The following is a 56966-nucleotide window of genomic DNA, read 5'->3' on the forward strand; positions in this document are numbered from 1 at the left end:
TGTCGCTGTCGTACTTATTATAGTTGAGAGCGGGCGTCATGATTACCCGCCGAATAGATCGCTAAAGTGCTGTTTAAGCTCGGCTTCCTGGGCCAGCGCCTGTTCTGTATCCACCGGCATCAGGGTAATGCTATCGCGCTCGGGAAAGCCTTCCGGCGGGGCAACGTCGTTGTGGGCGGGCAGGTAGCCCTGCTGGCTGACCAGTTCCTGGCCCTGCTGGGAAAGCACAAAATCAACGAACTTTTGCGCGGCATCGACATTCTTTGCGCCCTGCATAATGGCGACTGGCTCGGTGACCGCACTCACGCCCTCTTCAGGAAATACAAACTCCACCGGCGAGCCTTTGGCGGCTTCGCGAATCGGCAGGAAGTCCACCACAATGCCATAGGGCTTGGTGCCCGCGGCCACGGCGTTAAACACGCCGCCATTACCGCCCTGTGCTTCGGTGCGATTGGCGTGTAGGGCATCGTAGTATTCGGCGCCTAACTCTGGGTTGGCACTAACCGCCGCCATGTGGATCAGTGCTGCGCCGGAGTAGAGTGGGCTAGGCATGGTGACCAGCCCTGCGTAGTCAGGCCCCAGCAGGTCTTGCCAACTCTGCGGCTGATGCTCGGCGCCGGTGTTATAGACAATCCCGGTGGTGATCAGCTTGGTGCCGTAGTAGTAGCCTTCCGGGTCATATAGATCTGTGTCATACCCTTGGCGCTGATCGCTTAGATAAGGCTGTAAATGGCCCTCCTGCTTGAGCGACTCCATGGTCATGCTGTCAGCAATCAGCAGCACGTCGGGGTTGCTCACCCCGGCCGAAAGCTCCGAACGCAGCCGAGTCATTAAGCGCGTAGTACCGTCGCGTACCCACTCCACTTCGATATCGGGATTGGCCGCTTCAAAGGCGTCAACGGTCTGCTGTGCATCGCTATTGGGCTGGCTGGTGTAGAGCGTCAGCGTTTCGTTCGCCGCTACCTGAGCTGAAAGGGAAAAACTGGCTATCGCGACGGCAGTTGCAAGGGTAGATACCACGGGGTGCTTCAACATGAGTAAACCTCCAGTGAGTGAACCCCACCTAAGTTACTGTCATCTGCTTACAACAAAGTGACACTATGCTTTCGTTCAACATTCCGTGGCTTTCGTTTGCCGCACTTTTTGCTTTCGTTGTGCTGAGAGGGGCTATGCGCCAGTTCGAACGTCGACAACAGCTGTTGCAGCGAATCCACTCACAAGGGCGCCAATCGGTAGACAATCTGGCAGGAGAGTTTGGGGTTTCTGTGCAAACCTTGCGTGGGGATATTCGTCACCTAGCCGATAAAGGCCTAGTGCTGCGCCGCCAGGGTGAGGTGCTGCCGTTTCCCGAGCAAGAAAACATCGGCTACGACCAGCGTCAGATCGTTAATGTGGCGGGTAAACGGCAGATTGCTGCGCGGGCGGCAAGCCTAGTGCAAGACCATCAAGCGCTATTTTTAGGCACGGGCACCACGGTTGAGCAGTTGGCCGATGCGCTGAGTGATAAGCAAGGGTTGCATATCATGACCAATAATCTGCATGCGCTGATTAAACTGTGCCAGTTAAAGTGTGAATTAGTGGTGGCGGGTGGGCGAGTGCGTCGTCGCGACCAGGATGTGATAGGCGGCGATGCCTGGCGCTTTTTTCAACGCTACCGTGCCGATGTGGGAATTGTGTCGGTGGGGGGGATGGATAGCCATGGTCAGCTTTATGACTACAACGACGACGAAGTGATGGCCCGTGAGGCGCTATTAGCCCATGCCGGTTATCGTGTGTTAGTGCTGGATAAAACCAAGTTCGATCTGCCGCTGCGCTGCGCAGCGGGCCAGCTGGGTGATTATGATGCCGTGGTCACCGATGTGCCGCTGCCAGATAAGCTACGCAGCCCGTTGGCCGCCCGAGGCGTTCGGTTTCTGGTTTAGGAGAACGTTAACTGTGCCAGTATGGGGTTTACGGCAGCATGCAAAAGAGGAGCGTTATAAATGTTAGACAACCTAAGCCATAGTGCCCTGGCTGGTCAGCTCTGTGGCTTGGTGGCTCTGGTGATATGTGTCGTGGCCTTTGCCAGTAAAAACGACGATCGCCTCTTGGTGTTACTGATTTCCGCCAATGTGGCTTTTGCGCTGCAGTTTGTGTTTTTCGAGAGCTGGACGGCGGCGGCGCTAACGGGGCTGGTGATAGTGCGGATTGTTCTGGCTCGTCGATATATGGGCAGTAAGGCCGTTATGGCGGGAGTCTTGCTGGCCAGCGGTATCGCTGCAGCCTTCACGTGGCAAAGTTGGGTGGATATTTTGCCGGTGGCGGCCATGGTACTGGGAACCGTGGGCATGTTTCTAATGCGCGGCATTGCCATGCGGGTTTTTCTGGGGCTGGCCGCCTTAGCCTGGATGCTTAACAACCTGCTGATTGGCACCATCGGCGGTACCATTGCTGAAGGCCTGATTGTGGTCACCAATATCATCACCATTATTCGCTTAGTGCGAGCCAAGCGAAAATATCCTGACGTGTTTGAGGGGGCAGAAGAACCTGGCGTTGTCTCCAAAAAATGATCAGACCTAGTTGGCTAACATCCACTTGGTTTATCGAACGGCGTGACTGCTATGCTGATAGCTTGTTAGGGCCTGAGCGAGGAGCGCGACTATGGCAGGTGGATGGGCAAAAGATGGTGCCGAACAAGAGCAGATGGAGAGCACGCTAGACGATGCGGTGCGGCGTGCCCGTAGCCAACTACCTAGTGGCGAAAGTCTTGATGTTTGCGAGGAGTGTGGCGACCCTATTCCCGAAGCGCGCCGTAAAGCGATTCCTGGCGTTCGGCTCTGTGTGGTTTGTCAGAGTGAGTTGGACAAAAAACAGTCGGCCTATAGTGGCTACAATCGGCGTGGTAGTAAAGACAGCCAGCTGCGTTGAATGCAGCTTTCTAGGCATCGTGGTCGGTATCCGGTAGTTGCTTAAAATAGACAAAGCGATGAAGGCGAATCGCCGGTCGAATCAGCAGCTGTATGCTGCCAATCACAAATAACCACACGCCGACGGTTTGTACGGCACCTTGGTAAAAAAAGCAGACACTGCCAATCGTAAACCAAATGCCCAGCATAAAATCGTTCACCATACTAAGCACTTCATAGCGCTGGTGTACTACTAATTCGCGATGTCCTAATGTGAAGGTCCAGTCGAGGGTTGCTGGGTCTTGCTCGCGCTGCATGGCTTACCTCCTTATTCAGTAGTCGCTACTATATTAACAGCAAAATTAAGGCGCTCGCTTTCGTGGCGGCGTCTTTTTTTAATGACTGATTAATTAAAGAACATGTTGTTTTACGTTTAAAAAAGTACCGGTTTTCATTTTAACTAAACGTTACTATGGAACATTATAGTCGTATGCCGATGTAATACTTGGCTTCTGACAGCTGCTAGAGCTGTATGAAAACCATTAGTAGTGTAGTGAGGCATTGAGGGTGAGTAATGATCAATGACGCGTTGCTGAAAGCTGTCGAAAATGAATTAGGGAAAGGCGCTTGGCTGTTGCGTTTTGCTGATGATGTGGAGGCGCGCTTTGAAGCAGATACCCAGCGCCAACGCGGTCGTAGCATGGCCGTGGCGGGGCTCATATCAGCGTTCATTTATTGCCTGTTTTTGATCAACGACTATAGCTTTCGCTCTGACACTTTTAGCATTGCTGTCATGTTTCGGGTTGGAGTGATGCTGCCTTTCGGCTTGCCTATTCTTTGGTTGGTCTACCGTGGTGTCTCTCCAGCGTTACGCGAGACGTTAATGACGAGCACGGTTATCGTTGCTACGCTGATCTCTTGTATGATCTTTGTGAGTTCCACCGCACCCTACTCCTATCTTGACGTATTCTCTTTTGGGCTTATTTTGTTGGTGGGGAATATTGTTTATTCACTGCGCTTTAGCTATGCCGTATGGTCATCTGCTATTAGTGTTTTAATAATTCTGATATTTGTCTTGCCATATGAGCCAATGCCAGCAGAAGCAAAGCGGCTGGCTATATTCACTCTTATTGCTGTGGCAGTATTTAGTCTTGCCGCGAACTACCGCTTCGAGCGTAGCGAGCGAACCGCCTACCTGCATGTATTGAAAGAGAAACTCCGTGCGGGCTACTACTTAAAAGATAATAAAAAGTTGACCCGCATGTCGGTTACCGACCCTTTAACCACTCTGGCCAATCGGCGCCAGTTCGATACGGTGTTCCCCGTCCGGTGGCAAGAGGCCGCCGATAAAGGACTTTGCTTAGGACTTATGGTGATCGATATCGACCACTTCAAAGCGTACAACGACTATTATGGGCATCCTCAAGGCGATGTCTGTTTACGTCGGGTAGCGAAGGTCATGCAGGCCAACAGCCGCGATACTGACTTAGTGGTGCGCTTTGGCGGCGAAGAATTTTTGGTGTTAATGGCCAATGCAATCCCTGAAGCTGTAGAGCCAGCGGCGGAGCGGATCCGGCGCAGCGTGGAAGGCTTGCAGATCCCTAACCCGGGTGCCTCGGCGGAGAGCGTTGTCACGGTGAGTATCGGAGTAGCGGTACTTTACCCAGGTGTCGGCCTTGCCCCCGCCAAGCTATTATCCCAAGCAGATGCAGCGCTTTACGAAGCCAAGCGGCAAGGTCGCAACCGTATATGGGTGGCTAACTCAGAGGGTTCACTCTCCAGCGATAACGCTAATGGTGGCTTAGGTATATCAGCTCAATAGCCGTCCGCCCTGCCTTTAAACGTTTTGTGAGGAATGACTTTTGGAGATTGATCAAGATTACCGCGCGCTCGGCGTCGACACCCTTTCCCAGCGACTGGGTGGTGTTGAGGCAGTGGCTAGTCGAGTGGGCGGAGAACCTGCTAGCTGGGAGATTCGCGAGGTGGGTGACGGCAACCTCAACCTAGTGTTTATTGTCTCCGGTGACGTGGGCAGTGTGGTGGTTAAGCAGGCACTCCCCTATGTACGCATGGTAGGTGAGAGCTGGCCGCTACCGATCTATCGCGCCCATTTTGAGTATTACGCCTTGGTGCGCCAGGCCAAGCGGGCACCGGGCATTGCCCCAGAGGTGTACTACTTCGACAAGCCCCAGGCGCTGTTTGTGATGGAGTATCTGTACCCCCACACTATACTGCGCCGCAAGTTAATCAACGGCGAGCGAGTCGCACAACTTGGTGAAACCATCGGCCAATTCTGCGCGCGCACGGCATTTCGGGGCTCGGAGCTTTCGCTGAGTAGCCCCGAGAAAAAGCAAGACGTGGGGCTATTTTCAGGCAATGTGGCGATTCCCGCCATCACCGAGTCGCTGGTATTTACCGATCCTTATTACGGCGCTGAAATGAACCACCACACGCCGGAGCTTTCGCCGGTGGTGGATGAACTACGCCGTAATGCGCGTTTAAAGGCCAAAGTACAGCGGCTGTTGATGAAGTTCACCGCTAACACGGAAACCATGCTCCATGGTGATCTGCATGCCGGCTCGATTATGGCCACCGATACTGACGTGCGCGTGATCGACCCGGAGTTTTCCCAATATGGGCCGATGGCCTTTGACCTAGGCATGGCGGTAGCCAACTTCCTGATGGCCTATTTCAGCCAGCCCGCTCACCGTGAAGAAGGTGAGCTTGATGAGTACCAGGCGTGGATTATTGAAGTGATCGAAGCGTGCTTTAACCACTTTGACGCCGAGTTCCGCCACCTGTGGCAAACCGAGCGTACTGGCATTCTGTTTCCCAAGTCGCTATTTGAAGAGCAGGGGAATAGCGCCGACGATGCCTGCGATGCGTTGCTTGATGAGATCCGTTTGGATGCGCTGGCCTACTGCGGTATCGAAATGCACCGCCGCGTACTGTCGCTGGCCCACAACGCCGACTTTGAAGAGATCGAAGACACCGCGCTGCGCGCCAAGCTTGAAGCGCGCAATGTGCTGATGGGCCAAACGTTGATTCTGGAGCCGGAAGTCTACTGTGACCTGAACGCGCTGGCGGATTTAGCCAGGGCATATAACCAACAAGAGGTGTTGTAGCAAGGGCTGATTATCAATAGCTCAACACTAACTAGTAGCAGCTTTAGCGGGCGAAGAGCACCTAGGGCGCCGCTGTCATTGCAAGGAGCCTGCGACGAAGCAATCTAAGCTTAAGGCTGCATGAGAACCCCGAGATTGCTTCGTTATGCTCGCAGTGAATAGACGGCGCCCCCAGTTTACAACTGATCCAAACGATCAAATTTTCCGGCGATATCGCTCTCTGTCCAATGCGGCACCCAGCCTTCGACGTTGTCGAAGAAACGCAGCGCGGTGAATTCCGGCGCTGGGCCCATATCGAACCAGTGAGGCGTGTTGGCGGGCACACTGATCAGGTCATTGCGAGTACATAACACCTGATACACCTTATCTTCGATGTGCAGGCAGAACAGCCCCTGGCCTTTGACGAAAAAGCGCACCTCATCTTCATGATGGCGGTGCTCATTTAAGAACTTCTGGCGCATGGCATCTTTTTCTGGATGTGTAGGCACCATGTGCAGAACGTCGACGGTTTGATAACCGCCTTTGCTTTTCACCCGGTCAATATCTTCCTGGTAGAGCGCTAAAATATCTTCTTGAGTAGCGTCATCGGCGATCTCGCCCGGTGTTGACCAGCGCTCAAACAGCACGCCCACCTTATTCAGCTCAGCGGTAATCCGTTCGCCGTCGGTGATGTCCACCAGTGCGTCATTAGGGTTCTGATCAGCAAATACTTTTAGTTGCGACATCAAAAACTCTCCTTAAAAGCGATGGGCGTAAATGTTACAGAGCGATCTCATCAAAGCGAGTAACGCAAGCGTGAGTGGTGCCTGCCTGGGTGCCTTCGCGCACCAACTGCAGGGTTTGCATGCCCGCCTGCTTGGCGGCGTCCAGCTCTTCGACCACGTCAGACAAGAACAGCACCGCTTCAGGCGGCAGGTCAAGTTCAGCGACAATACGCTGGTAGGCGTCGGCGTCACGTTTATGACCAATGTGGGTATCGAAATAACCACTAAATAGCGGGGTTAGGTCGCCCTCATCGCTATAGCCAAACAGCAGCTTTTGCGCCTGAACAGAACCTGATGAGTAAACGTAAAGCGCTTTGCCGTCCTCTTTCCATTGGCGCAAGGCGGGGGTTACGTCGCTATACAAATGGCCTGTAAAGTCGCCGCGCTGGTAACCATCCGCCCACACCATGCCCTGCAAGGCTTTTAGCGGGGTAACCTTTTGATCGGTCTCGATCCACTGGAGCAGTTGGGCGATCACGGTCTCAAGCGTGGCATCAGGTTCACCCATTTCACTGCGCACGGCGTCGATCTGCTCGGCAACCGCTGGTGTGCTTGAATTTGCACGTAGAAAGTCTGGCAACTTGGCATGGGCATAGGGAAATAGCACCTTATGCACGAAACTAATATCCGTGGTGGTGCCTTCAATATCGGTCACAATCGCGCGTGCAGTTGGGTTACTCATTTAAGACTACTCATTTAAGACCATCGGCTCTCTTCAAGAACACAGGCAAGTAAAAACTCAATCGCTTCCAGGTGGCGGCGGCAACTCGCGATGCTATCACCCACGGCATAAATGCCGTGACCCGCGACCAAAAAGCCCCAGGGCATCGGCCAGCCGCTGCGGACTTGCTCGGCCAGCTCCTCCATATCCTGGGAGTTGGGCACCACGGGCAAGCTGATGGTAGCGTCGTGGGTCACGTTGCCCTGCAAGGCTTTTTGCATTTCAAAGCCGCTTAGCTCAATACCCTCTGGAAAGCGCCGTGACAGTACCGTGCTGGCCACAGTGTGAGTGTGTAGCACGCAGTTAATAGAAGCGTCTAAGCGATAGAGCGCGGCATGTAGGTTGCTTTCTGCACTCGGCTTGCTGTTGCCTTCAAGCACCTTACCATCCAGGTTGCAGAGCAAGAGGTCATCGGCCTGAATGCGGGTTTTATCCCGCCCAGAGGCGGTAACAAGATAGCCAGCCTCGGTTCGGGCGGAAAAGTTGCCGCCGGTGGCGGGCGTCCAGCCTTGCTGCGCCGCCCAGGAAATCGCGGCCAGCAGGTCGGCTTGTAAGGTCTCTGTGTTGGGAACGATCATGTGTCAGCGATGCCTCTTCTAGTGGCGCTCATTCTATATGATAAGCTTCGCGCCTGATAAGCCGTGCCATTGTTCTACTACTCTGTTCCGCAACTCAAGTACTCAAGGAGTTCATCAAATGCCTCAACTTCAATCACGCAGTTTGCGGGCCTATGCCGACTACCTTGAGTATTTGGATCAAACCCAGCTGCCGCAAGCGGAGCAGTGGGTGCGCTGTGACTCGCCTGAAGAGTGGTGGGGTGCGGTGAAAAACCTGGCGATTCGCGGTGCGCCGCTGATTGGCTTGAGCGCCGCCTTTGTGTTGGCCCAATACGCCGCGCGCTATCCTGAAAGCGACTGGCAGCTGGTGAGCGATCGCTTACGTGCCACACGCCCCACGGCAGTTAACTTAATGTACTGCCTGGATGCCATGGAAGCCTGCTTTGAGCTAGGCGCCAACGCCTTGGCCGAGCGCGCCGCCGAACTGTTTGCAGAAGATCGCGAGCTTTGCCAACGCATGGCCGAGCGGGGCGCTGATCTTATACAGCCGGGTGACCGGGTGCTTACCCACTGCAACACCGGGGCGTTGGCCACTGCAGGGGTGGGTACGGCAATTGGCGCGCTGGCGGTGGCTAAACAGCGCGGCATTGAGCTGCATGTGTATGTGGATGAAACTCGCCCGCTGCTACAGGGTGGCCGTTTAACCGCCTGGGAAATGGCCGACTTAGGTATTTCCTACCAGCTAATTGCCGATAGCATGGCCGCCAGCCTGATGGCAGCAGGTAAAGTCGATAAAGTGATGGTGGGAGCCGACCGTATCTGCGCTAACGGCGACTTCGCCAACAAAGTGGGTACTTACATGCTGGCGGTGATCGCTCACTATCATCAGGTGCCGTTTTACGTGGTAGCCCCTTACACCACGGTAGACCCGGCATGTGCTACCGGCTCGGATATTCCCATTGAGCAGCGCGACCCTGCCGAAATCCGCGGCGCTGCGGGTGCCTTTGGTAATGTGGTGTGGGCACCAGAAGACGCCCCTGTTTGGAACCCCGCTTTTGATGTGACGCCCGCTGAACTTGTCACTGGCTGGGTACTGGACACAGGTGTTTTCGATGCCGCTGCTATCGCTCGTGGTGAGCATTGCCGATAATACCGGCGAGCTAACCCAGTGCCATCATTGCTGCGCGTAGGTAGGTTCGTAGGAAGTGATCGATATGTCCGTTGAGCGTTTCGAAGACCACACTCAAGCCTTGACTTGATCATTTTTACTCGGCTTCCCGATTCGCCAGAATAACGCCCAAAAATCCCTCGCCGTAATCCGCCAGTTTGCGCGCGCCGATGCCGGAGATCGCCCCCAGTGCCTCCAGGCTTTGGGGTTTCTGTTCGACCAATTCAGCCAGAGTGGCGTCGTGGAAAATCACATAGGCAGGCACGCCCTGGGCTGCAGCCAGTTCACGACGGTGCTGGCGCAGGGCTTCCCATAGCTCCCCGTGGGGCAGCGTGGTAGAGGCGCCTTTGCTGCCACGCCGAGTGGTCTTGGCCTTGCTTGGTTTGCGCAGGGTGAGGGCGTGTTCGCCGCGCAGCACCGGCTTTGCGTTCGCAGTCAGCTTGATACCACCGTGCCCCTCCATATCCACGCTTAAATAGCCGCTGGCAATCAGTTGGCGAAAGAGTGCTTTCCACTCATTAGCCGCGAGCTCTTTACCAATGCCGAAGGTACTGATGCGGTCGTGACCAAAACGGGTAATTCGTTCGTTGCTTTTGCCTAACAGTACATCCACCAGATAGGTCACGCCGAAGCGCTGCTCGGTGCGGTAGACACAGGAAAGCGCCTTTTGCGCCGCCACGGTGGCCTCCCAGGTTTCGGGTGGGGTTAGGCAGTTGTCGCAGTTGCCGCAGGGCGCATCCAGATGATCGCCAAAGTAGTGAAGCAGCGCCTGGCGTCGGCAGCTGATGATTTCACACAGCCCCAGCATGGCATCGAGCTTCTGCTGCTCAATGCGTTTTTGCTGGTCGGCGGCGCTGGAGTCCTGCTGCATTTGGCGTAGCGTGATCACATCTTGGAGCCCGTAGGCCATCCAGGCATCGGCGGGCAGGCCATCGCGCCCGGCGCGGCCGGTCTCCTGGTAGTAGGCTTCGATGCTCTTGGGTAGGTTGAGGTGGGCCACAAAGCGCACGTCGGGTTTGTCGATGCCCATGCCGAAGGCAATGGTGGCCACAATGACCACGCCATCTTCACGCAGAAAACGGGTCTGGTGGTGCTGGCGCTGTTCGGCGGGAAGCCCGGCGTGATAGGGCAGTGCGGTCAGCCCCTGGCGCTCGAGCCAAGCGGCGGTCTCCTCCACCTTGCGCCGGGAAAGGCAGTAGACGATACCCGCCTCACCGTCGTGGTGCTCGCGGATAAACTGCAACAGCTGTTCCTTGGCCTTGCCCTGATTTTCGGCGATATGGTAACGAATGTTGGGCCGGTCAAAGCCGCTGTTATACAGCGCTGCCTCTTGGAGCTGAAGGTGCTCCATGATATCGCCACGGGTAGGCACATCGGCAGTGGCGGTCAGAGCGATGCGCGGCACCTGGGGAAAGCGTTGATGCAGATGGGAGAGCTGACGATACTCGGGGCGAAAATCGTGTCCCCATTGGGAGACACAGTGGGCTTCATCAATGGCGAACAGGGCAATTTGGGTCTGTTCCAGCAGCATCTGCAGTCGCGCCGTGGCCAGCCGTTCGGGCGCGACATACAAGAGATCCAGCTCGCCCGCGCGCAGGCGGTTTTCCACCTCGACTGCCTCGTGATAATCGAGGCTGGAGTTGAGGTAGTCCGCTCTGACTCCGTTCTGCTTTAGTGCCGCTACCTGATCCTGCATTAGCGCGATCAGCGGCGAGACCACAATCGCAGTGCCTTCGCGCAGCAGTGCAGGGATCTGATAGCACAGCGACTTACCCCCGCCGGTGGGCATCAGCACCAGCGCATCGCCCCCAGCGATTACATGCTCAATGATCGCTTGCTGCGGGCCGCGAAAGCGGTCGTAGCCAAATACCTCCTGCAGCACCTTGAGGGCTTCCGGGTGGGTGTCGGCGTGCATCAATGCTCTCCCTTGTCGCGTGCTTAAGAGAGAATTGTCGCACGAAAAACCTGAGGGGTGTCTGCCTAGCGAATCCCCGCCCTTAAAAACGACTGCACGAATTGGCGTTGGAAGAGCAAAAAAGGCGATCCACAGTGGGCGATAGTACGCAATGAAACGTCAACAGACCCTAGCAGGGACGGCGTTAACCTAATAGCGTTAGCTCATAAACATGGCGGATACGCTGACCATCCCAGTCATAACCGAGATGACGTCCCTGGCGCGCTGCTGATAGCACGGGTGGACGTAGCACTGCGGCGCATTCGCCTTCTGGATCACGGACGCTGGGATAAACGATGCCATCCGCTTGTTTCTCCCAGGCTTTTCTACCCAAGGTTTGTCCGGCTGCCCAGCTACTCGGTGTGAGAAGCGCTTGGGCAGCATTCTGCCCACGTAAATCAATCAGTTGGCCCGTTAAATCCGACAGATAAACACGCTGCTGAAGCATCAAGGGTGGTTGGCTCGACTCGCCCATAAACTGCTCTGCGTGGTAAACGGTTTCGGCAATGGCGGTAGTTTCGGTTAGCGCGCAGTAGTAAGCGCCAAAGGTGCCATCGCTAAAACGCGAGCCGGTCGCGGGGAAGTGGCAAAAGGCGGCCATAACGGGCGTCCAGCCGGGGCCGTAGCGGCGGTCATCATCGCGAACGAGGTGAATGGTTCCTGCTTCCTCACGTAGCCTTGCGGAGGTTTCGCCTTCCAGCTCATTGAGCAAGTCCCAATCATCAGCGTTGTTGTTGACGCCTTCGAATAAATCAATCGGTGGGAAACGCGAAGGAATAACACGGTAACTGGGCCGCCACGTGATGTTGTTCAGCGGGAATGTCATGCATGGCCTCCACCACGCGCGGCATCTAAATGCTGGCGAACAACGTAAAGGTCGGAGACTTGACCATTTAAAAGACGCTCCATTGGCGAGTGACCGGCAAAAAGAGGGTTATTGCTGGATCTCTGTAGCCAGCTATTAGCGGCCTCTTGATTGGGCAGCAATATGTGTAGTGCTTTGTAGATACCCAGAATCAACGACACCCGCTCCAGATGATTAGCATCCAGGCGAGCCTGCTCCGGTGCCAGCTTCCAACGCCGGTAGGTAGAATCAGGTACGCCTAATAGCAGTGCTGCTTCGCTTTCTTTTAGCCCCCATCCACGAGAAATGTTGGGATAGGTGCGCATCGCGGCGGCTCCCATTTCGCGGCGCTTGTCGGCTGACTTGTGCTGAATAGCCATATATCTTCCTCCTCACTTATTCATAGCTTACGCCAAGTGAGCGATATTTGGAAAATGATAGCCATTTGAGCCTAACGAATCCCCGCCCTTAAAAACGACTGCACAAACTGGCGCTGAAAAAGCAAAAAGGCGATCAACAGTGGGGCGATACTGAGCAGCGTGGCGGCACTAACGGTGGCCCAGTTAACGCCAGTTTCCGGGGCGGAGAAAACCCCAAGGCCGACCGTTAACGGGCGGCTCTCTACCGAGTTGGTGACCACTAGCGGCCAGATAAAGTTATTCCAGTGGTGGCTGATCGAGACCAGGCCATAAGCCTAATAGGTGGGCTTGGCTAGCGGTACGTAAACCTTCCACAAAATTTCCAGCCAGTTGCAGCCTTCGATGCGTGCGGCGTCTTCAAGCTCCCGGGGGATAGTTTTAAACGTTTGGCGGAGCAGAAAAATACCCAGGGCGCTGGCGACATAAGGCAGGCCAATCCCGGTGATGGTGTTGATCAATCCATGCCCCCTGGCGATCAGGTCTGTCAGAAGGTCTAGATGACTATGGGCTGCCGCTTTCGTCAGGGCGGCCCATCCACAGGCATCGGCGGCATCCACGGCAAGCCCGGCATCGAGCAGCACTCGGACTGTCGAGCCGTCACTGTTCTCGGCTGCCAGCGTCAAGGGCGTGTGCCCCAGCGAATCGATGACGTTATTGTCAGCGTCTTCAAGAAAGAAGGGCGTGAACGTAATGACGCTGATTACCAACAGGCTTATCAATATCCCGGTCTACACGGGATAGCGGTGGTAGAAGAGAGTCAATGGCTGCAATGGGCGTTTCATCGGGCCTCCATTGTTCATTGGTTTACGTTGTAACTTTATCTCGAGTTTACTTGGGTTTCTGCTTTTTGTAGCTGCGCAATTTTGGCCGCCGATGACGCGATGTCACGTATAGTGATAATAAAATAAAATAAAATAAAATCAATAAACGAATTTTTAATTAATTCGTGGCCAATATATTTAAGTAAGTCGTATTTAGAGTTTGTGTTTTTTAATTGATTTTTATTTTGAAGTGAAAGTTAATTTGTATAAAAATGAGTAATGTTAAAGATAAGAATTATAAAATTGCCATGTGAGTATTATCCATCGAATCTGTTGTCTCCGGGTCTAATTCCAATCGCCACAATAAAGACAGCAGGTATCAAAATGAAACTGACTCCTCTTGCCTTCTCCAGTCTTATCGGGCTAACCGCCTTTGCAAGTAATGCACATGCCCTGGATATCAAGCTCGGCCACGTGTTGGCACCCACACACAATTGGCATGTCTCTGCGGAAGGCTTCGCTGACGATGTAAAGGAAGCGACGGATAGCCGCGTCAACTTTCAGGTTTTTCCCAGTGGTCAGCTGGGTAATGAAACTCGAATGGTAGAAGGCATGCAGATCGGCAGCATGGAGGCCGGAATCATCGGCTGTGGCTCCTTCCAGTCACTGGAACCCAAGTTCGGTATCGTTGAGTTGCCTTATTCCTGGGCGAACCGAGAAGCAGCCTACGCCGCCTACGATGGCGAACTGGGCGAAACGCTCGAAACACTGGCGCAAGAGAAGAACATCAAGATTCTCAGCTGGTGGGAAAACGGTTTCCGCCATGTCACCAATAATCGTGGACCCATCGACTCCCCCGAAGACCTGGAGGGCCTGAAGATTCGGGTTACCCCCGACAGGATGCGGCTCGATACTTTCGAGGCACTAGGTTCCAATCCTGCTCCCCTTGCCTTCGGTGAACTCTACTCGGCGTTACAGCAAGGTGTCTTTGATGCTCAGGAGAATCCTCTCTCTATTATCTACTCCTCATCCTTTTATGAAGTCCAGGATTACGTCTCCCTTACGGGCCATGTCTGGGCGCCGGCATGTCTGACGATTGCCGATCTTACCTGGAACAAGATCAACCCGGACGACCAGCAAGTCATCCAGGAGCTTGCCGATAAGTGGCGCGATAAACAGCGTGCCATGACGCGAGAAGATGATGAAACCATGCTTGAAAATCTGACCGCCGAAGGTATGCAGATCAATGAGGTCGATACGGCTCCCTTCAACCAGAAGGTTCAGGGCGTATGGAACGACTATGCCGAGGTATTCGGTGAGGAGTTGATGGAGACCGTCAGACAGTATCGTACGGCCGAATGACATGAGGTTTTCCAGACTTGCAACACGAGTATCCAATCTCAGTCTGGCCGTGGCCGCCGTCGGGGCAGCCGCCCTGGCGGCACTGGTCATCTATACGGTGTTCATGCGCTGGGTTGTGGGACAAACGCCCAGCTGGGCTGAAGAGTTGCCGCGATTGGTGCTGATCTGGACCGCCCTGCTGGGTTCCGTCACCTGTACCCATCGATGCTCCCATCTCAACGCCGGGCTGCTGCCTCTGATCGTGCGTTCCACCGATGTCCGCCGGACTATTGGCAGGGCCACGGATATTGTCCTGCTGGTGATGCTGCTGGTGCTGGCCAAGGCAGGCTGGGACCTGACGTTACTGACCATGAGCATGACGACCACGGCCTTGAAGATGCCTGTCGGCTTTCTGTACCTCTCGGTGCCGGTGGGCTGCGTGGGCATGGCATTGATGCAGTTGCAGCACGTGTTGTCTCCAGGAGATAGCCAATGACCTTCGGTGCACTTACTCTGCTGGGTGTCTTCGGACTCGCCATTCTGGTCAACATACCGATTGCCTTCGGTCTGATTCTCGCCGCCCTCGTCTACCTGCTCGTGTTTGGTGCGGCCCCCATGATGGTTTCCGCACAACAGTTCGTCGGTGGAATGGACAGCTTCACGCTACTGGCGATCCCGTTGTTCATCCTCGCGGCGCAATTGATGAACAGTGCCGGCTTGACCAGGCGTATCGTGCACCTTTGCATGTCCCTGGTCGGCGACATCCGAGGCGGGCTGGCCGTTGTGGCGGTGCTGGCGTGTATGTTGTTCGGCGCCTTGTCCGGGTCGGGAGTGGCGGATGTCATTGCCATCGGCAGTATGCTGTTGCCGGCGATGCATAAAAACGGCTACGACAAGGGCTTCAGCAGCGCTCTGGTCGGGTGTGCCAGCTCTTTCGGTACGGTAATTCCTCCCAGCATCGTCATGATCGTCTACGGCACCACCTCCAATACCTCGGTAGGCAAGCTCTTCATGGGCGGTGTGATTCCCGGCCTGCTGTTGACGCTGTCGTTGATAGGCGTGGCGCTCTATATCTCACGCAAGCATGGCTGGGCAGGGGTAAAGCCTTCCGACCCTGCCGAGCGGCGCCGAGCGGTCATCGATGCGCTGCCCGCGCTCATGGTACCGGTGCTGATCATCGGGGGGATTCGCTTCGGCGTCTTCACCCCCACCGAGGCGGCGGCCTCCGCCATCCTCTATGCGCTCATCCTCGGTATCGTCCTCTATCGCTGTCTCTCGCTGCGGGACATTCTCGATTGCGTCATCGCCACGGCGGAAACCAGTGCCGCCATCCTGGTCATCATCGGTGCCGCTGGCCTCTTCGCCTGGGGGCTGACCTATGAACAGGTGCCGCAAGCCATCGCCGGGATCATCGGCGACTGGACGGATAGTTCGCACAGCGTGTTGCTGTTGCTGACCGCGGTGCTACTGGTGCTCGGAACCTTCATGGAAAGCATCGCCATCATCATCATCGTCACGCCGATCGTCATGCCGCTGCTCTCCCAATACGGCATCGACCCGGTGCATTTCGGCGTGCTGCTGACGGTCAACCTCGCGATCGGCGCCAATACGCCACCCTTGGGTATCGACCTGATGGCGGCTTGCCGTATCTCCGGCATCAGTGTCATGGAAACGCTACGTCCGCTTTCGCTGATGCTGATGTCCATGCTTGCCGTCCTGATGATGATCACCTTCGTGCCCGATATCGTGCTGTTCCTGCCCAACCTGATGGAGTGACCCAGCATGGCTCATGGTACGTTAAAACACTGTAGAAGCTGGCTTTTTGTGCCGGGTCATGACGCCGAGCGGCTTGCCGATGCGTTGGCTTCCAGAGCCGACGTCATCGTCGTCGACCTGGAGGAGTTCACCCCGTCAGCGTCACGCGATGCGGCCTGTCAGGCATTCGCCGATGTGGCCGATAGCTGTCGGCAAAATGGGTGTTTGCCCATGGCGCGTATCAATGCCCTCGACAGGGGAGGGCGGCACGAACTGACATCACTGATGGGAGGCGCTCCCGCTGCCGTTTTCTTGCCCCAGGTTGATGAGGCCAACCAGTTGGAAGCCCTTGCGTCAGCACTTGATGGCGAAGAGAGGCGTTGGGGCATGCCGCGGGGAGCCACTGCCATCGTCCCGACCCTGGAGAGCCGCTTGGGGGTCGAGCGGGCTGATGACTTGCTGCGGGCCAGTCCGCGCATTGCCGCGGCACTGCTCGGCACCGGTGACCTGGCACGAGTCCTCGGGCTCTCGGCCGAGGAACGTAGTGCCGCGCTGGCTCCTTTCCGCCAGCGTTTCCTCAGGAGTTGCCGTGATGCCGGCGTCCTGGCCATCGACGGCCCGTGGCCGGAGACGCAAGGGTTCGACGCCGACCAGGTCTGGTCGCGCCAGTGCGGCTTCCGGGCGCGTTGTGTCGTTGATACTCGCCAGGTCGAGCCGCTGCATCGGCTGGTACCCCCCCTGTCTTCCTTAACCATTCGTCCAAAGAGACCCCGCACATGAGCCACTCCGCCCTCCCTTCCCGTAACGGGGGCCAGATCCTGATCCAGCAACTGCGCCAGCATGGTGCCCGACGTGTCTTCCTGGTCCCAGGAGAGAGCTACTTGCCGTGCATTGATGCTCTCAATGAGCATCGTGGTGCCATCGAGCCCATCGTCTGTCGCCAGGAGAGCGGTGCCGGCTACATGGCCGAGGCCTATGGCAAGCTGACCAATGAACCCGGAATCTGCTTCGTTACCCGCGGCCCCGGTGCCACCAATGCCTCGATTGCCGTGCATACCGCCTACCAGGATTCGACGCCGATGATTCTGTTCATCGGGCAGGTCGGCAATGACTTCATCGAACGCGAGGCCTTTCAGGAAATCGATTATCGGCGCATGTTCGGCCCGATGGCCAAGTGGGTGGCGCAGATCGACGACACTGCGCGGATACCCGAATACATCGCCCGTGCCTACTCGGTTGCGACCAGCGGGCGCCCCGGCCCAGTAGTGCTGGCCCTGCCGGAAGACACGCTGTGGGGAAAAGCGTGCGTGGCCGATGTGGCGCCCAGGCCCCGCCTGCATGGTTACCCCAGTCAGCAGCAATTGAGCGAGTTGCACCAGCATCTTGAGCAGGCCGAACGGCCGTTCCTGTTACTGGGGGGCAGTGGGTGGACCGAGTACGCCCAGCAGGAGATTGCCGCGTTTGCCGAACGCTATGCGCTTCCTGTCGGTGTCGCCTGGCGCCGCCTGGAATGTTTCGACCACCGTCACGAGAATTTCGTCGGCCATGTCGGCAACGGCATGCATCAGGCACTGCGTGAACGGCTCGAGGCGAGCGATCTGATCATCGCGTTGGGCACGCGGCTGGGGGAGCCCACCACCGAAGGGTATAGCTGGATCGAGTCGCCGGTGCCGAGCCAGACACTGGTTCATGTCTACCCCGACCCCGAAGAACTGGGGCATGTCTATCGTCCCGACCTCGCCGTCAATGCCGATGTCGTCGGTTTCTCGACAAGCCTGGCGACACTGGCCCCCACGAGGCCGCCAGCCTGGCAGCAAGAGACAACTACCGCACGGCAGGCCTATCTCGACACCCTGATACCGTTGGAGGCCCCCGGCCAGCTAAGCCTCGACATTATTACGAATACGGTGGATCGAATGCTGGACGGGCAAGGCTGCATCACCGTTGGTGCCGGTAACTACGCGCTCTATGCCCATCGCTATATCCGTTTTGGCGGGCTCGGCAGTTCATTGGCGCCCACGGTTGGGGCAATGGGTTACGGCCTGCCCGCAGCCATCAGCAGCAAGCTTGAATATCCGCAGCGAACGGCCGTCTGCTTTGCCGGTGACGGATGTTTCCAGATGAATTTGCAAGAGCTCGGCGTGGCCCTGCAATACCGCCTGGGTATCGTCATCCTGTTATTCAACAACGGCATGTGGGGCACAATTCGCGCCCACCAGGAGCATGATTTCCCTGGTCGTGAAATAGCGCTAACTTTCACCAACCCCGAGTTTGATTCGCTGATCAGGGCATATGGTGGGCAAGGAGAGATCGTCGAGGATGATGCCGTCTTCGAGGCTGCCTTCGCCCGTGCTCTGACCTTTACCGAGCAAAATCAATTACCCGCCTTGATTGAGCTGCGCTACGACGCTGATGGCATCGCACCAGGAAAACGTCTCAGTGCGATCCGCGCGGCGGCACTCGAACGTAGGGATTCCGCGATGGCACAGGAGCGCTCCCATGACTGAGCCTTTATCCACCACTCTGCGTATCGATGGACAACGACTGTGGCGTTCTTTGATGGACCTGGCCGAAATAGGCGCTACCCCCAAGGGAGGTAACTGCCGGCTGGCATTGACCGAAGAAGATCGTCTTGGACGCGAGCTGGTCACCGGCTGGCTACGCGATGCCGGCATGACGCTGGGGGTCGACCAGATGGGGAATATCTTCGCCCGCCGTGCCGGACGCCGCGACGATCTGCCGCCGGTGGCCACCGGCAGCCATCTTGATACCCAGCCCACCGGAGGCCGCTTCGATGGCTGTTACGGTGTTCTCGCCGGTCTTGAAGTCATGCGCGTTCTCGATCATCACGGCATCACCACCGAAGCGCCGCTGGAGGTGGTGATCTGGACCAACGAGGAGGGGTGTCGGTTCGTGCCGGTGATGATGGGGTCAGGGGTGCATGCCGGCATCATTTCCCTGGAGGACGCCCTGGCCGCCAAGGATCGTGATGGTGACACGGTGGCCGCATCGCTAGAACGCACCGGCTACGCAGGTGATATCCCCATGGGTAGCCGTACCTTCGGTGCCTATATCGAATCGCATATCGAACAGGGGCCGGTACTCGAGGCGGAAGGTATCGCCGTCGGCGCGGTGACCGGTTCATTGGGTCTGCGCTGGTTCGATGTGGTGGTCACCGGCCAGGAAGCCCACGCCGGCCCGACCCCGATGCCCTATCGCCGCGATGCATTGAAGCGGGCCGCCGAATTGATAGGCGATATCCTGGCGCTGGCCGACCCCCATCAGCCCCACGGCCGTGTCACCTGCGGCGAGTTCGAGCTGTATCCTAACTCGCGCAATGTCATTCCCGGGCGGGTGACTTTCAGTGTGGATCTCCGCCACCTTGAGAGCTCGACACTCGAACAGATGGAGCAGGCCCTGCGTGATACCTGTGCCAGGCACGACGAGCCGGGCAAGGTGACGGTAGAGCTGCGTGACATACAGCGAGTACCGCCGACCCCGTTCGACGCCAACCTGGTGAACCTGATTCGTACCAGCAGCGATACGCTGGGCATTGCCTATCGTGATATCGAGACCGGTGCCGGCCACGACGCGGTATTCATCAGCCGCGTGGCACCCACCGCCATGATCTTCGTGCCCTGCGAAGACGGCATCAGCCACAACGAAAGCGAGAACGCCACGCCGGAGGATCTCGAGGCCGGCGCCAACGTGCTACTGCACACCATGCTGAGCAAGGCCGGAGTCGCTGCGTCCTAGCACCATGTACAGGAGAAAAGGTATGACCATACACGACAAAGCCTACTGGCAGGAGCTTGCCAGCCGACTGCAACCGACCACTCAAGCCTTCATCAATGGTGAGTTCGTCGCTAGCCGTGACGGCGCCACCCTGAGCGCCTACAACCCCGCCACTGGGCAAGTTTTGGCTGAAGTGACTGCCTGCGGTAGCGTGGATATCGATCGTGCGGTACAGGCCGCACGACGTGTCTTCGAAGCGGGCGACTGGTCGCGCTGCCCACCCCTGGAGCGCAAGAACGTCTTGCTGCGATTCGCCTCACTCATCGCTGCCCACGCCGAAGAGCTGGCGCTGCTGCAGACACTCGAAATGGGCAAGCCGATCGCCGATAGCCTGGCCTTCGACTTGCCGGAAACGGTACGCTGCGTCGCATGGTATGCCGAAGCCATCGACAAGCAGTATGACGAGATCGCCCCCACCGGCGAGGATGTCCACGCCACCATTACCCGCGAGCCGCTCGGCGTGGTCGCAGCCGTGGTTCCGTGGAACTTCCCGCTGATGATTGCCGCCTGGAAATTTGCTCCGGCACTGGCAATGGGCAACAGTATCGTGCTCAAGCCCGCCGAGGCTTCAAGTCTCAGTGCTCTGAGGCTTGCCGCGCTAGCGAAGGAAGCCGGCCTGCCGGACGGTGTGTTCAATGTCACGCCCGGCCACGGCGCCGTCGCTGGTGAAGCACTGGGCATGCACCCGCAGGTTGATGCATTAGCCTTTACCGGTTCCACCGCCACCGGCAAGCTCTTTATGCGCTATTCCAGCGAGTCCAACCTCAAGCGGGTGTGGCTGGAGTGCGGCGGCAAGTCCCCTCATTTGGTCTTCGCCGACTGCCCAGACCTGGATGCCGCCGCTCAGGCCGCCGCAGCTGCTATCTTTACCAACCAGGGGGAAGTATGTATTGCCGGCTCCAGGTTGTATGTGGAGGAGACCATCTTCGATGATTTCTTGCCGCGCCTAATTGCCGCTGCACGGGACATGCCGGCAGGCGATCCGTTAGATCCTGCGACGCGCATGGGGGCTCTGGTCAGCGCCGCGCATCATGCCAAGGTGCTTAATTATATCGAGCAAGGTCTTAGCGAAGGCATGACCTTGCATCACGGCGGGCGACACGCATCTCCGGTCGAGGGAGGATGGTACGTTGAACCGACGATTCTAGAGGGAGGCCAAACCGCCACCTCCATGCGTGAGGAAATCTTCGGGCCGGTTCTGGGCCTGGGCCGCTTTTCCAGCGAGGCGGAAGCTATCACGCTGGCCAACGACTCGATCTACGGTCTGGGAGCTGGGCTATGGACTAGTGACCTTGGCCGCGCACATCGCGTATCAAAGCGTCTGCAAGCCGGCTTGGTATGGGTCAATTGCTATGCCGATGGCGATATCAGCGTACCCTTCGGCGGTGTGAAGCAATCCGGGTTCGGTCGCGACAAGTCTCTTCATGCACTGGACAAGTATTCAGATCTCAAAACGACCTGGTTCAATCTGGCGTACAGCCGGTGATATCGCCAATCACAAGGGATGGTTGACATCAGGCGTTTCGTCGAACAACTCAAGCCCGGTGGTAAGACGTTCTTCGAGGGGCACCTTGCCCAGGGCATTGAGGAAGAACTCCATGAAGATGGTCTCGGCGTCGCTGAAACGAGCGTCCTGATGCCACATCACGTGCAGGTCGATTTCAGCGACGCCGTCATAGGGCGGAAGGGGCCACAGCCGACCTTCCGCCACATCCCGGAGCACCAGATGCTCGGGTAGACAACCAATACCCCATCCGGCAAGTACCATCCTTTGAATCTCCTGGAGGCTGCTTGACTGGCCTACGACGTTGCCCTTAAGCCCATGATGGGCACGGAACACCGCAAGCGAAGAGAGCACGCCATCGAGTTGCTCGCTGCCAAAAGAGACATAGTTTTCGCTCTTCAGGCTATCCATCGGCAAATTGTGTCGACCGAAAAGCGTGTGGCTTCTACCGCAATAAAGCCGGTATCGTTGCCGTGCGAGTATCTGACTGTTGAGGTTGCTCGGACACTGCAACGCCAGGCTGATACCCAGGGCGCCTTGACGCTGGGCCAATGCATGCTGCACTTCCTGGCTGGACATGTCCTCTATGCTGAACGTGATCTGGGGAAATTGCTGATGGAAACGTTCGAAAACGCTATCGAGAAACCGGCATTGAATTCCCGTGATGAAAAGTAGCGAAACATGGCCGACCACTTCCGGGTCAAAGTCTCCTACCGAGGCGGCTAGCCTAGCCACATTGGCATATATATCGATAGCTTCTCTATATACAAGTTGCCCTGCTTTTGTCACATTGAAACTATGACTGTCACGCTCTATCAAACGTTGACCTAGGCGCTCTTCTAAGCGTTTAAGGGACAAACTAACCGCGGGTTGAGATAAGTAAAGCCTATTGGCAGCCTTGCTGACACTCCCCTCTTGCACAATTACAATAAATGTTCTGAGAAGATTCCAGTCTAGTGTGTCATGGATAGGTCTCATAACGCCTCTCTATAACTTAAAATAGCATGTCTGATTTTGCGTCTAATTGTAAATTATTAGCTTAAATAAACTATAAAATGCTTAATATTAAATAATATAAAGCAATTATTTACTGCAATTACTTTATATTATTAATTTTTTACTTGCACTGTAATGGTGCTTTTAGTGTTTGTCTCAGCTCTTTTTGCGCCAATAAAGTGCTTTATCAATATTAATTAACATGGCTTCATGCAGCGTCGTGAGCTTTTTATGACTATAAATCTACTTGTATAAATTTTATTAATTTTAAACATAAAAAATAAAAAAACACTAGTTTGTTGGATTCTATTGACCGAACGTCAATGCCATGACTAGATTCAGTCACCTAATGCAAAAATCTTTAACTGATTAGTAAAACACAATGAGGTAAAAAATGAATCGCTCCCTTGCTGCAATTATTCTTATGCTAAGTGCATCACAAGCCATGGCCACCGAGTTGAGAATGCTTACCAGCTATGACCAGACCAGCGCCTATACTCGCGAAGTCGCTCAGCGTTACATCGAAAGAGTGGAAGAGGCCAGCCAAGATGATCTTACGATCGGCTTGAATGGTCCAGATGTCGTCTCACCCTTTGAACAGCTTCAGCCCGTCTCGGCCGGTGTGTTCGATATGCTTTACACTCATGGTGCCTATCATACCAACACCACTGGCGTAGGGGCCGCCATGGATGCCGTCTTCGTCGACCCTGATGCCACCCACGAATCCGGCCTCTGGGATTTTATCGATGAACATTACAATGAGCTTGGCCTCAAACTGATTGCGATTCCACCCCTGGGCAGCAGCGGCTTTCAATACGTACTCAAGGATCCCATCGAAGGTACACCTGGCCTGGAAGGACGTCGTATTCGCGGCAGCGCGACATACACCAGTACTACGCAAGGGCTGGGAGGTACCCCAGTGCTCATGTCCGGGGGCGATGTGTACTCCTCTCTTGATCGTGGGGTAATCGACGGGGCTGCCTGGGGGCTCAACGGCGTCGAGGATTTCGGCTGGGATGAAGTTGCGGGGTATTTCACCAAGCCGACCTTCGGCCAGACCTATACCTACCTATTCATGAACCTGGCGGCGTTCAATGCACTCGACGAAGCAGAACAGGCCGTACTGCTCGAGCAGGGCAGAGCGCTGGAAAACGAGACTGCCGGGATTCTCGATGAGCTGGCACTGCAAGAGTGGGAATCGCTGAAGGAAAAAGGCATGCAGGAAACGCACTTCCAGCCGGACGATGCCGAGCGACTAGATGCCCTGGTCAATGAAGGCATCTGGCAGCTGGGTATCGACAAGTCGCCCGAGGCGGTCGGTACCATGCGAGATATAGCTGAAAAGCACAACATGACAGCGACCTCCGAATAGGAATCACCATGCACTACCCGATAGCTAGACTTCATGATCGTATCACGCGATTCGGGTTCTATCTTGGCGGTGTCACCTTGTGTGGCATCGTCGCATGCTTCTGGATCGAAGTGGTCGCCCGTTATTTCTTCAACGCCCCGACTCTTTGGTCGAGCTCCTTGGTAGCCTATTTCCTCTGTATCGCGGTGTCACTGAGCATACCTGAACTGGCACGCACCAATGGTCATATCGCGATCACCGTGCTGCCTGAAAGGCTTTCGCCTGACAATCGGCAGCGATATGACCGGGTGGTCTCCCTGGCGGCAGGCGGGGTCTGTATTGTCGCCGCCTGGATCCTCATCCAAGAGACGCTCCGTCAATTCGGTGGTGGTACCACCACCGCACTTGGCCTGGATATCCCCAAATACTGGGTATCGAGCTTCATCTGCTATGCCTTTATCAATACCTCCCTGTATTTCCTGCGCCATGCCTTGTTCCCGGGCATACCCCATGACGGCAACGAGAAGCAGGAGGCTTGATCATGGAATGGTATATCTCGCTAGTCATCGCGCTCACCCTGCTGATGGGATTGTTTGCGCTGGGCGTGCCGATCTTCGTCGCCTTTCTCACCGTCAATGTCCTGGGGACCGTCTGGCTAATGGGTGGCGCAGGTTTCGGCCTGTTCGCCAACAGCGTATACAGCACCGTCACATCGGAAACGCTCACTACCATCGTGTTGTTCGTGTTGATGGGGGAGCTGCTGTTTCGGTCTGGCTCGATAGACGTCATCTTCGATGCGCTGGACACCCTGATGGGGCGCATGAAAGGGCGCCTGTATTTCTTTGTCATCGTGCTTGCCACCCTGTTCGGCGCCCTGTCGGGATCGGCCTTGGCGGTTACCGCGATGCTGAGTCGTTCGGCGCTGCCCACGATGCAGCAGCGGGGCTACGATGATCGTCTCTCCATCGGCCTGATCCTGGGCGGCGCCAGCCTGGCACCGATCATTCCCCCGAGCCTGCTGGTCATAATAATTGGCTCCATGGTGGACATCTCGATCGCACGGCTGCTGATCGCCGGTATCATCCCCGGCATCCTTCTGGCGGGGTTGTTTGTCGGCTACGTCATGGTAAAGCTGATGCTCAACCCCTCCCTGGCACCCGCTACCGACGAGAGTGGGGGCGGAACGTGGCGCGCACGCGGCAAGGCACTGCTGGACATGGCACCGTTCAGCATCATCATCTTCTCGGTACTCGGCCTGATCATGCTGGGGGTCGCCACGCCTTCAGAGTCTGCGGCCACCGGTGTGCTCGGTGCCATACTGGTTGCGGTCTACTACCGTCGTTTCACCCTCGAGATGGCCAAGCAGGCGATACTCTCGTCGTTGGGCATCAGCGCCATGATCATCGCTATCCTGGCCTGCTCGAAACTGTTCAGCCAGCTGCTCTCCTTCGCCGGGGCGACTTCGGGCCTGGTCGGGCTGGCCACCAGCCTGGAGCTTGATCCCGCATGGATGCTGTTGCTGTTGATGCTCGTGCCGTTCTTTGCATGCATGTTCATCGACCAGATCGCGTTCATGATGGTCGTCATTCCCATTTATGCGCCGCTGGTTAAGCTCTACGGCTTCGATCCGATCTGGTTCTGGACCCTGTTCCTGATCAACATCTCGGTCGGCAGCCTGACGCCGCCTTTCGGCTACAACCTGTTTGCGATCAAGGGCGGAGCGCCATCGGTACCGATGCAGACGATCTTCGCCGCCGCCTGGCCGATTGTCATCTGTTTCTTGTTCGGCATGCTAGTGCTGTTTTTCCTGCCCTCGCTCATCACCTTTCTGCCCAGCTTGATCTGATCACCAGGAGATACCCATGTATCACATTGCTCCGATGCCGACAGCGATCGACGCCCAAATCAGCCAGCAACTACACGATTGCGAGACGGCCACCATCGGCCACTTTCGGGAAAGCGGATTCGTCGACCCGGCTATCCGTTCGTTGCTTACCCAGACGCGGGTGGTGGGAACCGCCGTTACGCTTTCTCTGCCGCCCACGGATGGCACCCTGCTCAACCATGCGATGCGCTTGGTCCGGCCGGGGGATGTACTGGTCATCGACCGGCAAGGCGACAACCGGCACGCCTGCTGGGGCGGGGTCATGACTCAGGTAGCCAAGGGACTGGGGGTCGCCGGGGTCATCATCGACGGAATGGCGACGGATGCGCTGACCATCCGCGAGCAGGAGTTTCCGGTATGGTGTCGCGGCGTGTCGGCACTGACCACGAAGCTGGCAGGACTGGGAGGCACCATGAACTTGCCGGTGAGTGTCGGGGGGCTTGTCATTCATCCGGGCGATATCATCCTCGCCGACGAGAACGGAGTTCTGGTGGTGCCCGCCGACGAAGCGGAGGCTATTGCGGCGAAAGCCGTTTCGCTGCAAGAGCAGGAAAATGTGATACTGCAACGCGTGGCTCGGGGAGAGCGTTTGCCCGATATCAGCGGGGCCACCGAACTCGTCGATAAGATCAACCGCGGCGTGACGTAAGCCCTGATCAACCCGCCGTTACCGAATCCCCGCCCTTAAAAACGACTGCACAAACTGGCGCTGGAAGAGTAAAAAGGCGATCAACAGTGGGGCGATACTGAGCAGCGTTGCGGCGCTAACGGTGGCCCAGTTAACGCCGGTTTCTGGCGCAGAGAAAACGCCTAAGCCCACCGTTAACGGACGGCTCTCTACCGAGTTGGTGACCACTAGCGGCCAGATAAAGTTGTTCCAGTGGTGGCTAATCGAGACCAGGCCATAAGCCAAATAGGTGGGCTTGGCTAGCGGTACGTAAACCTTCCACAAAATTTCCAGCCAGTTGCAGCCTTCGATGCGTGCGGCGTCTTCAAGCTCCCGGGGGATAGTTTTAAACGTTTGGCGGAGCAGAAAAATACCCAGGGCGCTGGCGACATAAGGCAGGCCAATCCCGGTGATGGTGTTGATCAGCCCCAGCTCACTGGCGATGCGGTAGTTCTCGACAATCAACACTTCGGGAAACACAAACAGCTGAATCAACACCAGCATAAACAAAACGTTCTTGCCGGGAATCGGAAAACGCGCAAAGGCAAACGCCGCCAGCGTGCAGACGATAAACTGACCGATCACCACCCCCGTCACCAGCGCAAAGGTGTTCAGGTAGTAGCGGGCAAAGGGCGCCTGTGACCAGGCATCGGTGAAGTTCTCCAACGTCAGCGGGGCGAATATAGAAAAATTCACCATAAACTCGCTAGGGTGAAAAGCGGCCCAAAAGGCATACAGCAGCGGAAAGACCCAGATAACCGCCAGCAGCCAGGCGGCCACGGTTTCTAACGACGGAACGGAGACGTAACGAGGGCGGGGCGCATAGGTTTTTGAGTTCTTGGCATTTGAGCTCGTTGTGGTGTTCATTGGTAGTGCGTCCTGCGGTCTAAAATCGTGAACTTCAGTGTGGCGACTACCGCCAGTACCACCAGAATGACCACCGTAATGGTCGCCGCCGTGGTGCGGTCGAAGAACGAGAAGGCGTTCTCGTAAACGTAATAGAGCAACAGGTTGGTGGCGTTGTTGGGCCCACCCTTGGTCAGAATAAACAGGTGATCGACTACTCGTACTGAATTGATTAGCGAATTGATCAACACAAACAGCGTGGTGGGCATCAGTAGCGGAAAGGTGACCCGCCAGAAGAAGCTCCAGCGGCTGGTGTCTTCAAGATCAGAAGCCTCTTTGAGTTCCGGTGGAATACTCTGCAGCGCGGCCAGATAGAAAATCATAAAAAAGCCGGCTTCCTTCCACACCGACATCACGATCACCGAGCTTAACGCAACACTTGGGTCGCCCAGCCAGTTAACACCAGGAATTCCCAGCGCACCGAGCAGGCTGTTGAACAGGCCAATTTGCGGGGCGTAGAAAAACATCCAGATATTGGCGGCGGCGATCATGGGCAGAATCGTTGGCGTGAAATACGCCATGCGCACAAAGCCGCGACCCGGCAGCTTGCCGTTAACGAACAGCGCCATGCCCAAAGCTAGCGCGATAGACGTGGGGATGGTGCCCAGCGCATAGAGCAAGTTATTGCGCGCCACCTGCCAAAATGTCGGGTCGTCGAACAGCACCTGATAATTCTCGAGCCCTACGAATTCAGTGGGTGCGCCGCGAAAGCCAGGTAAAAATAGGCTATTAATGACCGTTGTCACGGTCGGTAAATAAGCAAAAGTGGTCAGCAGTAGCGCAGCGGGCAGCAGCAGAAGCGCGCCATAGAGCTGCATTTTGCGGTGGTTGGTGAATGACATAGTGACGTACCGCACGTTGGAAAAGCCGGGGCATGCCCCGGCGAATAACTACGTATTTAACGCTTAGCGGGCGTAGCGACGCAGCACGCTGTCGGCTTCTTGCTGCGCCTGACTAAGCGCTTCTTGCGGTGTCATTTGCCCGGTCAGCGCGGCTTGCACAGCGTTATCCAAGGCGCGGCGAATGCGGCCGCCCTGGTAGGTGGAGAGCTCCGCCGTGCCGTGTTCAAGCTGGTCGCGGGCAACCGCTGCCGGCGCGAACTCTTCTACGTAGCTTTGCAGCGCATCGGTTTCATAGGCGGCGGGGCTAACGCCCATATAGCCGGTTTCAATCGACCAGGCAGCGGCGCGCTCGGGAGCGGTCATCCAGCGAATAAAGGTCATCGCCGCGCGCTGCTCTTCTTGCGTGGTATCTTCAAAAATGTAGAAGTTGCCGCCGCCGGTGGGGCTGCCACGCTGGGTTTTCATCGGCAACATGGCGACGCCAAAATCAAAATCGGCTTCGCTACGCACGGCGGTCAGGTTGCCTGTGGTGTGCCACATCATCGCCGTGGACTCTTCAAGGAAGTTCTGGCGCAGCGTACCCCACTCGATGGTGCCGTCGGGCATGGCATTGTGCTCGGTGGTTAGCGATACCCAGTACTCCAGCGCTTCAACCGCTGCGGGGTCGTCGAAGTAGACTTCTGTGCCGTCTTCGCTCATTAGCCGGTGGCCGTTCTGAAAGGCAAAGGCCTGGAACATCCAGTAGGGGTAGCCGGTGGAGGGCACCATCACGCCCCATTGGTCGCCACCGGAAGCTTCGCGCACGGTAGCGGCCATTTCAGCCATCTGCTCCCAGTTCTCTGGGGGCGTTTCGGGGTCGAGTCCAGCGGCTTCAAAGGCGTCCTTGTTCCAGAACAGTACGATGGTGGAGCGCTGGAAGGGGATGCCATAGGTCTTGCCATCCAACTGGCCGTTTTCCATCAGTCCAGGATAGAAGCTGTCGAGCCAATCGCGTTCTTCGTCGGTTTCGATTAGATCATCGAAGGCGACGATGGCGTTCTGCTCAATCAGTTCGTAAAGGTCGATTGAGAACATGACCGACAGCTGGGGCGTATCACCCGCTTCCATCGCCGACATGGCGCGTACGCGGGTGTCGTCGTAGTTACCGGCGTAGATCGCTTCTACGTTGATATCGGGGTATTCGCTCTCAAACTCTTCCACCAGATTATCAACGACGTCAGTGAGGGCACCGCCCACCGCCACCGGGTAGTACATAGTCAGATCGACGCTATCCGCGTTTACCTGGGCGGCGCTTAACAAGCCCGCTGCCAGAGCGGTCATTGCAAAAGGGGTACGCAAACGCATAGGAGACTCCGCAATTGTCAGTACTGAAACAGGGTTAAAAAACGATTAGTGTTGGAAAGAGCCCACCACCGGTGGGCGAGGAATGCTGTGGGGTGAGCGGGGTAACGGGGTAGGCGTTAAGTCATCCCGTCGCAGGCCGTCAGCAGCAAACAGATGAGCATTTTCGCGTGCCCAGTAAAGGCGGCAAGGCTGGCCGGCAAGGGCGTGCTTACCGCTCATACGAACCCTTACGTTATGGTTGCCGACGGTCACATGGGCAATGGTATCGGCGCCCAGATATTCATCGCTGACCACCATCGCGGGTACGCCAGTCGTCGAAGTGGTGCTTAGCGCGATATCCTCCGGGCGGATGCCTAACTGTCCGCCGACGGCTTCTAATGGCGCCACTGGCGTGTGCGGCTCACCCACGATAACGGCACCCTCCTTGCCTGCTTCCAGCGGCAGTAGGTTCATGGCCGGGCTGCCAATAAAGCTGGCGGCAAAGGCACTGGCTGGGCGGTTATACAGCTCGTCAGGCGTGCCGTCCTGCACGATTTTGCCGTGCTGCATCAGAATCACACGGTCGCCCATGCTCATCGCTTCGACCTGGTCGTGGGTGACGTAAATCACTGTCATGTTCAGGCGGCTTTGCAGCGCTTTGATTTCCCGGCGCATATCACTGCGCAGCCGCGCATCCAGGTTGGAGAGCGGCTCGTCCATCAAGCAGATCGGGTGTTCGGAGATAATCGAACGTGCTAGCGCCACCCGCTGGCGCTGGCCGCCGGAAAGCTGGGCAGGTTTGCGGTGCAGGTAGTCGGTGAGATCGACCAGTCCGGCGACTTTGGCTAGCCGCTGGCGCTGTTCATCTTTGGGTACTTTGCGGCTGCGCAGGCCAAAAACAATATTGTCGGCAACGCTTAAGTGCGGAAACAACGCGTAGGATTGAAACACCATGCTTAGCCCACGATCGCCGGGCGGCAGGCGCGTTACGTCGCGCTCGCCAATATGAATTTGGCCGTCGCTGGCTTCTTCCAAGCCTGCGATCATACGCAGGGTGGTGGATTTACCGCAGCCGGAAGGGCCCAGCAGAATGACAAATTGCCCAGGCGTGACATCGAAGGAGATGCCATCGACAGCAGTGGTCGCGTCCCAACGTTTGGTGACGCGCTCCAGGCGGATACGCGATTGGCTCATAACACTCATCACCGGCTGTTGGTTGTTATTGATCCAGCTTGTGTTGAAGGTGTTGCCGTTTAATGACACTTACATGGATGGTTTATGACACCCGCTGTGTCAAGCAGAAAATCACTTGGCGACTTTAATGCCATAACGCTGAAGCCTGCGCACCACGCTTTCAGCGGCAGTAATCGTCATGCTGTGCTTCTATTAAACGCAGCGCTGCCTGCCAAGCCAATTCAGTGATCTCCTTTTCGTCTTCCGAATCAAACTGCGCAGCCGTATGGCGCTGAACCTCTTCGCTGGGGATATGGAGAGGCCGACCGCCGGATAGGGCTTGAACCTGAGCCTGGCAGGCGCGCTCTAGAAAATATATTTCCATAAAGGCCTCGGCGATACTTTTCCCAGCAGCCAGTAACCCATGGTTGCGCAGGATCATGGTCTTGTGTTTGCCCAGGTCTAGCACTAGACGTTGGCGTTCATCGGTATCCAGGGCAACGCCTTCATAGGCGTGATAGGCCAATTTGCCGTGGAACTTCAGCGCATGTTGGGTGAGTGGTAGCAATCCCTCTTGTTGAGCCGAAACGGCCATGCCTGCCGCCGTATGCGTGTGAATCACACAATCTAGCTCTGGCCGGGCGGCATGGATGGCAGAGTGGATCACGAATCCTGCCACGTTGACTCTGCCTTGCGGGTTAAGAGTGTCCACTACCGTGCCGTCATGGTCGATGCGAACGAGATCAGAGGCACGCATCAGCTCGAAGGGGATACCATAGTGATTGATCAGAAAGTGCTCTGGAGTATCGGGATGCCGAAGCGTTAGATGAGTATCAATCAAATCAGTCATGCGGTAGTAGGCGAGCAGCCTATAAAGTGCCGCCAACTCACAGCGTGCTTGCCACTCATTGTCACTAATGTGGTGTCGAACGTGAACAGGTATGTCGGTCATAAAAATCTTTTCAAGTCATGGGTGTTGCTGCCCTGCGCGCCAGCCTTGTATGGCCATACGCAGAAACAGCAGCGTCAAGGTTAAGATGATTAGTAAGGTGGAAATAGCGGCTACCACTGGGTCGACGTTGTCCCTTAGCCCGCTCCATATTTGGCGGGGTAGCGTAATGACCTCCCAACTGGTGATGAACAGTGTGACGGCAATCTCTTCCCAGGAGAGAATGAAACAGAGCAAAAAGGTCGTCAGCATGGAGAGGCGCAGGTTAGGGAGTAGCACCATCCAGGTGGTTTGCCAAAGGCCTGCGCCTAGATTGCGCGCCGCGAGCTCAATGCGCCGGTCGACCCGGCTGATAGCCACCAGCATGTTGATAACACCGAAAGGAACGATGAGCAGAGTATGGGCAAGAATCACTCCAGGTAGGGAGTCATAGCCAAGGCTGGGAGCGATGTGCGAAACGTTGGTGGTCATAAAGTAGAGCACCATGGCCGAGACAACAGGCGGTACGATCAGTGGCAACATACAGAGGCCGATCAGCCAGCGTGTCCACTGATTATTACGGTACCAAACCGCGATGACAAAGGCGGTGGATAGTAGGGTGGCCAGCAGTGCAGCTGAGATAGCAACGATAGCGCTGTTCATGATGCTACCAATCCACTCCGATGAGTTGAACAGTGCAATGTAGTGGCGTAGTGACCAGTCACCCTCGGGCATCGACAGATAGCGCTTGCCGGTGAATGACACGGGAATCACTGCCGCAAGGGGAAGCATTAAAAAACCCATAGTGATAAGCGCTAGGAGCTTGGCCAGCCAGCCGACCCGATAGATATTCATAACGTTCTCCTTAACCGACTAGTCGCTCGACCCGCGAAAACCGCATTAGCAGCCACACCAACCCGGAGACCAACACCAGCATCAATACGCACAATGCGGCTCCGATTCCCCAGTTGTAGGTCTGAAACATCTGCAAGAAAACGTATTCCGCCGCCATCAGTGTGCTACCGCCGCCAAGAATGGCGGGAATAATGAAAAACCCCAGGCAGAAGACGAACACCATTATGAAAGCGCCCAATAGGCCAGGCAGGGTTTGGGGCAGGAATATTGAAATAAACACTCGCAAGCGTGATGCGCCCAGCCCACGGGCGGCCAGCAACACCCGGTCATCAATCTGGCGCATCGAAGAGAGCAGTGGGAAGAAAGCAAACGGAACCATAAAATGCACCATGGCGATGATTACCCCCAGAGTATTGCGGGTTAGTGCTAAGGGGGAGTCGATCAGTCCCAGCTCCTGCAGCCAGCTGTTGACCAGGCCATTGTTGCGCAGCGCTACGAGCCAGCCGAAGGTGCGAACCAATACTGATATAAAGAAAGGCAGGAATATGCATAACTCCACCCAACGTTGCCATCGGGATGAACTGTAAAGCCAACAGTAGGCCATCAAAAAAGCCAGCAGCAGCGCACAGACACCTACAATGGTGCATAGATAGAGAGTGCGCCATAGCACGGCGTGTATCGAAGGGTCGTTCGCCAGGCGTGCATAGTTGTCTACTCCTAGCTCCGGCAGCGTCACGCTCCAGGTGACAATGCCGGCAAAAGGCACTACGTAGCAAAGCAGCAGTAGAACTGGCAGTGGCCACAACAGCAAACGGTACTGCCAACGTTCGGGAAGGCGGGTAATCATTTGCATGCCCTCACGTAAAGTTAGCCACCAGTGCGCGACAGAAATTGGTCGAGTACGCTGCCGTAGTGATCGGCGTACCACTCAATGTCGAGCTTGAATTGGCGAGCAAGATTGTCGACTGAACCACAGTTGAGCTCGATAAGCTCCTCGGGAATTAATGCTTCGGCAGCTGGGTTCGATGGCCCATTGCCCAACAGCTTGAGTAGCTCGATCTGGCCTTCTGGTTCCAGCGCATGATCGATAAAACGCATGGCGGGCTCTGCACCTGCCGGGTTGTCGCCAAGGACTGCCCAGCTGCTGGGAGTGACGCAGGCATTATCGTAGTGCCAGCCGACTCTACCTTCGGTATCGCGCTCGAGCACGATGGCTCGGGTATTCCATATCTGCCCGATGCTGACTTCGCCGTCGAGAAACAACTGCTGACTTTCCGCACCTGAGCCCCAGTAAGCCAAAATATGAGGGCGTAGCTCATCAAGCTTGTCGAGTGCTCTGGCTACGTCAAGCGGGTAGAGGTCCGCGACCACAACACCGTCAGCCAGCAAAGCTGCTTCGAGTACGCCATTCATCCATTTGTACATCGTGCGCTTGCCAGGGAAACGCTCAACATCCCAGAAGTCCGCCCAGGTTTGTGGGGCCGAATCAAAACGCTCCTTGTCCCATGCGATCACATAGCTATATAGGTAGCCCGCCACGCCGAACTCTGTGGCAAACTCTTCATTCACTTTGCTTCGATCAATGGTATTGAAATCGAGGGGCCGCATTAGGCCTTCGCGGCCCAGGGTCAGGGATGTAAAAGGCTCGGCATCCACCACATCCCAACTGGGGCGGCCAGAGGCAAGTTGTGCGCGAATCGCGCCTTCTGTCGGGCCGCTGCCATCAATGCGCACCGGAATACCGGTTTCGCGGGTGAAACTATCAGTCCAGGCTTGTTGATATGCATCAATAGCATCGCCGCCCCAATTGACGATAATAACGGGGCGATCCTGCGCCCAGCCAATACCACTGCGCATGGCAAGCGGTAATGCCGCTAGCATGCCTGCAGCCTTAAGAAAACTACGGCGGTCGATCTGGCCACGACGCGTCTTTTCGACAAGAAGCTCAATACAGTCCTGCTGATGTGTCTGATGCATGATGATTACTCCAGTGGGGCGGTGCGTAAGTCACGCTGTAAGTCTTCGGGTGTGTCTCAAGCCTCGATCACGATGCCGTCATCGACTGGCCAGTAAAGCCATAATGGGGAGCCTTTTCTGGCCTGGGCGGCCGGATGCGCGTTGGTAACACTGGTGGTCAATATATGACCCTGGGGGGTGGTAAGCGTCAGATCGAGACTGTGGCCTTGATAAGTGCGCTCTTTCAGCGTGGTCGCAAGGCAGTTGAAGCCCTCTCTCGCCGCTTCGTTATAGCTGAGCGCAATGTTCAGTTGCTCGGGACGGACGCCTAGCATCAGATTGTTGTGAGGAATATGGCGCAGATTAGTTGCCGTCAGCAGGGTGTCTTCGAACAGGCCGCTGACGCGCTGCCCGGAGCGCTCTGGTTGGCTTAACGGCAATAAATTCATACGGCCGAGGAATTCGGCAACAAAGCGGTCATGGGGGCGGGTGTAAAGTCGTTCCGGTGTATCCAGCTGAGCCAAGCGGCCCTGATTGAAGATGGCAATACGTGAAGAAAGAGCAAGCGCCTCACTCTGATCATGGGTCACGAAGACAAAGGTGGTCCCCATTTCCTGGTGTATACGTTTCATTTCCTCCTGCAACTGGCCGCGCAGGTTCTTATCGAGCGCCGAAAATGGTTCGTCGAGCAGTAGCATCTCTGGTTCGAAGACCAGTGCCCTAGCCAGCGCTACCCGTTGCTGCTGGCCACCGGAGAGAGTGTGAGGTTTCTTATGGGCGTGCTCGCTCAGTCCCACTGTTTCCAGCATGTGTTCCACGCGCTGGCGGCGTCGGGCGGCAGTCACGCCACGAATACGTAATGGAAAGGCTATATTCTCTGCAACGCTCATATGCGGAAAGAGAGCATAGCCTTGAAATACCATGCCGAAGTTACGCTTTTCGGCTGGTCGCTGAGTAAAGTCTTTCCCCGCACTTGTCAGGCGCCCGGCAGAGGGTATGCTGAAGCCCGCTAGAATCATCAGCAATGTTGTCTTACCGGATCCCGATGGGCCGAGTAAGGTTAGAAATTCGCCGCGTTGCACATCAATGAAAATATCGTCGAGAGCCAGCACTCTTCCATAACGTTTCTGAATGCCCTGTATGCTGATTTGTACGTCATCATGCAGAGCCGTGTCGCATACTGGCTCATGAGTAGGTGACTGGGAAAGGCTATTCATGACGGCTCCTGAGCGGTCCAAGGGAATAACGTTCATGGTTTAACCTGCAAATCCCGTACCAGAATTGGGCGGCAGCCCTAAGGAAGGGTCGGAAGTGCCCGGCTGTTGTAAGGAACTGCCTGGATAATGCTCTTCCAGTTGCCATCCAGGGATGAGTATCTCCCCCTGTCTATTGCACAGGTTAAGAGGTTGGCCTTCACGCCAGGGTAGGGTCGAGTGACGAATCAGGAAATTATTGTCAGCGCCATGCTCCGCATAGGAAATCTCACAACTGAGTAGTATTTGAGGGTCTTGCGATGATTCTTGCAGTAGTTCGGCAAGGGGGCGTGATGGCAGGACAACCGAGCGGCGTTCAATCAGCATGGCAAAGGTATCGATGACCAGCAGGCGTGCATGCCCATCTTCACGCAACCAAACATGTATATCTGGGTCTGTAGGCGTTAAGCGTTGCCACTCTTCTTCGTAAGCTCCGGAGGGAGCCCTTTCTATCATGCAGTGACCGTGCAACTCCATATCACCAGGTTCGGGAAAATCGACCACTGGTTGATAGCCCCATTCGCGTTGCCAAGTGGCTTGTCTGTCAAGGCAATGACAGTGTCCGGTGGCACCCTGCTGGTGCGCTAATGCTAGGTCATTAGCATGGGATGCACCGAGACTCGCTACACAAGGCCGGGTTGCCGGGATACGCAGATCGCCATAACAGCTAAGACCTTGTAGCCAGAACACCTGACTGGCAGTGTCACTGCTGCCATCGGCGTAGTCTATGCGCTTGCGCTGCCAGACGCCTTGCAGCCAACCAGGTACTGTTGCTGTCATGCTCCCGCTCCGTTGTCTTTCTGGCGGTGGGCATTGGTAGCATCAAGGCGTCCCACGAGGTGCTCACCAGCAACGGTATCGGGATAATGAGGCGGGTTGTTGGTGCTTGAACAGTGAGGTAAGCAACTGACGATGGTGTGATAGTTGCAGCCACAGAAAAACGGCATCGAGTAGCGCTCGTTGCGGGAACGGTTATAGACACGATGAACAGTGGATGCAAAGCGGTCGTTGGTCCAGCGTGCCATCATGTCGCCGATATTGACTACAAAAGTGCCTTCAATGGGGGGCACAGCGATCCAATCTCCAGCGGCATTTCGGGCTTCAAGTCCACCGTTGTTATCCTGAGCGAGAAGGGTAAGGCATTCATAATCGCTATGAGCGCCGATACCCACTCGAGGTTCACCCTCGTGCGCCGGATAGCGGATCAGGTTGAGTTGTGCCATCGGCTTGTCAATTTTGTCGTCGAAGAAGCACTCGTCGATGCCGATAGCCAGGGCGAATAGGCGGAAAAGCTCCTTCGATAAGGCTGACATTTCCTGATAATAACTGTAAATCGTTTCGCGAAAGCCGGGCAGGTCACGGGGCCAGGTGTTCGGGCCATACATGATGATGCCGTTAACGAAATCGGGATCATCTGCCGGTAGCTCAAGCCCTATCTTGAAAACTTCCTTACTATCCGCAGCGTAGGCATCAAGTGTTTCTTCACCAATCCCAAGATACCCTCGATGGTTTGGTAGCTTGCTGATATGAATCTCATTCTTACGTTTTATAGGCAGCGCAAAAAAGCGTTTGGCCTCTGCCCATGCTGTCGAGATCTTGTGACTGTTGACGCCATGGTTGGCAACATAGAAAAAGCCTATTTTTTCGCAGGCGAGACCGATTTCATCAGCCACCGCTTGACGTGATACGGAGGTGGCATCAGGGCCGATAGCAGGGGCAAGATCAATGACAGGTACCGCAGTAAAGTTGCGGCCTTTTTCGCGAGCTAAGCGATCAGGATTGGGAGCGTGTACTGAACTAGACATTAAAAAATCCTCGGGAAAGTGGTACAGGCCAGCGGTGCGCCAGGGAGCAAGCCGTCGCCCTTGATCGGAGGTGCGAGGTCACTCGCTATTTCAATGTAGTGAGCATCATCACCCGCCCAGCATGTGGACAGTACCCGGCGGGGGTGGGGAAGTGGGTTGCCAGGGGCGCGATGTAATGTGCGGGCATGAAATGCAAGGCAGTCCCCAGGTTGTAGTGACCAACTGACGATATCCTCGTCGCTACAGCACTGGGTGATATCAGGTATGACTGGGCGCCCATCGCGGCTACCATCGAAAGCGCTTTCATCGGCGAAAGGGACGGCAGCATAAAGGGTATTCCAGCGATGCGAGCCACGCACAAATTCTAAAGTATTGGCTGAACTGACAGCGTCTAGAGGAGCCCAGATCGTCAATGCTTGGTCGCCACCTACACACCAATAAGATTGATCTTGATGCCATGGCGTCGGCTTGCTGGAGCCAGCATCCTTCACAAGCAGGAAGTCATGATAAAAGGTCACACTCTGAGAGTTCATTAGTTGACCGGCTAGTTTCGCCAGCGGGCCTTCAAAGGCAAACTCACAGAAGCTAGGCCAGCGTTGCCAGAGCATGACATCACCAAAGAAAAAACCGGGCTCATTAGGGGTGCCAAAACGGAAGTGGTGAGGACTGCCCTGTTCAATAGCATCGCTGGTGCCTTCTTTAAGCCGATTCAGCCAGCTTTCATTCAGGACATTGCGTAAGCATACAACCCCATCTTGTGAATACTGTTCAAAGATGCGCGCATCATCAGCAATAAAGCTCTGTGCTGAGTTGGTAGTGGCTTGCATGACGGCCTCTCTCTATTTCGCTGTTCTCAAATTCACGCTGCTAACAACTTTTAGGTTGGCAAAAGATAGTCGATAATAAAATTCATATTTTTTGTCTTTATATGTGAGGAAAATTTGCATGAGGCGATCGTTACCTCCCTTAAATGCATTACGTGCTTTCGAAGCGGTGGCACGTTTACAGAGCCTCAAACAGGCTGCTGAAGAACTGCACGTTACTCACGGAGCGGTGAGCCATCAGTTGAAGACACTTGAAGAGTCGCTAGGGATAGTGCTGTTTCATCGTGATCGCCGCCAACTGCGACTCAATCAGGCAGGACTGGTCTACTCTCGTCAGGTGCGGGAAGCTCTGCGACTGATCGCGGAAAGTACTATGAAGCTCGGGCTGCCTAGCGTTGAAGGCCGGCTGCAAATCGTCTGTGCTCCTACCCTGGCCACCAAATGGTTAGCCCATCAGCTGAAAGCTTTTCGCAATGCTTTTCCCGATATAGATCTGACAGTTGTGCCACAAAACCTTGATGATGAAGGGGTAGCGACTCAAGATTATGATGTGGCGGTGGTTTATGGGCATGGAGAATGGGATCGTAAGCATGTGAAGTTGCTGGCTAATTTCAATATGACGCCGGTTTGCCATCCACTCTTTTTTACTACTAACGATCAGCCGCACCAGATTAGTGACCTGCGGGGGGATTGGCTGCTACATGAAGACGATGGCGGTAATTGGAAGCGCTGGTTAGCAAGAGCAGGGGCGGATGTTCATGATATTGAGCGTGGCACCCATCTTTGGGGGGCGCACTTGACTCTGGAGTCTGCCGCAGCAGGCTTTGGTGTGGCTCTGGGTGACCGGATTGTCTGCGCGCAGGACTTTGCTCGTGGTCATCTTGTGCGGCTATTCGATGCCGAGGTGCCAGCACCCCACGCCTATTATTTGGTATGTGCAACACACCGGGTGGATGAGCCGCGTATTATGCTGTTTTGTGACTGGATAGAGGCGCGTATTGAGCGCACTTTGGCGGGGAAAAAGACTTGATAAGCACAGTTTGATGGACTTGGATCACAGGTTTGGCGTCAATCTGGTGGAATGAATGATCGCTGGGGAGCGCGTATGCCATAACGCTGAAGCCTGCGCACCACGCTGGATTGGCTTATGCCCAGACGTTCGGCAATGGCGTAGGTGCTGGGGAGTGTGTTGCACAGCTCTTCAAGCGTTTCTCGCTCCAGCCGCGCTAGGTACTGCTTGAGGCTTTCCTGGGGCTCGAGTGCTCCTGCCGAAGTGACTGGCGAGGCGCTCGGTAAACTGGCTGGGTGCTGCTCGGCGTGGGGGGGCACGCCGGGCACCTCGATTTGATCGGTGGGGCTGGAAAGCCAGGCTCGCTCTAGCCAGTTCTCCAGCTCGCGGACGTTACCCGGCCATTCACTGCCCATTAACGTCGACCAAACGCGGGTATCGAGGATTTTTTGTCGTCCATAGCGCTGGTTCAGTCGGCTTAAACAGGCTTCAACGAGGTCGGGAATATCCTCCCGGCGGTCACGCAGTGGCGGCAGGGTGACTGGGATCACATTGAGGCGGTAGTAAAGATCGAGACGAAACCGCCCGGCCTCTACCTGTTTTGCCAAGTCTTGGTTGGTGGCCACGACCAAGCGAAAATTCACCTTGCGTGCGCGGGTGTCACCCAGTCGGGTCAAACTACCATCCTGAATCACCTTGAGCAGTTTGGTTTGCATTAGCAGCGGCAACTCGCCTATTTCATCCAGAAACAGCGTACCGCCCTCGGCCTGTTCTAACAGGCCGGCTTTTCCCTGCCGCGCGGCCCCGCTAAAGGCGCCAGGCTGGTAGCCAAACATCTCGGACTCAAACAGATTCTCGGGAATCGCCGCGCAGTTAACGTCAATAAAAGGGCCGTCGCAGCGCTGGCTCCAACGATGTAGCTGTTTGGCAAAGGCGGTTTTACCCACGCCTGATTCACCCAGCATCAGCACATTGGCATCTGAAGGGGCGACCCGCTTGAGCAGCAGCGCAATTTCGCGCATCACGCTGCTTCGCACCTGTAAATTATCCAGCGCATCATCCAGCGCCTGCTCTTCCGCATCCGGCGCTGCTTGGCTACGCTTTAAGTGTTCGCTAAAGCGTTTTTGCAGCAGCGCGTATTCGTCTTGGAGTAGCTGTAGGTCGGTTAAATCCCGCGAGCGGCTGATAATACGTTCCAGCTTGCCGTCGACGAACACAGGGTAGGCGTCGGCAATCACCCGGCGGCCTGTTCCGGTGACCTGCATAAGCTGGGCAGGCCTGCGGGTTCGCATCACTTCCATGGTGATGGATGGCTTGAGCACTCCGGCAGCTTGCAGTTGTTGGACACTACTGGAGAGCAGCTCTTCCCGCGAAACGCCGTAAACCGCTTCGGCTCCTGGGCTAATATCGATTATTTGCCCATCGCCACTGACGATAAAAAAGTGGTCGTTTGCGGTCTCCACAATGGTTTGCAGCACGCGCCTGTCTATTTCACTCATTTAATTTCACTCGTCCGATTTCATCCCTCTTATGGCAATCATAGCAGCCAACCCTCTTGAGTGATTCATTTGTGAATTGCAGATGCAAAAATGAATTAATTAAGGTTTTATTCAAGTCATTTTTGCATTGCTTGGTCGGTAAACCCTTCTATTTACCGACATCTACGACTTGGCATGGTCTGTGCATTATTTAAAGGAAATAGCTAAGAAAATGCCTTAGAAACGATGCGTAAACCGCACGAAAACGCCACAACAAATCCAAGGAGATGTTTATGTCAGAGTTTAATCAGCCCCTGGGCGGCAACACTATGCCGCGCTTTGCAGGCCCCGCCACCATGATGCGCCTGCCTACCCAAGAAACTGCCGAGGGGTTGGACGCGGCATTTATTGGCATCCCTATGGATATCGGTACGTCAAACCGTCCCGGCACGCGACTTGGCCCACGTCAGATCCGCGATGAGTCGCGCATGCTGCGCCCCTATAACATGGCGACCCGCGCGGCACCGTTTGAAAGCCTGCAGGTGGCCGACATCGGCGACGTACCCATCAATACGTTCCATTTGCCGAAAAGCGTCGACATCATCACCGCTTTTTATGATGACGTGCTGAAACATGACTGCATTCCGTTGACCTTGGGCGGTGAACATACGCTCACGCTGCCTATCCTTCGTGCCATGGCGAAAAAGCACGGCCCGGTAGGGCTGATCCATATCGATGCCCACGCCGATGTAAACGAGCACATGTTCGGCGAGCCGATTGCCCACGGCACGCCGTTTCGTCGTGCCCAGGAGGAGGGCTTACTGGCCCACGGCAAGGTGGTACAAATCGGCCTGCGCGGTACTGGCTACGCTGCTGAGGATTTTGACTGGTGTCGCGGTCAGGGCTTTCGCGTCGTGCCCGCCGAAGAGTGCTGGTACCGCTCGCTGGCTCCATTGATGCAAGAAGTGCGCGAGCAAATGGGCGATATCCCGGTTTACATCAGTTTCGACATTGACGGCTTGGATCCTTCCGTTGCCCCCGGTACCGGCACGGTGGAGATGGGGGGACTGACCTCTACCCAAGGCTTGGAGCTTGTTCGCGGTGCTGCAGGGCTGAATATTGTTGGCTGCGATCTGGTGGAAGTATCGCCGCCTTACGACCCTAGCGGTAACACTGCATTAATGGGCGCCACGCTGCTGTATGAAATGCTTTGCGTGCTGCCGGGCGTTAAACGCAGCGATTAACGCCGACCGAATAGCTAACAAATAAATATCTATCAAACAAAAAAAGCGCCGACCTAAAAACGCCGCCAACCCACCTCAAATAATCACTTCCAATGGGTGAACCCTATGTCGTATAGCAACATTAAATCGGAACAGCCGACCTCGTCGGCACCGATACCTCCCGCACACTTACTGAAGTTTCTGATTCCATCGCTGATCGGGGTGTTGCTGTTTCTCGTCCCTTTTCAAGTGGGTGACTCTATCAACATTGGCATGGGGCTAATGGCCGATGGCTTGCAAACCCTGCTGGGCTCGGCGCTACCCGCCATTGCGGTAGTCATTCTTTGCCTCTCGGTGGTGGTGACGCTGTACGTCAAGCTCGCCAAACCTGCCTGGGCAAAAAGTGGCCCCTTCCACGAGATGTTCGATGTGGGGGGCATTTGGATAGTCATGCGCGTGTTAGGTGCGATTTTTGTCATCATGACCTTTTTCCAGTTTGGGCCTGAGTTCGTCACTGCCTCCTTTACCGGTGGTGTCATGCTTAATGACTTGGCGCCGGTGCTGCTGACGTTCTTCTTCTTTGCTGCGGTACTGCTGCCGTTTTTGGTCGAGTTCGGCTTTATGGAGTTTATTGGCACCATGGTGCGTAAACCGTTTCGGGTGATTTTTAATCTACCCGGGCGTAGTGCTATAGATGCCACTGCCTCGTGGATGGGGTCGGGAACGGTAGGCGTTCTGATTACCGCCCAGCAGTACGAACAGGGTTACTACAACGGCCGGGAAGCGTCGGTGATTGCCACCAACTTTTCGGTCGCCTCCATCGCCTTCAGTCTATTGGTGACGAACTTTGTCGGTATTAACCACCTCTTCGTGCAGTTCTACTTCACGGTGGTGGTTTCAGGGTTGATAGCTGCGGTCATCGTGTCGCGTATTCCGCCGTTATCGCGCAAAACCAACGACTACTATGAGCCGGTCGGCTGTCAGTTGAGCGAAGAGCGTAGCGAAAATGTAGGCCTGTTCCGCTATAGTCTTTTGCAAGCGACACGCCGTGCAGGCAGTGCACCAGGGCCACGCAAGTTAGCCCGCCTGGCGCTACTCAACGTGATTGATATTTTCCTGACACTGCTGCCGCTGGTGTTTGCGATTGGTACCGTTGCACTGATTTTAGCCGAGTTTACCCCGCTGTTTACTTGGCTCTCTTACCCCATGGTACCGGTGCTTGAACTGCTGCGTATTCCTGAAGCTCAGGCGGCAGCACCCGCCACGCTGGTGGGGTTTGCCGATATGTTTCTGCCCGCGGTGTTGGCGACTAACATCGAAAGCGAGCTGACCCGTTTTGTGATTGCCTGCCTTTCCATGACGCAGTTGGTATATATGTCGGAAATTGGTGCACTGCTGCTCAAGTCTAAAATCCCTATCAAGTTCTGGGAACTGGCAGTGGTTTTCTTACTGCGTACCGCGATTACGCTGCCGATTATTGCCTTTATGGCCCATACGTTTTTCTTCTAAGGGGCCTGCAATGAATGCTGACGCCACGAGCAATCAATCAACCTTGACCTGTGCCGAGCTGCTGATCCGCCTGCTGCGCGATACTTACGGGGTACGTGCCCTGTTTGGTATTCCCGGTGTGCATACGGTAGAACTTTACCGCGGCCTGGAAGGCAGCGCTGTAAGGCACATCACCCCGCGTCATGAGCAGGGCGCAGGGTTTATGGCCGACGGCTATGCGCGGGCCAGCGGACAGCCGGGGGTGTGCCTGATTATCACCGGGCCGGGGATGACCAACATCGCCACCGCCATGGGCCAAGCCCTGGCGGACTCGATTCCCATGCTAGTGATCTCCAGCGTTAACCGTCGCGATACCTTGGGCTTGGGCCAAGGGCGGCTACATGAGCTGCCCAGCCAGCAACAAATGATCAGCGGCGTGGCACGGTTTAGCCACACGCTGTTGGATGCCAATACGCTACCCGAAGTGCTGGCACGCGCCTTTGCCATCTTTAATGGGGCGCGCCCAGGCCCGGTGCACATCGAAATCCCCATCGATCTGTTCAATGCGCCAGTTAACGTACCGGCTAGTTGGCAAGCACCTACGCTATATCGAGCAGCGCCTGATCCAGAAGGGCTTGCCGAAGCCGCCCGCTTGTTACACGCGGCGAAACAGCCCCTGGTGCTATTAGGTGGCGGCTGCGTATCAGCACCAGAAGCCGCACGAGAATTAGTAGCAAAGCTCGATGCGCCTACGGTCACGACCATCAATGCCAAAGGGTTGCTAGGCCGCGACCACCCGCTGGATTTGGGGGCTAACGCGGCGCTACCCGCAGTGCGCGAACTGGCGGCCAATGCCGATGTGATTTTGGCGGTAGGCACCGAGCTGGGCGAGACTGACTATGACGTGGTGTTTGACGGTGGCTTTCACCTTAATGGCACGCTGATCCGCATCGATCTCGACCCAGAGCAGCTGGTGCGTAATCAACGCGTCACGCTGGGGCTGGTGGGGGACGCTGGGCGCAGTCTTGAGCTTCTGCTCGCTCACTTCCCAGACACAGTGCAGCGTAGAGGCGTTGAGCGAACTGCCGCCGTCTTGAGCGCGCTGAATCTGCAAAATGACCCTGCTTTTAGCGACTTTGTGCCGCTCTACAACACCTTGGCCGAGCACTTGCCCGAGGCGATTCTGGTGGGTGACTCTACCGCGCCGGTGTATGCCGGTAATCATCTGGTTAGCCAGCCAGCGCCAAGGCGCTACTTCAATGCCTCAACCGGCTACGGCACCTTGGGCTATGGTCTGCCCGCGGCGCTGGGCGCACAGCTGGCGCGAGCGGTTCTACCGGTGGTGGCGCTGGTGGGCGATGGTGGGGTGATGTTTACGCTGTCGGAAATCGCAACCGCCGTAGAAGAGCGCCTACCGGTGGTGATTGTGCTCTGGCACAACGCCGGTTACGAAGAGATTCGTCGCTATATGGATGCCAACGGTGTGGCGCGCCTGGGCGTGGATATTCAGGCGCCCAACTTCCTCACCCTGGCCGAAGGTTTTGGCTGCCCGGGCGTGCTGGTAGAAAGCCCCGCCGAATTATCCGAGGCGCTCGCCAACCGCGAAACCAACGGGCCTCTACTGATCGAAATTGACGCCGCTGCCTGGCAGCGCGCGTGCGCACTTTCTGACTAGGATATTCCCATGCCGTCACTCAGCCATCAGATTCTTAACAACCAGTTCATTAACAACCAATTCATCAACAACCAATTCATCAACAACCAATGGGTCGCCTCCAACGGTACCCGCCTGCTCGACGTGATGAATCCTTACCGCGAGGAGCGTATTGCTCAAGTTACCGCAGGGGATGCGGCGGATGTCGATGCTGCCGTTCAAGCTGCCCAGCAAGCGCAGCCTGCTTGGCAAGCGCTGGGCGGTGCTGCACGGGCAAAGTATCTCGACGGGTTTGCCGATGCACTGGAAGCCCGACGGGATGCGATTATCACGCTTTCAGCCACCAACAACGGTAAGCCACTGGCGGAAGCAGGTATTGATCTTGACGATGCGATTGCCTGCTACCGCTATTACGCAGGGCAGGCCAAGGCGCTGGATGCACGCCAGGGCGAGTTGGTGAACGTAGAAATGGAGGGCGTCGAAGCGCGTACTTATCACGACCCGGTCGGGGTAGTGGGGCTGATTGCGCCTTGGAACTTCCCGTTAGTGACTAGCGCCTGGAAGCTGGCACCCGCGTTGGCGGCGGGTTGTGCCGCAGTGCTTAAACCTTCGGAAGTGACGCCGCTCCCCGAGTTGGTGCTGGCCGAAATTGCCCTGGAGATCAACCTGCCCCCTGGCGTGCTGAATCTGCTTAACGGTGACGGCGAGGGCATTGGCGCGCCGCTGACCAACCACCCTGGCGTGGATAAAATTTCCTTTACGGGCAGTAATCGAGTCGGCGAAGCGGTGATGCAAGCCGCTGCCGCTCGCACGGCTAGCGTGTCGCTAGAGCTAGGCGGCAAGTCACCCATTCTCGTCATGGAAGATGCCGTCCCCGCTCAGGCCGCCGACTGGGTGATGGCCGGTATCTACTTCAACGCCGGGCAAATCTGCTCTGCCACCTCGCGTTTATTGGTGCATGAAGATATTGCAGAAGCGCTCTATGCGGCGCTCGCTGAGCGTATGGATGCGCTGACGCTGGGCGATCCAATTGCTGAAGGCACTGACCTGGGGCCGTTGACCAGCGCCAAGCAGCGCGACGCGGTGCAATGCTATTTGGATATTGCCGAACAGGAAGGGCTTACGGCAGTGCGCGACGCCCAACATCGCCAACTGCCTGATACGGGCTACTTCTTAGCACCCACGCTTTATCGGGATGTGCCGGTGGAAAGCCGTTTATGGCAGGAAGAGATTTTTGGCCCAGTGCTGTGTGGTCGCAGCGTGGCAAGCGAAGCGGAAGCTATTAAACTCGCCAACGATAGTGTCTATGGCCTGGCGGCCACGGTAATTAGCGGCGATCCAGAGCGAGCTAAGCGCATCGGTCGCCAGCTCAAAGCCGGCAGCATCTGGTACAACAGCGAGCAGCTAGTGCTACCTGAAACCGGCTGGGGCGGCTTCAAGCGTAGTGGCATTGGCCGTGAACTCGGCCCTTGGGGGTTAAGCGCTTACCTGGAAGTGAAGCATGTGGTAGGCCCGAAATAACGCCTGCGTCAGGCTAGCGCCCAGGCATCGCATAACGCCGGGTTGATTTCCCTGCTTTCACCACCTGCCCCGGTACATCGTGGCCGATAAGGTCGGGAAGGGTGGCGGCGACCTCAAGCAGGGCATCCAGGTCGACGCCGGTATCCACGCCCATGGCCTCAAACATATGCACCAGGTCTTCAGTGCATACATTGCCGCTGGCGCCGGGGGCGAAAGGGCAGCCGCCTAGCCCGCCTAGCGAAGCATCGAAGCGGGTAATGCCCGCCTGCCACGCCGCTAGCGCATTTGCCAAGCCCATCCCGCGGGTGTTGTGGAAGTGCAGCGTGAACGGCGTTTCCGGCCAGCGTCCAAGCACCGCCTCACACAGGCGCTTCACCTGGGCAGGGTTGGCCATGCCGGTGGTGTCGCAGAGCGTGATGCCCTGAATGCCAAGGCTAATAAGTTGCTCAACCAGTTCCAGTACCCGCGCTTCGGGTACCTCGCCTTCAAAGGGGCAACCAAAAGCCGTCGACAGTGAGGCGTTGATAAACACGCCGCTTCCCTGCGTCACGTCCAAGATCGCTGCGAACTGCTCAAGAGATTGCGCTGGAGTCATGCGCAGATTGGCGAGCCCGTGGCTATTGCTGGCGGACATCACTAGGTTGATCTCATCTACTTGGCAAGCCAATGCCCGTTCGGTGCCTATAACGTTGGGTACCAGTACGGTGATATCGACTCCTTCCCGGCGTTGAATGCCGGTCACCACCTCAGCAGCATCGCGTAGGTTGGGGATCGCCTTGGGGGAGGTGAACGAGGTTGCTTCGATGCGCCGTAGGCCGGTGGTGGAGAGCGCGTCAATCCAGCGAACTTTGTCTTCCGTAGGCACAAAGCGTGCCTCAATCTGAAGGCCATCCCGAGGAGCGACTTCGTTGATCTCGATCTTAGTGTGGCATGGGCTTGGCTGGTTCATGATGCGTTCCTTAAATAATGCCCGCTTGGCGAAGCTTGGCGCGGGTTTCATGGTCAATGCCCAGCTCATCCAAGACATCGTCGGTATGCTGGCCAAGCGTGGGGCCGCCGTCGCCGATTCGCCCAGGGGTAGCGCTAAGCTTGGGCAGTACGCCGGGTACTTTTAGCGGTTCGCCGTTGGGGCGGGTGAAGGTTTGAATCATTTCCCGCGCCAGGTAGTGGGGATCAAAGGCGATATCTTCCGCCGTATAGGGGTAGCCTGCGGGCACGCGGGCGTCATCCAGGGCTTGCAAAATAGCATCGCGAGAGCGCTTTTCAGTCCACACCTGAATGGCGGCATCAATCATCTCGGCTTGCTGGCTGCGCCCATCGTTATGGGCCAGGGCCGGGTCGTTGGCTAAATCTTCACGACCAATCACGCCCATTAAGCGCTTAAAGATGCTGTCGCCGTTACCGGCAATCAGCACATAATCGCCGCACTGGCAGCGGTAGGCGTTTGATGGGGTAATGCCGGGCAGGGCGCTGCCGCTGGGTTCGCGCACTTGGCCGCTGGCATCGAACTCTGGCAGCAGGCTCTCCATCATTGCAAATACCGACTCATACAGCGCGACGTCGATTTCTTGGCCCAGGCCACTGCGGTTGCGCTCTTGAATCGCCAATAGAGTTCCAATCACCGCGTAGAGCGCGGAGAGCGAGTCGCCGATGCTCACGCCCACGCGCACAGAAGGCTCTCCCGGCTGGCCAGTGAGGTAGCGCAGTCCGCCCATGGCTTCGCCAATCACACCAAAACCGGGCTTATCGCGGTAGGGCCCCGTTTGCCCGTAGCCGGAAATATGCACCATGATCAGCCGTGGGTTGAGTTTGGAGAGCGCTTCCCAGCCTAGCCCCCAGTTGTCTAACGTGCCGGGGCGGAAGTTCTCCACCACCACATCGGCCTCGGCGGCAAGCTGGCGCACCAAGCCTTGCCCCTCTTCGCTGCGCAGATCCAGTTCCATCGAGCGCTTGTTGCGGGTCTGTACATGCCACCAGAGTGAGGTGCCGTCTTCAATCATTCGCCATTTGCGAAGTGGGTCTCCGGTGCCGGGTGGCTCAATTTTAATCACATCGGCACCGAATTCTCCCAGCAGTTTGGTGGCGAAAGGCCCCGCAATCAGTTGGCCAAGCTCAAGCACTTTTAAGCCCTGTAGCGGAAGCTGGCGTGCTTCGGAAGCATTCATTAAGGCGCTCTCTTATCATTGGTTTATCACTATTTACCAGCATGCGTGAGCTAACCAGGGGCGACAATTAGGCAATGGGTAACAAAGGGTTCGTCGGTGACGAAGGTGTGCGCTAGCATAAACAAGTTGCCTTCAAGGAGTCCGTTGTATGCGCCGCTTCGATTTTGTCACCCTTAAATTGTTTATCTCCGTGGCGGATGAAGGCCGTCTGACGGCGGCTGCCGAGCGAGAACACTTAGCCCTCGCCGCGGTGAGCAAACGCATAAGCGACCTGGAAGTGCTGGTGGGCACAACGCTGCTCTATCGTCGCCCCAGAGGCGTGGAGCTGACTCCCGCAGGACAGGCGTTTTTGCATCATGCTCGGCGTATTATGGATAACATTGAGCGCCTGCAGGCCGAACTCAGCGAGTATGGCGAGGGCGTACGCGGTCATGTGCGTATCCACTCCAACACCTCGGCGATTATTGCCTTTCTTCCCCAGGATCTCAGCGCTTTCTCACGCCTTTACCCGGAAATCAAAATTGATCTTCAGGAGCGGGTCAGTAGCGAAATCATTGCTGCCGTTCGCGACGGGCTGACCGATATCGGTATCTTTGCTGGCCATGTGGCGGCACCCGACCTTCAACAGCTCTCCTATCGACAAGATCGACTAGTGTTAATGACCCCTGTCGATCATCCTTTGGCTGAACGTGACAGTATTGCCTTTAATGAAGCGCTAGCTTTCGATTTTATTGGTTTACAGCAGGATACGTCGCTGCAGTTACTGTTAAATGAGCAGGCCAATCTGGCGGGTAAAGCGCTGCGGATGCGTATTCAAGTTCGCAGCTTCGATGCTATTTGCCGGATGATCCATCACGGGATGGGCGTGGGCGTACTGCCCGAGCAAACCATCTACAGTGACTTAGGCGATCTGCAGTTGAAAAGCATCCCGCTTAGCGACCCCTGGGCCCAGCGCGAACTGGTGATTGGCATGCGCCGTTACGCCTCGCTGCACGTGACTGCCCGGCACTTGGTGGATCACCTTACCCAGAAAGAGGATGAGAAATAGCCTCAAAAAATGCTCTTTATGGCTTCGTGGTTTGAGAAAGCTAAGCATCGCTACCTAATCCTTCAAAGGCCTGCATATGGCGAGACAGCGAGGTAATTAATTCAGGTAGGTATTCATCTTTGGTCGTACGGCGGCGATGGGGTGGATTAAAAAGCCCGTTATAGCAGCGTTTCTAGCCATCGTTTTTTACGAAGCCAGCCTTCTTGAACGTCGATTTGAGCCCTTTGGCGGCTTGTTTCAATATCAAGTAAGCGTTACGAAAATGAATAAAAGAATCACATCCAATAACGACAACTGCAGGGATTTCTCTTATGCAAAAACAACTGCTTGCCACGCTGGCTACCCTAGGCATGCTAACGACGGCCCCGTTTGTCTTAGCTAACCCCATCGAAATTCAAGTTAACAACACCATGAGTGAGGGCGGTTCGGAGAGCGCCGCCGTAGAACGCTTTGCCGAATACCTCGAAGAGCAGGCGCCAGGCCGCTTCGACGTTCGTCCTTTCTTGGCGGGCTCGTTGGGCGGAGAGAACGCAATTCTGGAATTGCTCAATCTCGGCCAAACCCAGCTCTCGATCACTGGCGGCAACTGGCGCCAACAGTATGCGCCTGAATACGATGCCATCACTGTGCCTTTTGTGTTCACCACCTGGGATGAAGTGGACGCCTATATGGAGAGCCCGTCCGGCCAGGCGCTGGTTGAGAAAGCAGAAAACCAGGGCGGCCTGAAGTATTTTGGTTTGCAGCATCGCGGGCCTCGCCACATGACCGCTAACAAGGAGATACACACGCCGGCTGATTTGGAGGGGTTCCGCCTGCGACTGCCTTCGCTACCGGTATGGCTGGAAGTATGGGGAGAGATCGGCGCCCAGGTAGTCAACGTGCCTGCGCCAGAGATTTATCTCGCTATGCAGACCGGCCAAGTAGACGGTCATGAGAACTCGCTCTCCTCACCCTATACCCGTCGCCTATGGGAAGTGCAGGACTACCTGATTATGACCAGCCACGTGCAGTTCCCGTGGAGCTGGGTGGCCAGCTCGCGCTGGTGGAATGGCTTAGAAGCAGATGACCAAGCGTTGATCGAAGAGGCAATCTACGTCGCCCGCCAATATGGATCGGAGCGCGAACGCGAGCTTGACGAATTCTACCTGGAAGCCCTTCAGGAGGAAGGCATGACCGTCATTGAGCCGGATGTTGCGCCTTTCCGCGAAGCGGCGTTGCCAGCGATAGATCGTGTCATGGCTGACATGGCCGACGGCGTTCGGGAAGATGCGCTGGGCAACCAGAGCGAGTAACACCCCTTGGGTAGAAACCGCGGCTGTCCCCAGGGCAGTCGCGGTTTTTCATGACAAGTTAATTTTCAAGACAAGTAAGTTTTCATAACACATAAAAAAACGTCAGGGTAAGGAGTTCTGCTGTGGAAGACGCGGTAGCGCCCAATAACGGGCCGGATCGAATTGCTTTCTATACGCTGCGGGGCGTCACCCGCCTATGCGATGGGATTGGCGTGGCGTTAATGGCGGCCATCCTGCTATTGATCGCGGCGGCGGTCATCGCCCGCGACTTACTGGGGCTGGGCATGCCCTGGACGGAAGAGGTGGCGTCCATGCTGGCGATTTACGCGATTGGCTTTGGTTCGTTATCGGCGTGGGTACGCAGCGAGCACTTGGTAGTGGATCTGTTCAGTCACAAGCTGTCAGGGCTGGGTAAAAATATCCAGTATCGGCTCACGGCAATGATTTCCTGCGTTTTTTTCGCCCTCGCTGCCTGGGGGGCATGGATTATGTCGGAGATGAGCGCCAACAATACGACCGTTTCATTAAGTATCAGCTTTAGCTACCTCTACTACGGGGTGTTTTTCAGCTTTGCAGGCATGGCGCTAATCGCCGTGTGGCAAACCCTGCGGGGGCCGGTGTTGTGGCTAGAAGCGCCTCGTGAAGAGGAGCGAGAAGTGGAGCGTAAAGAGGGGATAGCCAAGCCATGACCGAACTACTGATTTTTGTCGGCGGCCTGTTAGTACTGATGGCCATTGGTCTGCCTGTGGTTGTTTCTATTGGTGTTACCTCCTTTGTTGCCCTGTTGGTAACGGGTACCGGTGGGCTGCCCGTTGAGTTACTGCCGCTGCGCATGGTGCAAACACTCAATAACTTCACCCTGCTGGCGATACCGCTGTTTATTCTGGCTGCCAATATTATGAATATTGGCTCCACTACTACGCGGATTTTCGACTTTGCCACAGCGTTGGTGGGCTTTACCAAGGGCGGGCTTGGTCACGCTAACGTGGTGGCCAGCTCGATTTTTGCCACTATGTCAGGCACTGCCGTTGCCGATGCTGCAGGGCTTGGCAGTATTGAAATCAAAGCCATGAAAGAGCGTGGTTACGCGCTGGATTACTCCACCGGTATTACCGCCGCCTCCAGCGTTATTGGGCCGATTCTGCCGCCCAGCATCGCCTTGGTTGTTTACGGCTGGCTGGCCAATGTCAGCATTGGCGGGCTGTTTATGGCAGGGTTGCTGCCAGGTATTTTGATGGCACTGCTGCTGATGGGGATGACCGTCCTCTTGGCCACCACAGGCAAGGTGGTGATGCCCAAACCCACACCCTTTGATGCCTGCGAAGTCGCCCGCACCGGTAAACGCGCCATCTTGCCGTTAATGATGCCCGCGATAATCGTCGGCGGGATTTGGGGAGGCTTCTTCACACCCACCGAAGCGGGCGCCATTGCCTCGCTCTACGCGGTGATTCTAGGTGGCCTGATCTACCGTGATTTGAACTGGCGGGATCTATACAGCGCCTTCCGCCGCACCCTGATGTTCAGTGCGGTGATCCTGCTGATTATTGCGGTCTCCAGCTTCTACGGCTGGATTCTGGTGCGCATGGGCATTCCCCAAGCGTTGGCGGGTCAGGTGGCCAGCATCGATATGCCCATGTTTGCACTGCTGCTCTGCTTTGCGCTGTTCTTCCTGTTAATCGGCTGCTTTATGTCGGTGATTGAAAGCATCCTGATTTTCACCCCGATTGTGGTGCCTGCTGCGCTAAGTGCCGGATTAGATCCGGTTCATTTTGGCATCGTGATGGTGATCACGCTTTCGGTGGGGGTCATTACGCCGCCCTTTGGCACGGTGCTGTTCCTGATGGTCGGGATCACGCGATTGCGCTACGGTCAGGTAGTCACGGCGATCATGCCGTTCTTACTGCCGATTATTGCCACTATTTTACTGCTTATAGCCGTGCCAGGCTTGGCGACCTGGCTGCCAGATATCATGGGATATTGATCATCGCCTTTGCCTGCTGGGGAGGCCCAGCAGGCAAAATCCTGCCTGGATTCATTAGCCCCTTGGGGTCGAACAGTGCCTTAACACCGCTGACCATCTCTCGCTCAATCGGCGATAGCCGCGCCAGGTAGGGTGCCTGCTTGGTGCGGCCAATGCCGTGCTCGGCGCTGATGCTGCCGTGAAAATCGTCAAGCACTTCAAAAAGCAGCTCTTCCAAGTCGTGCAGGTGAGCTTTCTTATCGCTATCCGCCACTGTAGTGGGAGGCAGTATATTGAAGTGCAGATTGCCGTCGCCCACATGCCCGTAGGCAATAATTTCGCACGCAGGTGACGCCGCCATGACCACCTCGCTTGCCCGGGCAACGAAGTCGGGTATCGCCGAGATGGGCACCGAAATATCGGTGCGCAGGTGCTCGCCGCGCCGCCGCTGGCCTTCCAACATGCTCTCGCGGAACTGCCACAGCTGAGCGGACTGGGTGTCGCTGGATGCCAGAGCACCATCCAGCACCAGCTCACGCGCCATACCGGTTTCCAGCAGCGCTTCCAACATCGAACCCAGATCCACCGGCCCCGTGGCAGCAACTTCCATCAACACGTACCAGGGGTAGGCGTCTTCCATCGGGTCGCGTAGCTCAGAAGTTGCTTCGATCGCGAGCTCGATACAACGGCGGGGAATCAGCTCGAAAGCCGTCAGCAAATCGCAGCACTCCCGGCGTGCCAAACCGTACAGATCAATCACCGCCTGAACGGAGGGCAGGCCGAGCAGGGCGGTACGGTTCTGGGTAGGGCGCGTCGCGAGCTTTAACACCGCACCGGTGACGATGCCTAGAGTGCCTTCGCTGCCCAGAAAAAGTTGCTGAAGGTCGTAACCGCGGTTGTCTTTATGCAAGGCATTAAGGCTCTCCCAAACGCGTCCGTCGGGCAGTACCACTTCAAGGCCCAGCACCAGCTCGCGCATCATGCCGTAGCGCAGCACGTTAAGCCCGCCCGCATTGGTGGCGATATTGCCACCTATCTGGCAACTGCCTTGAGCCCCCAGCGAGAGCGGGAAGTCGCAGTCATGATCAAAGGCGGCCAACTTAACGTTTTCAAGGATGCAGCCAGCGTCTACGGTAATGGTGAAGTTAACTGGATCAATGGCGCGCACGCTGTTTAAGCGCTCTAAACTGATCACCAGTTCTTGACCGTTTGCGTCGGGTAGTGCCCCGGCCACCAAGCCGCTATGACCCCCCTGGGGCGTCATAGCGATTCCTTGTTCGTAGCAACGCTTTACCACCTCGGCGACTTCTTCCGTGTTAGCCGGGCGGGCTACCGCCAACGGCGTGCCTAATGTATCGCCCGCCCAGTCGCGGATGTAGCGTGCCATGGCGTCTGGCTTGCGAACTAAACCGTGCTCGCCGAGCAGGCTGGTTAGTTGATCGAGAAAAGTGTGGGTTTCTGTCATTCAGCGGCTTCCTGTTAACCTATCCCGTCACCCTGCATTACGACGCGCTAGATGGCGCATCAGTTCGCGAATACCGTAAGTCCAGGGGGATAACTGATCGCTTCTGCCAACTGGGTTGACCAAGGCGCCCAGGGCGGGCGTGGCGATGGAGACACGATCATTGAGGTGATGGGTAAAGCCCTGACCTACACCGTCGCGATCTTGAATGGGCGAGAACATGGTGCCGAGGAACAGCATAAAACCGTCCGGGTATTGGTGGTGGTCGCCGATGGTTTGGCTTACCAAGTCCAGCGGGTCGCGGCTGATCTCACGCATATCGCTTTCGCCCTGGAGTAGGAAGTCATCATCCTCACCCTCAATACGCAGCGACACCTGGCAGTTGCGCACACTGTCGATATCGAAGTGATCATCGAACAGTCGAATGAACGGGCCAATGGAACAGGAGGCATTGTTGTCTTTCGCCTTACCCAACAGCAAAGCGCTGCGCCCTTCAACGTCCCGTAGGTTTACGTCGTTGCCCAGAGTAGCACCGCGCACATGGCCGTGGCTGTCGACTGCCAGGACAATTTCCGGCTCGGGGTTATTCCACTTTGAAGACGGGTGTAAACCTACCGGTGTGCCAAAGCCTACTGATGACAGCGGCTGGGCCTTGGTAAATACCTCCGCATCGGGGCCTATGCCGACTTCCATATACTGCGACCAGCCACCGCGTGCCTGAAGGGCTTTTTTAAGCGACATCGCTTCTTCAGAACCGGGCGCGATTTTTGAAAGATCGGTGCCAATCAGCGCCTGTAAGTCGTTGCGCAGCTCTACGGCTCGTGCCGGGTCGCCGCCCGCTTGTTCCTCGATCACCCGCTCTAAAAGGCTGACAGCGAAGGTGACGCCACATGCTTTAACAGCCTGAACATCACAAGGAGCGAGTAAGTAGGGAGCTTGCGGTGGAGACGTTTGAGAGTTCGCTAGTAGCGCCTCAATACCGCACAGATTGGAACCATCTCCACGCCGCACTACCTCCAGTATATCGTCGCGTTCCAGTAGGTCAGCCATAGTGGGGCCGAACTCGGTGATGTCGATAACCTGGCCGTTTTTTACGGTCACCAGCGCGGGGCCGGGGTGCGTGCCATCCAGCCATACGCGCCCAACTAGCAGCGCGTTATCCAGGTCATCGGGGAGAGAATCATTCAGGGACAGTGGTTGCATAGGTGTTTTCATATCGTTAGCTCTCCCGACAGCCGTTGGCCAGCGAGGAGACATTAAAGGAAACTGGAGCGCTTGGTTCACCCCGTTACCTCTGCCGCCAAGTAATCACGGCAGGAGAGGTAAGGGGTGAGGCATGTTTTTCAACGCAAAAGTAGATAGGTGCTTACTCGGTCATTGATGATTCAGCAATGCGCTGGAATTCCTCCACTAAATCTTCACCAATGCGCGGGGCCCACTCTTCGTAAACCGGCCGCACGGCTTCCTGGAAAGCGGCAATCTGCTCGTCATCAAGACGGGTGATTTGCATGCCGCGCTCTTCAAGTTGATCCCGCGCCCAGTCGTCGTACTCGCTGGAAAGCTGGATTTCATAATCCGCTGCTTGCAGCGCGGCTTCCTGTACAAGCTCTTGGTACTCGGGGTCGAGGCGATCCCAGGTACGCTGAGAAATCATCTTGATAAAGGGTGTGTAGACGTGGCGGGTTTCAGAGCCGTAGTCCTGCACTTCATGGAAGTTGGAGGTCAAAATGGTGCTCCAGGGATTTTCCTGGCCATCGACAACGCCCTGTTCCATGGCGGAGAAGAGCTCACCAAATGCCATCGGAGTCGGGTTGGCGCCCAGTGCTTCCCAAATAGCCAGATGCACCGGGTTTTCCATGGTGCGAATCGACAGGCCACGAACGTCTAGGCCCGCCACATCCTCTGGAGAGGAGACTTCCCGGGCGCTATTGGAGAGCTGACGGAAGCCATTTTCAGAGAACGCCAGGGCTTTCAGGCCGGTGCCATCGAACGCGTCGAGCATTTGCTGAGCAGCATCGCTACGCATGGCCTCGATAGCCGCTTCACGGGTAGGTAGCAAGAAGGGGAGGTCGAAAACCGCCAACTCTCCAACGTAGCCGGTAGCAGGGGAAGACGACGGGTAAGTCATATCCAGCGTACCGGTCTGCAGCATTTCCATCATCTGCACGTCGTCGCCAAGCTGGCTGTTAGGAAAGATATTAACGCTGATTCGCCCTTCGCTGCGCTGGTCAAGAATATCCGCGAAGTACTGGCTAGAGATGTACTGGGGTGAGCTTTCCGCTAAGCCCAGCCCCATGCGCAGGGTGACT

Annotated in this window: 53 protein-coding genes and 2 pseudogenes (1 of these 55 only partly in view); 26 read left to right on the plus strand and 29 right to left on the minus strand. The window is 56.2% G+C overall.

Annotated features, from left to right (window positions below):
* Nucleotides 1–42: 42 nt before the first annotated feature.
* The gene (locus tag KUC_RS08470; RefSeq protein ID WP_007112757.1) at nucleotides 43–1035 is read right to left on the minus strand and encodes an ABC transporter substrate-binding protein; all 993 of its coding nucleotides are present in this window, start codon (nucleotides 1033–1035) and stop codon (nucleotides 43–45) included.
* A gap of 134 nt (nucleotides 1036–1169) precedes the next feature.
* Between KUC_RS08470 and KUC_RS08475 the strand changes: the two genes are divergently transcribed.
* The 3 genes from KUC_RS08475 to KUC_RS08485 all read left to right on the plus strand — a co-directional run bounded on the left by KUC_RS08475 (nucleotide 1170) and on the right by KUC_RS08485 (nucleotide 2907).
* Nucleotides 1170–1922, plus strand: a complete 753-nt coding sequence (locus KUC_RS08475; RefSeq protein WP_040480415.1) for a DeoR/GlpR family DNA-binding transcription regulator — start codon at nucleotides 1170–1172, stop codon at nucleotides 1920–1922.
* A 60-nt stretch (nucleotides 1923–1982) separates the two neighbouring features.
* On the plus strand, nucleotides 1983–2549 hold the full coding sequence (locus KUC_RS08480) for a YgjV family protein (protein WP_007112759.1): 567 nt from the start codon (nucleotides 1983–1985) through the stop codon (nucleotides 2547–2549).
* 91 nt (nucleotides 2550–2640) lie between these two features.
* Nucleotides 2641–2907 carry a DksA/TraR family C4-type zinc finger protein gene (locus KUC_RS08485; RefSeq protein WP_007112760.1) on the plus strand — a complete coding sequence of 89 codons (267 nt, stop codon included), beginning with the start codon at nucleotides 2641–2643 and terminating at the stop codon, nucleotides 2905–2907.
* Between the two features lie 10 nt (nucleotides 2908–2917).
* Here KUC_RS08485 and KUC_RS08490 read toward each other — a convergent pair whose 3' ends face one another.
* Nucleotides 2918–3202 (minus strand): YrhK family protein, encoded by a 285-nt coding sequence (locus tag KUC_RS08490; protein ID WP_007112761.1) that lies wholly within the window; start codon nucleotides 3200–3202, stop codon nucleotides 2918–2920.
* A gap of 257 nt (nucleotides 3203–3459) precedes the next feature.
* Here KUC_RS08490 and KUC_RS08495 point away from each other — a divergent pair, with 257 nt between their 5' ends.
* On the plus strand, nucleotides 3460–4707 hold the full coding sequence (locus KUC_RS08495) for a GGDEF domain-containing protein (RefSeq protein ID WP_007112762.1): 1248 nt from the start codon (nucleotides 3460–3462) through the stop codon (nucleotides 4705–4707).
* A 40-nt stretch (nucleotides 4708–4747) separates the two neighbouring features.
* Nucleotides 4748–6010 carry an S-methyl-5-thioribose kinase gene (gene mtnK, locus KUC_RS08500; RefSeq protein ID WP_007112763.1) on the plus strand — a complete coding sequence of 421 codons (1263 nt, stop codon included), beginning with the start codon at nucleotides 4748–4750 and terminating at the stop codon, nucleotides 6008–6010.
* Nucleotides 6011–6186: 176 nt separating this feature from the next.
* On the opposite strand, the gene KUC_RS08505 is transcribed toward mtnK, so the two are convergent.
* From KUC_RS08505 to mtnB, 3 genes are read right to left on the minus strand one after another with little or no spacing between them, the layout of a single operon-like run.
* On the minus strand, nucleotides 6187–6735 hold the full coding sequence (locus tag KUC_RS08505) for a 1,2-dihydroxy-3-keto-5-methylthiopentene dioxygenase (RefSeq protein WP_007112764.1): 549 nt from the start codon (nucleotides 6733–6735) through the stop codon (nucleotides 6187–6189).
* 34 nt (nucleotides 6736–6769) lie between these two features.
* Nucleotides 6770–7456: an acireductone synthase gene (mtnC, locus tag KUC_RS08510; RefSeq protein ID WP_040479967.1), complete on the minus strand. Its 687-nt coding sequence runs from the start codon at nucleotides 7454–7456 to the stop codon at nucleotides 6770–6772.
* 14 nt (nucleotides 7457–7470) lie between these two features.
* On the minus strand, nucleotides 7471–8073 hold the full coding sequence (gene mtnB / locus KUC_RS08515; RefSeq protein WP_007112766.1) for a methylthioribulose 1-phosphate dehydratase: 603 nt from the start codon (nucleotides 8071–8073) through the stop codon (nucleotides 7471–7473).
* Nucleotides 8074–8191: 118 nt separating this feature from the next.
* On the opposite strand from mtnB, the gene mtnA reads away from it, so the two are divergent.
* Nucleotides 8192–9202, plus strand: coding sequence for an S-methyl-5-thioribose-1-phosphate isomerase (gene mtnA / locus KUC_RS08520; protein ID WP_007112767.1), 1011 nt, complete (start codon nucleotides 8192–8194; stop codon nucleotides 9200–9202).
* 115 nt (nucleotides 9203–9317) lie between these two features.
* Here mtnA and recQ read toward each other — a convergent pair whose 3' ends face one another.
* From recQ to KUC_RS20210, 5 genes and pseudogenes are all read right to left on the minus strand, one after another.
* Nucleotides 9318–11135, minus strand: a complete 1818-nt coding sequence (recQ, locus tag KUC_RS08525) for a DNA helicase RecQ (RefSeq protein ID WP_007112768.1) — start codon at nucleotides 11133–11135, stop codon at nucleotides 9318–9320.
* A 184-nt stretch (nucleotides 11136–11319) separates the two neighbouring features.
* Nucleotides 11320–12000: an RES family NAD+ phosphorylase gene (locus KUC_RS08530; RefSeq protein ID WP_007112769.1), complete on the minus strand. Its 681-nt coding sequence runs from the start codon at nucleotides 11998–12000 to the stop codon at nucleotides 11320–11322.
* Nucleotides 11997–12398, minus strand: coding sequence for an MbcA/ParS/Xre antitoxin family protein (locus tag KUC_RS08535; RefSeq protein WP_007112770.1), 402 nt, complete (start codon nucleotides 12396–12398; stop codon nucleotides 11997–11999). Before KUC_RS08535 ends, KUC_RS08530 begins: the two co-directional genes overlap by 4 nt.
* Before the next feature lie 71 nt (nucleotides 12399–12469).
* Nucleotides 12470–12913: pseudogene (locus KUC_RS20020) on the minus strand (carbohydrate ABC transporter permease); the annotation flags it as partial.
* Nucleotides 12914–13156: pseudogene (locus KUC_RS20210) on the minus strand (ankyrin repeat domain-containing protein); the annotation flags it as partial.
* A 426-nt stretch (nucleotides 13157–13582) separates the two neighbouring features.
* Here KUC_RS20210 and KUC_RS08545 point away from each other — a divergent pair.
* The 7 genes from KUC_RS08545 to KUC_RS08575 are packed head-to-tail and all read left to right on the plus strand — an operon-like array spanning nucleotide 13583 to nucleotide 21575.
* Nucleotides 13583–14560, plus strand: coding sequence for a TRAP transporter substrate-binding protein (locus KUC_RS08545; protein ID WP_007112774.1), 978 nt, complete (start codon nucleotides 13583–13585; stop codon nucleotides 14558–14560).
* 1 nt (nucleotide 14561) lies between these two features.
* Complete coding sequence (locus KUC_RS08550; protein ID WP_040479970.1) at nucleotides 14562–15035, plus strand: TRAP transporter small permease; 474 nt, start codon at nucleotides 14562–14564, stop codon at nucleotides 15033–15035.
* A complete protein-coding gene (locus tag KUC_RS08555; RefSeq protein ID WP_007112776.1) occupies nucleotides 15032–16315 on the plus strand; it encodes a TRAP transporter large permease in 1284 nt (427 codons plus the stop codon). Before KUC_RS08550 ends, KUC_RS08555 begins: the two co-directional genes overlap by 4 nt.
* 6 nt (nucleotides 16316–16321) lie before the next feature.
* Nucleotides 16322–17074: an HpcH/HpaI aldolase/citrate lyase family protein gene (locus KUC_RS08560; protein WP_050804821.1), complete on the plus strand. Its 753-nt coding sequence runs from the start codon at nucleotides 16322–16324 to the stop codon at nucleotides 17072–17074.
* Nucleotides 17071–18801, plus strand: a complete 1731-nt coding sequence (locus KUC_RS08565; protein ID WP_040479973.1) for a thiamine pyrophosphate-binding protein — start codon at nucleotides 17071–17073, stop codon at nucleotides 18799–18801. Before KUC_RS08560 ends, KUC_RS08565 begins: the two co-directional genes overlap by 4 nt.
* Nucleotides 18794–20050: a Zn-dependent hydrolase gene (locus KUC_RS08570; protein WP_040479975.1), complete on the plus strand. Its 1257-nt coding sequence runs from the start codon at nucleotides 18794–18796 to the stop codon at nucleotides 20048–20050. The genes KUC_RS08565 and KUC_RS08570 overlap by 8 nt, the downstream gene beginning before the upstream one ends.
* 22 nt (nucleotides 20051–20072) lie before the next feature.
* A complete protein-coding gene (locus KUC_RS08575; protein WP_007112780.1) occupies nucleotides 20073–21575 on the plus strand; it encodes an aldehyde dehydrogenase in 1503 nt (500 codons plus the stop codon).
* Between the two features lie 9 nt (nucleotides 21576–21584).
* Here the strand turns inward: KUC_RS08575 and KUC_RS08580 are convergent, their stop codons facing one another.
* Nucleotides 21585–22571, minus strand: coding sequence for a LysR family transcriptional regulator (locus tag KUC_RS08580; protein WP_050804822.1), 987 nt, complete (start codon nucleotides 22569–22571; stop codon nucleotides 21585–21587).
* Between the two features lie 412 nt (nucleotides 22572–22983).
* On the opposite strand from KUC_RS08580, the gene dctP reads away from it, so the two are divergent.
* Genes dctP through KUC_RS08600 form a run of 4 tightly spaced genes read left to right on the plus strand, consistent with a single transcriptional unit; the run spans nucleotide 22984 to nucleotide 26474 of the window.
* Nucleotides 22984–23961: a TRAP transporter substrate-binding protein DctP gene (gene dctP / locus KUC_RS08585; protein ID WP_007112782.1), complete on the plus strand. Its 978-nt coding sequence runs from the start codon at nucleotides 22984–22986 to the stop codon at nucleotides 23959–23961.
* Nucleotides 23962–23969: 8 nt separating this feature from the next.
* Entirely contained in the window at nucleotides 23970–24479 is a 510-nt protein-coding gene (locus tag KUC_RS19080) for a TRAP transporter small permease (protein ID WP_050804823.1), read from the plus strand.
* A 2-nt stretch (nucleotides 24480–24481) separates the two neighbouring features.
* Nucleotides 24482–25786, plus strand: a complete 1305-nt coding sequence (locus KUC_RS08595; RefSeq protein WP_007112784.1) for a TRAP transporter large permease — start codon at nucleotides 24482–24484, stop codon at nucleotides 25784–25786.
* A 16-nt stretch (nucleotides 25787–25802) separates the two neighbouring features.
* Complete coding sequence (locus KUC_RS08600) at nucleotides 25803–26474, plus strand: RraA family protein (RefSeq protein ID WP_040479978.1); 672 nt, start codon at nucleotides 25803–25805, stop codon at nucleotides 26472–26474.
* A gap of 18 nt (nucleotides 26475–26492) precedes the next feature.
* Here the strand turns inward: KUC_RS08600 and KUC_RS08605 are convergent, their stop codons facing one another.
* From KUC_RS08605 to KUC_RS08660, 12 genes are all read right to left on the minus strand, one after another.
* Nucleotides 26493–27359 (minus strand): carbohydrate ABC transporter permease, encoded by an 867-nt coding sequence (locus KUC_RS08605; RefSeq protein ID WP_040479981.1) that lies wholly within the window; start codon nucleotides 27357–27359, stop codon nucleotides 26493–26495.
* On the minus strand, nucleotides 27356–28240 hold the full coding sequence (locus tag KUC_RS08610) for a carbohydrate ABC transporter permease (protein ID WP_007112787.1): 885 nt from the start codon (nucleotides 28238–28240) through the stop codon (nucleotides 27356–27358). The genes KUC_RS08605 and KUC_RS08610 overlap by 4 nt, the downstream gene beginning before the upstream one ends.
* Before the next feature lie 63 nt (nucleotides 28241–28303).
* A complete protein-coding gene (locus KUC_RS08615; RefSeq protein ID WP_007112788.1) occupies nucleotides 28304–29584 on the minus strand; it encodes an ABC transporter substrate-binding protein in 1281 nt (426 codons plus the stop codon).
* Nucleotides 29585–29629: 45 nt separating this feature from the next.
* The gene (locus KUC_RS08620) at nucleotides 29630–30757 is read right to left on the minus strand and encodes an ABC transporter ATP-binding protein (protein ID WP_040479986.1); all 1128 of its coding nucleotides are present in this window, start codon (nucleotides 30755–30757) and stop codon (nucleotides 29630–29632) included.
* Between the two features lie 160 nt (nucleotides 30758–30917).
* Entirely contained in the window at nucleotides 30918–31688 is a 771-nt protein-coding gene (locus KUC_RS08625) for a class II aldolase/adducin family protein (RefSeq protein ID WP_007112790.1), read from the minus strand.
* Nucleotides 31689–31703: 15 nt separating this feature from the next.
* A complete protein-coding gene (locus KUC_RS08630) occupies nucleotides 31704–32519 on the minus strand; it encodes an ABC transporter permease (RefSeq protein ID WP_007112791.1) in 816 nt (271 codons plus the stop codon).
* A 10-nt stretch (nucleotides 32520–32529) separates the two neighbouring features.
* Nucleotides 32530–33372 (minus strand): ABC transporter permease, encoded by an 843-nt coding sequence (locus KUC_RS08635; RefSeq protein WP_007112792.1) that lies wholly within the window; start codon nucleotides 33370–33372, stop codon nucleotides 32530–32532.
* A gap of 14 nt (nucleotides 33373–33386) precedes the next feature.
* A complete protein-coding gene (locus KUC_RS08640; RefSeq protein ID WP_007112793.1) occupies nucleotides 33387–34496 on the minus strand; it encodes an ABC transporter substrate-binding protein in 1110 nt (369 codons plus the stop codon).
* Nucleotides 34497–34552: 56 nt separating this feature from the next.
* A complete protein-coding gene (locus KUC_RS08645) occupies nucleotides 34553–35692 on the minus strand; it encodes an ABC transporter ATP-binding protein (protein ID WP_007112794.1) in 1140 nt (379 codons plus the stop codon).
* 39 nt (nucleotides 35693–35731) lie between these two features.
* Nucleotides 35732–36508, minus strand: a complete 777-nt coding sequence (locus KUC_RS08650; RefSeq protein WP_007112795.1) for a hypothetical protein — start codon at nucleotides 36506–36508, stop codon at nucleotides 35732–35734.
* A complete protein-coding gene (locus tag KUC_RS08655) occupies nucleotides 36505–37533 on the minus strand; it encodes an isopenicillin N synthase family dioxygenase (RefSeq protein ID WP_007112796.1) in 1029 nt (342 codons plus the stop codon). Before KUC_RS08655 ends, KUC_RS08650 begins: the two co-directional genes overlap by 4 nt.
* Nucleotides 37533–38360 (minus strand): phytanoyl-CoA dioxygenase family protein, encoded by an 828-nt coding sequence (locus KUC_RS08660; RefSeq protein ID WP_007112797.1) that lies wholly within the window; start codon nucleotides 38358–38360, stop codon nucleotides 37533–37535. The genes KUC_RS08655 and KUC_RS08660 overlap by 1 nt, the downstream gene beginning before the upstream one ends.
* 118 nt (nucleotides 38361–38478) lie before the next feature.
* On the opposite strand from KUC_RS08660, the gene KUC_RS08665 reads away from it, so the two are divergent.
* Entirely contained in the window at nucleotides 38479–39387 is a 909-nt protein-coding gene (locus KUC_RS08665; RefSeq protein WP_040479988.1) for a LysR substrate-binding domain-containing protein, read from the plus strand.
* A gap of 38 nt (nucleotides 39388–39425) precedes the next feature.
* Here KUC_RS08665 and KUC_RS08670 read toward each other — a convergent pair whose 3' ends face one another.
* Nucleotides 39426–40865, minus strand: a complete 1440-nt coding sequence (locus tag KUC_RS08670) for a sigma-54 interaction domain-containing protein (protein ID WP_007112799.1) — start codon at nucleotides 40863–40865, stop codon at nucleotides 39426–39428.
* 272 nt (nucleotides 40866–41137) lie between these two features.
* Between KUC_RS08670 and speB the strand changes: the two genes are divergently transcribed.
* The 4 genes from speB to KUC_RS08690 all read left to right on the plus strand — a co-directional run bounded on the left by speB (nucleotide 41138) and on the right by KUC_RS08690 (nucleotide 46730).
* Complete coding sequence (gene speB / locus KUC_RS08675; protein ID WP_040479990.1) at nucleotides 41138–42088, plus strand: agmatinase; 951 nt, start codon at nucleotides 41138–41140, stop codon at nucleotides 42086–42088.
* A gap of 105 nt (nucleotides 42089–42193) precedes the next feature.
* Nucleotides 42194–43576: a YjiH family protein gene (locus KUC_RS08680; RefSeq protein ID WP_040479992.1), complete on the plus strand. Its 1383-nt coding sequence runs from the start codon at nucleotides 42194–42196 to the stop codon at nucleotides 43574–43576.
* 10 nt (nucleotides 43577–43586) lie between these two features.
* Entirely contained in the window at nucleotides 43587–45230 is a 1644-nt protein-coding gene (locus KUC_RS08685) for a 5-guanidino-2-oxopentanoate decarboxylase (RefSeq protein WP_007112802.1), read from the plus strand.
* 9 nt (nucleotides 45231–45239) lie between these two features.
* A complete protein-coding gene (locus KUC_RS08690; RefSeq protein WP_007112803.1) occupies nucleotides 45240–46730 on the plus strand; it encodes an aldehyde dehydrogenase family protein in 1491 nt (496 codons plus the stop codon).
* Nucleotides 46731–46743: 13 nt separating this feature from the next.
* On the opposite strand, the gene KUC_RS08695 is transcribed toward KUC_RS08690, so the two are convergent.
* Nucleotides 46744–47679: a hydroxymethylglutaryl-CoA lyase gene (locus KUC_RS08695; protein WP_007112804.1), complete on the minus strand. Its 936-nt coding sequence runs from the start codon at nucleotides 47677–47679 to the stop codon at nucleotides 46744–46746.
* A gap of 10 nt (nucleotides 47680–47689) precedes the next feature.
* Nucleotides 47690–48895 carry a CaiB/BaiF CoA transferase family protein gene (locus KUC_RS08700; RefSeq protein WP_007112805.1) on the minus strand — a complete coding sequence of 402 codons (1206 nt, stop codon included), beginning with the start codon at nucleotides 48893–48895 and terminating at the stop codon, nucleotides 47690–47692.
* A gap of 148 nt (nucleotides 48896–49043) precedes the next feature.
* Between KUC_RS08700 and KUC_RS08705 the strand changes: the two genes are divergently transcribed.
* From KUC_RS08705 to KUC_RS08720, 4 genes are all read left to right on the plus strand, one after another.
* A complete protein-coding gene (locus KUC_RS08705; RefSeq protein ID WP_007112806.1) occupies nucleotides 49044–49943 on the plus strand; it encodes a LysR family transcriptional regulator in 900 nt (299 codons plus the stop codon).
* Nucleotides 49944–50254: 311 nt separating this feature from the next.
* Nucleotides 50255–51235: a TRAP transporter substrate-binding protein gene (locus KUC_RS08710; RefSeq protein ID WP_007112807.1), complete on the plus strand. Its 981-nt coding sequence runs from the start codon at nucleotides 50255–50257 to the stop codon at nucleotides 51233–51235.
* Between the two features lie 122 nt (nucleotides 51236–51357).
* Complete coding sequence (locus tag KUC_RS08715; protein WP_007112808.1) at nucleotides 51358–51924, plus strand: TRAP transporter small permease; 567 nt, start codon at nucleotides 51358–51360, stop codon at nucleotides 51922–51924.
* Nucleotides 51921–53216 carry a TRAP transporter large permease gene (locus KUC_RS08720; protein ID WP_007112809.1) on the plus strand — a complete coding sequence of 432 codons (1296 nt, stop codon included), beginning with the start codon at nucleotides 51921–51923 and terminating at the stop codon, nucleotides 53214–53216. The genes KUC_RS08715 and KUC_RS08720 overlap by 4 nt, the downstream gene beginning before the upstream one ends.
* Here the strand turns inward: KUC_RS08720 and KUC_RS08725 are convergent.
* The 3 genes from KUC_RS08725 to KUC_RS08735 form a co-directional block, all read right to left on the minus strand.
* A complete protein-coding gene (locus tag KUC_RS08725; protein ID WP_007112810.1) occupies nucleotides 53203–54660 on the minus strand; it encodes an FAD-binding oxidoreductase in 1458 nt (485 codons plus the stop codon). The genes KUC_RS08720 and KUC_RS08725 overlap by 14 nt on opposite strands.
* Nucleotides 54661–54687: 27 nt before the next feature.
* Complete coding sequence (locus KUC_RS08730) at nucleotides 54688–55860, minus strand: fumarylacetoacetate hydrolase family protein (RefSeq protein WP_040480445.1); 1173 nt, start codon at nucleotides 55858–55860, stop codon at nucleotides 54688–54690.
* Nucleotides 55861–56023: 163 nt separating this feature from the next.
* Nucleotides 56024–56966, minus strand: the 3' portion of a protein-coding gene (locus KUC_RS08735) for a TRAP transporter substrate-binding protein (RefSeq protein ID WP_007112812.1). 134 nt of this gene lie beyond the right edge of the window; 943 of the gene's 1077 nt are visible here — the last part of the coding sequence; the start codon falls outside the window, past its right edge; it ends in the stop codon at nucleotides 56024–56026.

This window comes from Vreelandella boliviensis LC1, assembly GCF_000236035.1.
GTDB lineage: Bacteria > Pseudomonadota > Gammaproteobacteria > Pseudomonadales > Halomonadaceae > Vreelandella > Vreelandella boliviensis.

Bases quoted from the DNA above. Each gene is read 5' to 3' on its own strand.
- KUC_RS08470 (WP_007112757.1), bottom strand. From the start codon at position 1,035: ATGTTGAAGCACCCCGTGGTATCTACCCTTGCAACTGCCGTCGCGATA.
- KUC_RS08475 (WP_040480415.1), top strand. From the start codon at position 1,170: ATGCGCCAGTTCGAACGTCGACAACAGCTGTTGCAGCGAATCCACTCA.
- KUC_RS08480 (WP_007112759.1), top strand. From the start codon at position 1,983: ATGTTAGACAACCTAAGCCATAGTGCCCTGGCTGGTCAGCTCTGTGGC.
- KUC_RS08485 (WP_007112760.1), top strand. From the start codon at position 2,641: ATGGCAGGTGGATGGGCAAAAGATGGTGCCGAACAAGAGCAGATGGAG.
- KUC_RS08490 (WP_007112761.1), bottom strand. From the start codon at position 3,202: ATGCAGCGCGAGCAAGACCCAGCAACCCTCGACTGGACCTTCACATTA.
- KUC_RS08495 (WP_007112762.1), top strand. From the start codon at position 3,460: ATGATCAATGACGCGTTGCTGAAAGCTGTCGAAAATGAATTAGGGAAA.
- KUC_RS08505 (WP_007112764.1), bottom strand. From the start codon at position 6,735: ATGTCGCAACTAAAAGTATTTGCTGATCAGAACCCTAATGACGCACTG.
- mtnC (WP_040479967.1), bottom strand. From the start codon at position 7,456: ATGAGTAACCCAACTGCACGCGCGATTGTGACCGATATTGAAGGCACC.
- mtnB (WP_007112766.1), bottom strand. From the start codon at position 8,073: ATGATCGTTCCCAACACAGAGACCTTACAAGCCGACCTGCTGGCCGCG.
- mtnA (WP_007112767.1), top strand. From the start codon at position 8,192: ATGCCTCAACTTCAATCACGCAGTTTGCGGGCCTATGCCGACTACCTT.
- recQ (WP_007112768.1), bottom strand. From the start codon at position 11,135: ATGCACGCCGACACCCACCCGGAAGCCCTCAAGGTGCTGCAGGAGGTA.
- KUC_RS08530 (WP_007112769.1), bottom strand. From the start codon at position 12,000: ATGACATTCCCGCTGAACAACATCACGTGGCGGCCCAGTTACCGTGTT.
- KUC_RS08535 (WP_007112770.1), bottom strand. From the start codon at position 12,398: ATGGCTATTCAGCACAAGTCAGCCGACAAGCGCCGCGAAATGGGAGCC.
- KUC_RS08545 (WP_007112774.1), top strand. From the start codon at position 13,583: ATGAAACTGACTCCTCTTGCCTTCTCCAGTCTTATCGGGCTAACCGCC.
- KUC_RS08550 (WP_040479970.1), top strand. From the start codon at position 14,562: ATGAGGTTTTCCAGACTTGCAACACGAGTATCCAATCTCAGTCTGGCC.
- KUC_RS08555 (WP_007112776.1), top strand. From the start codon at position 15,032: ATGACCTTCGGTGCACTTACTCTGCTGGGTGTCTTCGGACTCGCCATT.
- KUC_RS08560 (WP_050804821.1), top strand. From the start codon at position 16,322: ATGGCTCATGGTACGTTAAAACACTGTAGAAGCTGGCTTTTTGTGCCG.
- KUC_RS08565 (WP_040479973.1), top strand. From the start codon at position 17,071: ATGAGCCACTCCGCCCTCCCTTCCCGTAACGGGGGCCAGATCCTGATC.
- KUC_RS08570 (WP_040479975.1), top strand. From the start codon at position 18,794: ATGACTGAGCCTTTATCCACCACTCTGCGTATCGATGGACAACGACTG.
- KUC_RS08575 (WP_007112780.1), top strand. From the start codon at position 20,073: ATGACCATACACGACAAAGCCTACTGGCAGGAGCTTGCCAGCCGACTG.
- KUC_RS08580 (WP_050804822.1), bottom strand. From the start codon at position 22,571: ATGAGACCTATCCATGACACACTAGACTGGAATCTTCTCAGAACATTT.
- dctP (WP_007112782.1), top strand. From the start codon at position 22,984: ATGAATCGCTCCCTTGCTGCAATTATTCTTATGCTAAGTGCATCACAA.
- KUC_RS19080 (WP_050804823.1), top strand. From the start codon at position 23,970: ATGCACTACCCGATAGCTAGACTTCATGATCGTATCACGCGATTCGGG.
- KUC_RS08595 (WP_007112784.1), top strand. From the start codon at position 24,482: ATGGAATGGTATATCTCGCTAGTCATCGCGCTCACCCTGCTGATGGGA.
- KUC_RS08600 (WP_040479978.1), top strand. From the start codon at position 25,803: ATGTATCACATTGCTCCGATGCCGACAGCGATCGACGCCCAAATCAGC.
- KUC_RS08605 (WP_040479981.1), bottom strand. From the start codon at position 27,359: ATGAACACCACAACGAGCTCAAATGCCAAGAACTCAAAAACCTATGCG.
- KUC_RS08610 (WP_007112787.1), bottom strand. From the start codon at position 28,240: ATGTCATTCACCAACCACCGCAAAATGCAGCTCTATGGCGCGCTTCTG.
- KUC_RS08615 (WP_007112788.1), bottom strand. From the start codon at position 29,584: ATGCGTTTGCGTACCCCTTTTGCAATGACCGCTCTGGCAGCGGGCTTG.
- KUC_RS08620 (WP_040479986.1), bottom strand. From the start codon at position 30,757: ATGAGCCAATCGCGTATCCGCCTGGAGCGCGTCACCAAACGTTGGGAC.
- KUC_RS08625 (WP_007112790.1), bottom strand. From the start codon at position 31,688: ATGACCGACATACCTGTTCACGTTCGACACCACATTAGTGACAATGAG.
- KUC_RS08630 (WP_007112791.1), bottom strand. From the start codon at position 32,519: ATGAATATCTATCGGGTCGGCTGGCTGGCCAAGCTCCTAGCGCTTATC.
- KUC_RS08635 (WP_007112792.1), bottom strand. From the start codon at position 33,372: ATGCAAATGATTACCCGCCTTCCCGAACGTTGGCAGTACCGTTTGCTG.
- KUC_RS08640 (WP_007112793.1), bottom strand. From the start codon at position 34,496: ATGCATCAGACACATCAGCAGGACTGTATTGAGCTTCTTGTCGAAAAG.
- KUC_RS08645 (WP_007112794.1), bottom strand. From the start codon at position 35,692: ATGAATAGCCTTTCCCAGTCACCTACTCATGAGCCAGTATGCGACACG.
- KUC_RS08650 (WP_007112795.1), bottom strand. From the start codon at position 36,508: ATGACAGCAACAGTACCTGGTTGGCTGCAAGGCGTCTGGCAGCGCAAG.
- KUC_RS08655 (WP_007112796.1), bottom strand. From the start codon at position 37,533: ATGTCTAGTTCAGTACACGCTCCCAATCCTGATCGCTTAGCTCGCGAA.
- KUC_RS08660 (WP_007112797.1), bottom strand. From the start codon at position 38,360: ATGCAAGCCACTACCAACTCAGCACAGAGCTTTATTGCTGATGATGCG.
- KUC_RS08665 (WP_040479988.1), top strand. From the start codon at position 38,479: ATGAGGCGATCGTTACCTCCCTTAAATGCATTACGTGCTTTCGAAGCG.
- KUC_RS08670 (WP_007112799.1), bottom strand. From the start codon at position 40,865: ATGAGTGAAATAGACAGGCGCGTGCTGCAAACCATTGTGGAGACCGCA.
- speB (WP_040479990.1), top strand. From the start codon at position 41,138: ATGTCAGAGTTTAATCAGCCCCTGGGCGGCAACACTATGCCGCGCTTT.
- KUC_RS08680 (WP_040479992.1), top strand. From the start codon at position 42,194: ATGTCGTATAGCAACATTAAATCGGAACAGCCGACCTCGTCGGCACCG.
- KUC_RS08685 (WP_007112802.1), top strand. From the start codon at position 43,587: ATGAATGCTGACGCCACGAGCAATCAATCAACCTTGACCTGTGCCGAG.
- KUC_RS08690 (WP_007112803.1), top strand. From the start codon at position 45,240: ATGCCGTCACTCAGCCATCAGATTCTTAACAACCAGTTCATTAACAAC.
- KUC_RS08695 (WP_007112804.1), bottom strand. From the start codon at position 47,679: ATGAACCAGCCAAGCCCATGCCACACTAAGATCGAGATCAACGAAGTC.
- KUC_RS08700 (WP_007112805.1), bottom strand. From the start codon at position 48,895: ATGAATGCTTCCGAAGCACGCCAGCTTCCGCTACAGGGCTTAAAAGTG.
- KUC_RS08705 (WP_007112806.1), top strand. From the start codon at position 49,044: ATGCGCCGCTTCGATTTTGTCACCCTTAAATTGTTTATCTCCGTGGCG.
- KUC_RS08710 (WP_007112807.1), top strand. From the start codon at position 50,255: ATGCAAAAACAACTGCTTGCCACGCTGGCTACCCTAGGCATGCTAACG.
- KUC_RS08720 (WP_007112809.1), top strand. From the start codon at position 51,921: ATGACCGAACTACTGATTTTTGTCGGCGGCCTGTTAGTACTGATGGCC.
- KUC_RS08725 (WP_007112810.1), bottom strand. From the start codon at position 54,660: ATGACAGAAACCCACACTTTTCTCGATCAACTAACCAGCCTGCTCGGC.
- KUC_RS08730 (WP_040480445.1), bottom strand. From the start codon at position 55,860: ATGCAACCACTGTCCCTGAATGATTCTCTCCCCGATGACCTGGATAAC.